We start from the raw sequence: 57,671 nt of genomic DNA on the forward strand, positions 1-57,671 counted from the left end.
AGCCCCAACTCCCGGTGGCACGAGCCGATCGGCCGGGAGGCCGGGGGTTCGGCGCCCGTCGGCTCCTCGGGTCGCGGCGCGGCCGTCATCTCGCGGTTCCTTCACAACGGGGTAAGTGCGACATCTGGTGGTTCCTCCTTGGGGTGAAGGTGGTGCCTCCGGTGCGCTTGACGCCCTGTCCTGTCCCGTCGAGCCGTGGTGGTGGTCGAACGGGGCCGGCGGAGATCGGAGGGGGTGGATCTCCGTACACGACGTGCCGAACCTCGACGTGGGAAAACGTGGTGCTCGGGCAGGGGTTCGGGTCGCCACTGAGCATATCCAGCACAGATCGAAGGCATTCCGGCTCGCACATAACGGCGAATCCGGCCGCGATGGCTGATTGTTGCCGGTGCCCGACGGGCCGGATGGCCGATGCGGGCGCGTATCGGGGGTGTACTCGATCTGTACCCAATATGTTCGCGGACGCGAAAATCGCGGTCGGAGTGGCCGCATGACGGTCCGTTGGGTTCGCTGGGTGCGCCGAGGGGGCGGTGGCGGGTGCCGTCCCGCCCCCTCGGCGACGGGTCGGTCAGGCCGTGATCGGTTCGGACGTACGGGAGTTGGAGGTGGCGAGCAGCCGGTCCGCGACGTCGCGGGCATGGCGGATCGTGTCGGCTCGGGCGTCGACGAGGCACCGGCGGGCGAGCGGACGCAGGTCCGCCAGGGCGGGATTGACGTCGGCGGCGGTGAGTTCGGCCGTGGCGGCGACCACCTCCAGCCCCCAGACGTCGCCGAGGATGCGGTTCAGGTACGGCGTGGCGTGGTCCCAGCCGGCACGCGGGGTGCCGGGAGCGTAGCCGCCGCCCCGGGCCTGGACGAGCAGGGCCGGGCGGCCGGGCACGATCGGGCGGCTGACGTCGGCGGCGCGGTCGTCGGTGATGATCAGGTCGATCCAGGTCTTGACCTGCTGGGGGACGCCGAAGTTGTACATCGGCACGGCGAGGAGGAAGGCGTCGGCGGACAGGAACTCGTCGGCCAGCTCCGTGCCGAGCGCGGTCGCCGCGCGTTGTTCCCGGGTACGGGTGTGCTCCGGCGTGGTCCGGCTCGCCTCGGCGATCGGCCAGACCGGGGGCAGGGGATGACGACCCAGGTCGCGCCGGACGAACTCGGCGTCCGGGAACGCCCGGGTCCACTCGGCCTCGGCGAGGTCGGCGAGGGATCGGCTGATCGAGCCTTCGACGCGGATGGCGGCGTCGAGACGGAAGAACTTCACGGGGGCTCCTGGGGTGTCGGGGCGGGGCATCGGGATGTCGGGGTGGTGTCGGGCCTGGACCGGGCCGGTGTCGGGGCGCGCGGGAGCGTGCCGGGGAGGCCCGGCGTGGGGGGCGGGATCTCGGGTTTTCGGGCTCGGGCCGTGCCGTGCTGCGCGCCGCCAGGGTGCCGCGAGGGGCCGATGGGTCGGCGGTAAAGTCGGCTGTCGTCTTCTCCATCGATCGGCATCGTGCTCGGTAGCGGCTCGTCTCCTCTCTGACTGATGCCTGATGGGAAAGGTGACCATGAACGCAAGCGAGGCCCTGGCCGAGCGCTTCGAGGCGCATCGTGAGCACCTGCGCACGGTCGCCTATCGCATGCTCGGCTCGCTGGACGACGCCGACGACGCCGTGCAGGCGGCCTGGTTGCGGGTCGACCGGGCGGGGATCGACGGCGTCGAGAACCTGGGCGGGTGGCTGACCACGGTCACCGCGCGGGTGTGTCTCGACATGTTGCGGATCCGTCGGACCCGGGGCGAGGAACCGCTGGCGGCGGCGCCGGAGGCGGTCCTGGAACGGCCGGGCGGGCCCGAACCCGAACACGAGGCGGTGCTGGCCGAGTCCGTGGGTCTGGCCATGCTGGTCGTACTCGGCCGGCTGACCCCCGCCGAGCGGGTCGCGTTCGTCCTGCACGACATGTTCGCCGTGCCGTTCGCCGAGATCGCGCCGGTGGTGGGACGTACGCCGGTGCCGAGCAAGAAGCTGGCCAGCCGGGCGCGCGAGCGGGTACGCGGGCGGGCCGCGCTCGACGAGGTCGACCTGGCCCGGCACTACACCGTGGTGGACGCGTTCCTGGCCGCCTCGCGCGGCGGCGATCTGGACACGCTGGTCGAGCTGCTCGCGCCGGACGTGGTGCGCCGCGTCGACCCGTTCGCGGTGCCGAGCGGGGTGGCCGGCGAGGTGCGGGGTGCGCGGGCGGTGGCCGAGGAGACGCGGATGTTCGCCCACCGGGCCCGGTTGGGCGCGGTCGCGCTCGTGGACGGGCGGCCCGGCATCGTGATCGCGCCGGGTGGGCGACTGTTCGCGGTACTGCGGCTGAGCTTCGCGGACGGGCGGATCACCGACATCGAGGTGATCGCGGAGCCGGCGCGGTTGGCCGGGATGCCGTTGGGGGCGGGGCGCACGGGTGACTGAGCCGCCGACCCCTCGGGGCGGTGTGGGGCGGCGCGGTGGGGGCGGGCCGATCCGGGTCGGTCCGGTCCCCCGCGCGGGCCGGTCCGGGTCGACCGCACTCGACCTCGGCGCGTCCGATGCGGTCGGACCTGGTTCCGGTCCGTCTCGACCCGGGTTTGGTGCGGCGCGACCCCGGCCGGCCCGACCCCATCCCGCTCCGGTTCTGCCCGATCCCGACCCGACCCGAGTCCGGCTCGATCCCGGGCCGGTCCGGTCCCGGTCCGACTCCGCCGGTCCCGGTTCGGCCCGGTCCGACTCCACGTGGCCACGTCGCACCGGTACACGCGGCCTTCCGTCCCCTCGTGGTCCGCGCCGCCCACGGTGCGCGGTCGGGTGGCGACAGTCCCCTGTCCGGCCGCTTGGGGGTGTCATCCGTCCGGCCGAGCCCGGTGGGCGGGGCGGTCGGGGCGGGCATACGGTGTTGCGTGGGTCACAGGAGTGCCGGGTGGTGTGTAAGTCGGGTTGTGGGCTGACGGGGCGTCAAGAGTCTTGGCTCCAGGGGACATTGGGATCTGATGGGGCGTCAAGTGAGATGTGACGGTGCGTCAGAAGCCTTTGTTTCAGCGGTAGTTGATCGCGTCAGGAGTCGTGGCTTCGAGGTGAACGGGGTTAGTGTCGGTCGGGTTGCCACGCTCGAGAAGCGACCCGGTCGGCCAGGGGCCGGGCCCGCGACACCTCCCCGGGAGCCGATCGCAGGCCTTGACGGGGACCAGGGATGAGGACCTCATGGCCATAGCGCTACCGCTGCGCGCCACCGACGATCCGTTCGGTACCGCGCCCACGTCGACCCCCGCCGTCTACTCCGGACGGCCCGCGTCGACCCCCCGCACGCTCGTGGACATCCTGGACGCCACCGTCCGTGCCCACCCCAACGAACCCGCCCTCGACGACGGCCGCCGTACGCTCACGTACCGCGCCCTGGCCGCCGAGGTGGAGGGCCTGCGCCGGCGGCTCGCCGAGGCCGGGATCGGGGTCGGCGACCGGGTCGGCGTCCGGGTGCCCTCCGGCAGCAACGACCTGTACGTCTGCATCCTCGCCGTGCTCGCCGTCGGCGCCGCCTATGTCCCGGTCGACGCCGAGGACCCCGACGAGCGCGCCGACCTGGTGTTCGGCGAGGCCGGCGTGGCCGCCGTGCTGGGCGCCGAACGCGACCTGCGCGTCACTCACGTGGGTGACCCGCGCGACGTGAGTGACCCGCGCCCGCCCGCCCGCCCCACCCCCGCCGACGACGCCTGGATCATCTTCACCTCCGGCTCCACCGGCAAGCCCAAGGGCGTCGCCGTCACCCACCGCAACGCCGCCGCCTTCGTCGACGCCGAGGCCGGCCTCTTCCTCCAGGACGAGCCGATCGGCCCCGGCGACCGGGTCATGGCGGGCCTGTCCGTCGCCTTCGACGCCTCCTGCGAGGAGATGTGGCTGGCCTGGCGCTACGGCGCCTGCCTGGTCACCGTGCCCCGCTCGCGCGTACGTTCCGGCGCCGACCTCGGACCCTGGCTGGCCGAGCAGGAGATCACCGTGGTCTCCACCGTGCCCACCCTCGCCGCGCTGTGGCCGACCGAGGCGCTGCTCGATGTACGCCTGCTGATCTTCGGCGGCGAGGCATGCCCGCCGGAGCTGGTCGAGCGGGTGGTCGCCGAGGGCCGCGAGGTGTGGAACACGTACGGCCCGACCGAGGCCACCGTGGTCGCCTGCGGCGCGCCGCTCACCGGCGAGGGCCCGGTCCGCATCGGCCTGCCCCTCGACGGCTGGGAGCTGGCCGTGGTCGACGCCGAGGGCCGCCCCGTCGCGATGGGCGAGACCGGCGAGCTGGTGATCGGCGGCGTCGGCCTGGCCCGCTACCTCGACCCGGCCAAGGACGCGGAGAAGTACGCCCCGCTGGAATCGATGGGCTGGGCGCGCGCCTACCGCAGCGGCGACGTGGTCCGCGCCGACGCCGAGGGCCTGGTCTTCGTCGGCCGCGGCGACGAGCAGATCAAGCTCGGCGGCCGACGCATCGAACTGGGCGAGATCGACGCGGCCCTTCAGGCGCTGCCCGGCGTGGTGGGCGCCGCCGCGGCCGTCCGCACCGTCAAGGGCGGCAACCAGCTCCTGGTCGGCTACCTGGTCACCGGCGACGGCTGGGACCGCGAGGACGCGGTGGCCCGGCTGCGCGCCGAACTTCCCGCCGCCCTCGTACCCCGCCTCGCCCCGGTCGCCGACCTGCCCACCCGCACCTCCGGCAAGGTGGACCGCGACGCGCTGCCGTGGCCGCTCGCCGACACCGAGGACAGCGGCCCCATCGAACAGCTGTACGGCACCGAGGCCTGGCTCGCCGAGCAGTGGACCGACGTACTCGGCATCGCCCCCGACACCGCGCAGGACGACTTCTTCGCGATCGGCGGGAACAGCCTGGCCGCCGCCCGGCTCACCACGCTGCTGCGCGAGCGATATCCGGCCGCCGCCGTCGCGGACATCTACCAGCAGCCCACACTGCGCAAACTCGCCCGCCGGCTGGAGCGCTCGGCCCAGGACGCGGGCGCGAGCCGCAAGGTGGCGCCCACGCCGACCCGGGCCCGAGTGGCCCAGCTGCTCCTGCTCGTCCCGCTGTACACGCTGATCGGCCTGCGCTGGACGGTCGGCCTGCTCGCGCTCGGCAACGCCGCCGCCTGGTTCGGCCACTACCCGTGGGCGCCCACCGCGTCCTGGTGGTGGGTCGCGGCCGGCTGGGCCGTGCTGTTCAGCCCGCCCGGCCGGGTCGCCGTCTCCGCCGGCGGCGCCCGACTGCTGCTGCGCGGGCTGCGCCCGGGGACGTATCCGCGCGGCGGCGGGGTGCACCTGCGCCTGTGGGCGGCCGAGCAGCTGGCCGACGCGAGCGGGGCGACCTCGCTGTCCGGGGCCTGGCTGCTGCGCTACGCCCGCGCGCTCGGCGCCAAGGTCGGTCGCGACGTCGACCTGCACACGCTGCCGCCGGTCACCGGCCTGCTCAAGCTCGGCCGGGGCTGCGCGGTGGAGGCCGAGGTGGACCTGTCCGGCCACTGGCTGGACGGCGACCGCTTGGAGATCGGCGCGATCAAGGTAGGCGCCGGCGCGATCGTGGGCACCCGCAGCACGCTCTTCCCCGGCGCGCGGATCGGCCGTTCGGCGGAGGTGGCGGCGGGCTCCGCCGTCACCGGCAACGTGCCGCCGAGCCGGCGCTGGGGCGGGGTGCCGGCGATACGGCTGGGCAAGGTGGACCGGGGCCGGTTCGGCGACCGGCCGCCGCGTCGGGCCTCCTGGTCGGTGCTGTACGGGGTGGCCGGGCTGCTGCCGACGCTGCTCCCGGTCGTGGCCGCGCTGCCCGCGCTGGCCGTGCTCGGCGCGTTCGTGCACCCCGGCGACGGGCTCGGTACGGCGCTCGGCGGCGCGCTGCTCGCGCTGGTGCCGGCGGTGGCCGCGTTCGCCGCGGTGTACGCCCTTTCGATCGTGCTCCTGGTCCGGCTGCTCAGCGTGGGCCTGCGTCCCGGCTACCACCCGCTGCACGGCCGGATCGGCTGGCAGGCGTGGACCGTCATGCAGTTGATGGACCTGGCCCGGGAGAAGTTGTTCCCGATCTACGCGAGCCTGTTCACGCCGATGTGGTTGCGGGCGCTCGGGATGAAGGTGGGCAAGGGCGTCGAGGCGTCCACCGTGCTGGCGCTGCCGAGCCTGACAACCGTCGGCGACGGGGCGTTCCTGGCCGACGACACGCTCATCGCCTCGTACGAACTCGGCGGCGGGTGGATCCGGATCGGCGCGGCGACGATCGGCGAGCGGGCCTTCCTGGGCAACTCCGGGATGACCGCCCCCGGCCGCTCGGTGCCCGCGCGCGGCCTGGTCGGCGTGTTGTCGGCGACGCCGAAGAAGACCAAGAAGGGCGGCTCGTACCTGGGCATGCCGCCGATGCGCCTGCCGCGCTCGGCCGACGTCGCCGACCAGGGCCTGACCTACGACCCGCCGGCCCGGCTGCGCTGGGCGCGCGGCCTGGTCGAGCTGTGCCGGGCGATCCCGGTGTTGTGCTCGGCGGCGCTGGCGCTGCTCAGCCTCGCCGCGCTGGCCTGGCTGGGCACGTACTCGCTCGTCCTGGCCGCGCTGCTCTCCGGCCTGGTCCTGCTCGCCTGCGGAGTGGCGGCGTGTGTGGTGTCGATCGCGGCCAAGTGGCTCCTGGTCGGGCGTTTCCGCCCGGTCGAGCACCCGCTGTGGAGCGGCTTCGTGTGGCGCAACGAGCTGGCCGACACCTTCGTCGAGGTGCTGGCCGTGCCGTGGCTGGTCGGCCGGGTCTCCGGGACGTCGGTGCTCAACCTGTGGCTGCGCGGCCTGGGTGCGCACATCGGGCGCGGCGTGTGGTGCGAGAGCTACTGGCTGCCCGAGGCGGACCTGGTCACCCTGGAGGACGCGGTGAGCGTGGGACGCGGCTGCGTACTCCAGACGCATCTCTTCCACGACCGGATCATGCGCATGGATACTGTGATCCTTCGCGAGGGCGCCACGCTCGGCCCGCGCGGGATCGTACTGCCCGGCAGCACGATCGGGGCACGCAGCACGCTGGGCCCCGCCTCGCTGGTGATGCGGGGCGAGACCGTTCCGGAGGACACCGGCTGGCTGGGCAACCCGATCGAGGCCTGGCGACGGTAATGCGTTTCGAGACGGCGTCGCAGGGCGCGGCTCGTCCCGCGACGGTGGGCGCGACGGGGACGGAGCACGAATCGGTGAGCGACCAGGGGCCGCGCACGGGTGCCGGCGAGGCGTACTTCGCCACACACGGCGACCCGCGCTATCGCGTCCACCGCTACGAGCTGACCCTGGACTACCGCCCGGGCCCCAACCGCCTGGCAGGCAGCGCCCGGATCGGCGCGGTGGCCGGGGATCGTCCGCTCGGCGACATCGTGCTCGACCTGGCCGAGTTCCGCATCGGTCGGGTGCTCGTGGACGGTCACCAGGCGCGCTACACGCACCGCGCGGGCAAGTTGCGGGTGCGGCCGGGCACGGCGATCCGGGCCCGGGCGGCGTTCACCGTCGAGGTGCACTACGTCGGCAATCCCAAGCCCGTACGCAGCCCCTGGGGCGGGGTCGGCTGGGAGGAGCTGACCGACGGCTCGCTCGTGGCCGGCCAGCCGATCGGCGCGCCGTCCTGGTACCCGTGCAACGACCGGGTCGACGACAAGGCGGCGTATCAGATCTCGGTCACCGCGCCGTCGATGTACGCCGTGGTGGTCGGCGGCCGGCTGCTCACCCGCAGCACCCGGGGCGGCAACTCCACCTGGGTCTACGAGCAGCCCGCGCCCACCGCGAGCTACCTGGTCACCGTCTCGATCGGGCGTTACGAGAGCGTTCCGCTGCCGGGGACGGGCGTGCCGCAGGTCGCGCACGTGCCGGCGCGGCTGGTGTCCCGGTTCCGGTCGGACTTCGGCCGGCAGCCGCAGATGATGACGCTGTTCGAGGAGCTGTTCGGGCCGTACCCGTTCGGCGAGTACACCGTGGTGGTCACCGACGACGACCTGGACATCCCGATAGAGGCGCAGGGGATGGCCACCTTCGGGGCCAATCACGTGGACGGGGCGCGCGGGGCCGAACGGCTGGTCGCGCACGAGTTGGCGCACCAGTGGTTCGGGAACAGCGTGGGCCTGGCCGACTGGCGGCACATCTGGCTGAACGAGGGCTTCGCGCGCTACGCGGAGTGGTTGTGGTCCGAGCGCTCGGGCGGGCGCAGCGCCGCCGTGCAGGCCGCGATCGAGCACACCGACCTGAGCGGGCGACCGCAGGACCTGCTGCTCGGGTCGCCGCGTCCGAAGCTGATCTTCGACGACCGGATCTACGGGCGGGGCGCGCTGACCGTGCACGCGGTGCGGTGTGCGCTGGGCGATGTGGCGTTCTTCGCGATGTTGCGGGACTGGGCCACGACACACCGGCACGGGCTGGTGACCACCGACGACTTCACCGCGCACGCGGCGCGGTACGCCTCCCGGCCGCTGGACGCGTTGTTCGAGGCGTGGTTGGACCGCGAGGCGCTGCCGCCGTTGCCGGTGGGGCAGGCCGGTTCCGCGCCGGCTGTCGCGCCTGTCGCGCCCGCCGCGCCGCCGCAGCGGCGGGGGCGGTTGGGGTGGCCGTGGGGGTCGGGGCAGGGCGGATCCTCCGGCTGAACCGGAGGGCGGCGATGTGGGGGCGGGGCGATCCGGCATACGGTGCGGGGAGGCCGGCGTCGACGAGAGGAATGCCCTGATGAGCCAGGACGAGACCGCGAACCCCGCTTCCGCGCCCCGAGGTTGTGCGGTGGTGACCGGCGCGAGCAGTGGGATCGGCGCCGCGACCGCCGTGCACCTGGCGAGTCTGGGCTACGACGTGGTGCTGGGCGCGCGGCGCAAGGACCGGTTGGAGGAGGTGGTCGCGCGCTGCGCCGGAAGGGGCCGGGCGCTGCCGCTGGATGTCGCCGATCCGGACTCGGTCGCCGCGTTCGCCGCCGAGGTGGAGCGTTGCGACGTGCTGGTCAACAACGCGGGCTTCGCGCGCGGTACGGAGTCGGTGGCGGAGGCCGACGAGGCGGCGTGGACGGCGATGTACGAGACGAATGTGCTCGGGACGCTGCGGGTGACGAAGGCGTTCCTGCCGCTGCTGATCGCCTCCGGCGACGGTCAGGTGATCACGATCGGGTCGGTGGCGGGGCGGGAGCCGTACGAGGGCGGCGCCGGGTACAACGCGGCCAAGCACGCGGTGACGGCGATGACGCGGGTGTTGCGCCTTGAACTGCGCGGGCAGCCGGTGCGGGTGTGCCAGATCGACCCGGGCATGGTCGAGACCGAGTTCACGCTGAACCGGCTCGGCGGGGACGCCGAGGGCGCGTCGGCGGTGTACGCGGGGATGACGCCGCTGGTGGCCCAGGACATCGCGGAGTGCGTGGGGTGGGTGGCGACCCGGCCGCCGCACGTGAACATCGACGCGATGACGGTGCTGGCGCGGGACCAGACGTCGGCGCGGGTGGTGCACCGGCGGGCCTGAACGCGGTTGGCCTGCCTGCGGGTTCACGCCATCACCCCCGCCGCGCGCGCGGCCACGGCCCAGTCGTGGGCGGGCCGCGTGCGGGCGTCGGCCTGCGGCGGTCCTTCGGCCGCGCCCGCGTCGGCGTAGCGTCGTCGCCGCGCGGCGAGTTCGCCCGGCGTCATCAGGTACGGCGGAACGACTGTCGCCGAGTCCTGCACGGGCGGCTCGTCACCGACAGGCCCCGGCGGCACGAAGTCCCGCCACCCACCGCAGCGGGCGGCTGGCTTCGGTGTGGCGGGCTCGAACGGTCGCGGGCTTCGCTCGGCCCAGCTCCCGCGCCGGACGCGCGGCGCGGGAGCAAGGAGCCGCAGCACCCAAGTGAGCGCGCGGGCAAGAGAATTCCTCACGTTGTCGGTGTCCTTCCCGGATGTGGTGACGAGGTCGCGCGCAGCGGCGTGCCGGGACCCGGGTAGCGGCAATCCGGCGAGCACTTGCAGGGCGGGTTGGTGGACATGGATCCGTCGCCGAACGGCCACGTAGAGGGTCCGCCGGTGAACAGCTCGGGTGGCTTCACCATGTGGGTTCCGGATTGGTCGACGTGGTAGACCGCAAGCCACATCCGGCCACTGCCGGCGGCACGCTTCGGGCAGCGTTCGTTTGGTTCCAGGTCTCGCATTCGACTGCGCTCCTCACGATGTCCGCGCTTCACTGTGCGTATTGCGATGGTGGCGCGGCGCATCGCCACTTTGGAGTGAGCGCCCGTCCCGACTTTTTGTGGGAAAGGTGGGTGACCCCCGTGCGCTTCGAGGCAGCTCCCGATGGCGAAAAACGTTTGCACCGGTTCGGACTCGCTATGAGGGCGCAGCGCGAACGGATGGGCCTGACGCTGGCCGACATGGCGGCGGCGTACGGCTATTCGACGTCGACATGGTCTCGTTACGAAAACGGCAGCCCCATCCCGCCGGAGCTGCCCGCGAAGTTGGACGAACTCATGGGAACCCACGGCATGTTCGCCGTTCTCTGGGACATGATCAAGGATGAGCGGTGGCCAAACCGGTATCGCGATTACATGCGACTCGAAGACGGAGCAAGGGAGATCGCCGAGTACGCGCCGTACGTGGTTCCAGGTCTGTTGCAGACCCCCGAGTACGCTCGTGCGCTGTTTGAAGCAGTGAACCCGGACGCCACGGCCGACACGATCGAGTCCATGGTGGACCTTCGAATGAGTCGTCAGGCTCGGCTGCGCGGCTCCGACCCGCCCTACGTTTCCGCCGTGCTCGACGAAACAGTCATCAGGCGGGCGGTTGGCGGTCCTGCCGTTCTATGTGCGCAACTCGAAGCCCTGTTGCCCCTCGTGGACACGTCGCGAATGCTCCTGCGGGTTGCTCCGCTTGCCCGAGGTGCACACGCCGCTCTGGGCGCCCCGCTGATCATGCTTGGCTTGTCCGACGGTGGGCAGGTCGCGTATCTCGAAGGGCTCGTCAACGGGCAACTTCTCGAAGACCCGGATACTGTGCGGGCTCGTCGGCGGTCCTACGATCGGGTTAGCGCCGAAGCGCTGACGCCGGGTGAATCGGCAGCCCTGATTACGGCGGTCATCAAGGAGAAGCAGTCATGATCCAAGTTCCCCATCTCGGCGATGCGGTGTGGCGCAAGTCGAGCCACAGCAACGGGGATGGAGGTGCCTGCGTGGAAGTTGCCCCCGGCTTCGAGGTTGTGCCGGTTCGGGACTCGAAAGACCCGAGCGTTGGTCACCTCGTTGTTGCCCGGGGTTCCTGGTCGGCGTTGGTGTCGACGCTGCGTGGGGTCTGACGCGCGGTCGGCGTGAAGGCACGCAGGCGCTCGACCGGGTTTCCGGTCGAGCGCCTTGCATGTGCGGCGTGTGGCTCAGGCGGGGATCGGATTCGGCTCGGCGTACGGGCTGAGCATGGTGTCGAAGTAGACCTCCGGGGCCTCCTCCAGGTAGGTCGACAGGTTGTCCAGGAAGGCGCGCAGCGACGGCAGCGCGTTGTGCTGGTCCAGGTCTTCCTGGGAGCGCCAGACCTCGTAGAGGAAGAAGCGGCCGTCCTCGTGCTCGTGGAGGTGGTACTGCAGGTTGCCGGGCTCCTGCCGGGTGGGTTCCACCAAAGAGGAGAGGACGCGCCGGACTTCGTCCGCGTACTCGGGCTTGGGGCGCAGGAATCCGTAAAGGGCCAGGGGGCGAGCTGTGTTCGTCATGACTCCACGCTAAGATCTCACATCGATGTGAGATTCAAGGGGATGTGAGGAGCAGCACATGAAGATCGGTGAGCTCGCCGCCATTACCGGCACCCCGGTCCGACTGCTGCGCTACTACGAGGAGCAGGGCCTTCTGGAGCCCGACCGCCTCGACAGCGGCCACCGCCGCTACGGCGACGGCGCTCCCGCCGTGGTCCGACGCATTCGCGCGCTGCTGGACGCCGGCCTGCCGACCCGCGTCATCCGCGACCTACAGCCGTGCATCCGCCAAGACGGCACGATCGCCGAATGCACGCTGGAGACCCTCCAACAACACCTCGAAGGTCTGGACAACCGCATCTCCGCGCTCGCGGAAACCCGCACCTCCTTGGCCGGCCTCATCGCCGCCACCCAGGCCCACGAACGAGTCCTCGTCTAGAACGGCCCATCGTCGGGAGCGCGCAGGTCCGCTCATACGCGTCGGGGGCCGACACCCTCCCCGCCGAGCGTGTCGCCCGGGTTGAGCAGCGCGCATGCCTTCATGGACAGGCATCCACAGCCGATGCACCCGGTCAGTTCGGCCTCAAGCCGCTCGATGGTCTGCCGACGCTCCTCCAGCCGCCGCTTCCAACCACGCGAGGCGCGCTGCCACTCCTGATGGCTGGGCGGCCGGTCGAGCGGCACATCGGCGAACGCCTCCCGGAGGTCCTGCAACGGGATGCCGATCCGTTTCGCGACCGAGATCAACGCGACGCGGCGAAGCATGTGGCGCGGGTAGCGGCGCTGGTTGCGATCGTCGCGCTCGGATGCGATCAGACCGAGTTCCTCGTAGAACCGCAGAGCGGAGACCGCCGCTCCGGTCCGGGCACTCACCTCGCCGATGGTCAGCCAGTCGTCCGGCCGGGGTCGAACCTTGCCGGAACGGTAGCTCGTCATGGGCAGCCTCCTGTTGACCTCAACATTACTTGAGGTCATACGTTCGGCCGCATCGCAACGGTACGAACGACCTGGAAGGGACCGCAGTTCGATGACGTATGTGATCGCTTTGCCCTGCGTGGACATCACCGACAAGGCATGCATAGAGGAATGCCCTCTCGACTGCATCTACGAGGGCGAGCGCATGCTCTACATCCAGCCGTACGAGTGCACCGACTGCGGCGCCTGCGAGCCGGTGTGCCCCGTCGAAGCGATCTACGCCGAAGACGATATGCCGCAGGAGTGGCAGCACTTCACCGACGTGAACGCCGAGTTCTTCACCACCCTCGGCGACCCCGGCGGCAGCACAAAGGTGGGCCCCATCGGCCGGGACCACCCGCTCGTGACCGCACTGCCTCCCCAGGGCGACTCGGCTTGACCCAGGCGGCCATTCAGGCCGTTTCCAACGACATCGGGATGGCGTCCATCAGGACCTCGTCCACCCGACTGCCGGCCCACAGCGCACTGCGGCGGCGGTGGCCGATGCGTTGGAATCCCGCTCGCGTGTAGGCCCGGATCGCCGCCACGTTCGGCTCCAAGACCGCGAGGAACACGTTCTCCAAACCGGCTTCCTCGAAGGCGAAGTCGAGTACCAGGCGGGTGGCGGGGGTCGCGAGTCCTCGGCCGCGGCCCTCGTCGCCCAGGGTGATGAAGAACTCGGCCGCGGCAACGGGGTGGTCGATGGACAAGGTCGCGGTGCCGATCGGAAGCGGCCCCCCGTGAGGATCCGTGCGAAGGCGGTCGTACACGGTGAAGTGAGCGTTGGGCCCCGCAATCATGACGTCGAGTGCGGCGCGGAGCACTTCACGTTCCTCCGGCTCGAAGCGCCCGTTGCCGCGCATGACCACGGGGTCGTTCGTCCAGCGCAGGTACGTGTCCAGCAGATCGTGACGCCTGGGTCCGATGGCCAGGGATTCGGTGGCGCGCACGATTTCGGCGTGGGTCAAGCTGATGGGAATCGCCTCCCGGGGATACGCAGAACGGCCGTGCAGGCGGTGGTACCCGCCCGCTTTTCGACGTAATGCCCGGCCCTGGTCCGCTCCATCCATGCGTGCACCTCGGCCGGGCCCAGGACCTGGTCCGGATGGGCGCGCAGGCCATGGAGGTGGTCGCCGGACGATTGCCTCTTGGGATCGGCGCGCCGCAGGGGATGCGAGAGGGTGGGGTCGTGATGTTGACCGGTGAAGGTGTGACGGCCCCGAGGATGTTGCTGCTGAACCGGGTGAACTTCGAGCCCGGGTGCTCGGTGTTCGAGCTGGAGCGGCCGTTGTTCCTGTGCGCCGGGGACCGGTTGTGGGCCGAGGACGGCCGGGTCGTGGTTGAGCGCGCATCGGGTGAACAGGAACGCCCTGCGGGCGGCATGGCGTCCGTGTTTCGCCGGTGGCGGCTCCTTTAGGTTGCGTCGAATCTTCAGCCGAGGCCGCCGTTGGTGTGGAGGGTGGAGATGTTGATGATGCGGCCGCCGTCCCGCATGTGGCGGGCCGCGTAGCGGATGGTCAGGAAGGGGGCCTTGGTGTTGACGGACAGGACGTGGTCGAAGTCCTGTTCGGTCAGCTCGGCGATCGGGGTCGAGGCGGTGCCCGTCGCGGCGTTGTTGACCAGGATGTCGAGGCCGCCCAGGTGCTCGTCGGCCGTGGTCATGAAGGACTCGGCCGCGCCCGGCTCGCCCAGGTCGACCCGTACCGCCCGGGCCCGCCCGCCCGCCGCCTCGACCGCCGCGACCACCGCTTCGGCGGCGGCCTGGTCTCGGACGTAGCCGAACAGCACCTCCGCGCCGTCCCGGGCCGGCCGCTCCACCACCGCCCGCCCGATCCCGCGCGAGCCTCCCGTGACCACGGCCGACTTGCCCTTCAGCGCCGACATGACATACCTCCGATTGGTTGGATCGCCGGTATCGGTCCGAGCTTGCGCCGCCGGCGGGTGTCGGAAACTCAGTCGCGCAGGACGGCCGGGGACAGGGCGTGTGGGATCAGGAGGCTCGGGCTGCCCGTTCCGTCGGCGCGCGCGGTCCAGACGTCGCCGCGCAGGTCGCCTGGAAGGCTGTACACGACCCGGGCATCGTCGAGCCATTCCGCCTGGTCGTCGAGGGTTCGGGTCTCGGCGAGCGGCGTTTCCGCGTTGGTGGCCAGGTTCAGTACGAACAGGTGCCACGGGCGGTCGGCGTCCGCGCCCGGGACCCGCTTCTTGTACGCGACGCGCGTGCCGTCCGGGGACAACGACGGGCACTCGGCGTTCTCGCGCACCGTGCGCAGCGTACGGGCGGCCACATCGCCCCGCGCCAGCCAGGTATGGCCGCCGGTGGCCACCGTCGCGTAGAAGGTGTTGTCGTCGGCCGCGAAGGTCACGCCCCACACGTTGACGTCGGGGGAGCGGACCGTCTCGTCACCGCGGCGCAGCGTGTACGACTCCAGGTTGTCGTCGAGTCGCCCGCCGCGCGTGTCCAGGATCGCGGTCCGGGTGGAGAAGTTCAGGCCCGCGTACGACTCGCCGTTGACGAACGACGTCCACGCGACCAGTCGGCCGCTCGGCGAGACCCTGGCACGCGAGGGTGTCCCGGCCAGCGCGCGCCGGCTCGTCTCGCGCAGGTTCGTGTCCAGGATCACCGCGTCGTAGGTGCCGAGCGCCAACCGGGCCGGTTGCAGGCACACCCCCGTGCCGTGCGCGGCGTGGAAGACCAGGCAACCACGCGCGGCCACGGCCCGCTGCTCGTCGGGGTGCGCCGCGTCGACCGCCGCGAGGTGGTCCCGGCCGCCGTCGGCGGCGGTGCTGCGGAACACGATCCGGCCCGGACGATCCAGGCTCAGCGCCGTGTAGTCACCGTCCCGCCCCGCGCGTCCATCGCCCGCCGCCCGCAGGGTGTACAGCACGGCGAGGCCGACGAGGAGGGCGGTGACCACCGTGAGCACGGTCAGGCGCGCGGTACGGGTCATCGGGAAGCCCCCTTCGAGCCGGCCGAAGCCCCGGCGCCCGGGGCGAGCGTGCCGGCGGCCGGCAGCGCGACGGCGGCGAGCAGGGCGAGGGCCAGCCCGGCGGCGGCGAGCAGCACGGCGGTGTGCGGGCCGTACAGGGTCCACGCCGCGCCGAACCCGGCCGCGCCGAGCGCCCGTCCGCCCGCCTGCCCGGTCTGTACCAACGCCAGCGCCCCGCCGCGCAGTTCCGCCGGCGCGGCCGGTGCGGCAAGCGCCATCAGGACGCCGTCGGTGCCCGCGTAGAACACCCCGAGCAGGGTCGGGACCGCCACGATCAACACCCGGTCGGGCAGCGGCGCGAGCAGCACCAGGTAGCCGCAGAGCAGCGCGACATGACCCGCCAGGAAGATCCGGCCGCGCCCGTACCGATCCCCGGCGGTACCGGCCGGGACCGCGCACAGCAGGAAGACCAGCGCGGTGCCCAGCGGCAACAGCGGGAACAGGTGCGGCGACAGGTCGGTGCGCCGTTGCAGCAGCAGGTACACCATCGCGTCCCCGACGGTCGCCGCGCCGAGCAGCAGCGCGGCCGTACACACCCGGGCGAAGCCCGGCACCCGCAACACCGTGGCCGCGTCCCGCAGTCGCACCGGCGCGCGCCGCACCCCGACCTTCCCGACACCGGCCGCCGGGTCGCGGACGAACAGGAGCAGTACGAGCAGCCCGAACGCGGCGAAGCAGAAGCTCAGTACGAACACCGCGTCGTACGCGTCGGCCGTCACCCACAACACCGCGAGCGCGACCGGCGGCCCGAACAGCGCCCCCGCCGTGTCCATCGCCCGATGCACCCCGAACGCCCGCCCCTGCTCGGCCGGCGGCGCGGCCATCGAGATCAGCGCGTCGCGCGGCGCGGTCCGCAGCCCCTTGCCGGCCCGATCCGCCGCGAGCACCCCGCCGATCCCCGCGACCCCGCCGGCGGCCGGAAGCAGCAGCTTGCAGCCCGCCGAGATCCCGTAGCCGACCGCGGCGACCGTGCGATGTCGGCGGAAGCGGTCCGCGACATGCCCACCGAGCAGCCGCGATGCGGCGGTGGCGCCGTTGTACAGCCCGTCGAGCATGCCGAACGCCATGGGGGAGAGGCCGAGTCCGAGCACGAGGTATACCGGGAGCACCGCGGTGACCATCTCCGCCGAGACGTCGGTCACCAGCGAGACCACGCCGAGGACGAGCACCACGGGCGCCACCCGCCGTACGCCACGGCCGGTCGGCGGTGGCGGCGCCGGCGGCGCCTGCGCCCTCGGATCACGCGCACCGGACGCGAGATCGGCGGAACGACTGGACGACAGATACATCCGGGACCTCCGGGCGGCCGGGCACGGGCAGGAAGGAAGGAAGTGGCAGGCGGCGAGGGCTGGTTCGAGCCCTCGACGCCCACCCGCTCGACGCGTCGAGCGATCGGAATCGGCTCAACGCCGGAACTCGTCGACCATCAGAACCAGTTCACGGTCCAGCGAAACGCGGCGTCGGCTTTCGCCCCGGCGGAATCGGTGGCGGTCACCTCCGTGGCGAACGTCCCCACACCCCACGCCCGACCCGAGATCACACACGTCGACGCGTTCAGGAACAGACCCGCCGGCAGATTCCGCCCGACGCACGAATACGGCCCGGTCCCACCCGAGACCCGAAGCGCCAGATTCACCTCCTGATTGAACTTCGACGTCTGCGCCCCCGGATCGGCGATCGCCACGGTCGACGGACCCGGACCACCGTCGTCCCATACCTCGGTGATCGGGGTCGCGGTCGCCGCCTGGCCGGAGCGCCGGGTGCCGTACATGTCCTCGAAGGTGCGCAGCAGGCTGTAGTGGTCCTTGCGGCCCGCATACCGACCCGGCTTGACGTGCGCGCCGTACAGGATGGTCGCGATCCGGTTCTCGCTGCGGAAGTTGTCCTCGTCCCACGTGACCACCAGCAGGCTGTTGTGCGTCTTGGCCCATTCCGCGTAGCCACTCAGCTTGTTTCGGGTCCAGGTGTCCCCGGTGGAGATCCCACACGCCGGGTTGAACAGGCGGTCGTGCATGTCGTTGCACAGGTTGGGCACCACGTAGGAGACCGTGGGCAGGGCGGCGTAATCCGTCGGGAACGCGGTCATCGGATACGTGGTGGTGGCGGGCACGTTGGCGAAGGACAACCACGGGTTGTGCTTGCGCGCATACGAACCACTCGTACACACACCGGGGTTGGCCGCCGACCAGTCCTCGTTGTAACTGCCCCACGTGCCACCGACGTCGATCAGCTGCCGGCCGAGGTTGTCCGCGCTGTACGGCGCGCCCGGCGGCGGACACTCGTCGCCGGTGACGCCCTGGGTGGAACCGGAGAACATCGCCAGGTAGTTGGGCTGACTGGGATGCGTCTCGCCGTGAAAGTCGGTCAGGGAGGCGCCGCCGGCGGCCAGCTGGTTGAGATACGGCGCCTGCGAACTGCCGATGATTTCCTCCTGGTTGGCGTTCTCGTGCACGACGACCACCACGTGGTCGTAGCGCGGGATCGCGGCTGCGGCCGCGCGAGCGGCCGGCACCCGCTCGGACGGGCCGGCCGAGGCCGGGGCGGTGACCCCGGCGATCGCACCGAGTACGACCCCGACGGACAGTGCGACGAGGGTGGTGGATCGGGGTTTGCCCCGGGCCGTCGACCGGGACCCGGATCGGAAGTGGGCCATGACCTGGCGCCTCCTTGGCGTGGACGAAGCGGAACCGCAGCGTGGATTCGGCGACCCGACGAAACAACGTCCACCGCGCACAGGGGAGCCGGGCCCTGCCCGCCCGACGGGAGCCGGATTCCGCTCGGGACAAGGGCCCTGAACTGGCCGGGAGACACGCCGGTTCGGCCGGTCCACGCGGCGGTCACCGGCCGTATGCCGACCCGACGCGCATGCATCGATGCCCAAGCGGTGCACCACCGGAGCAGCCATGTCGTTCCGTCATGAATGCATGCCGGACCGGTATTGGACGCGGGTGAGAACGGCCTCATCTCCTGGAAACATGAACAGATCACGTTCCGCGACCCCACCGGAAACCCGCCCCCCGATCGACGCGCCCGCACCGCCCGGTCACAGCCGGGCCGCCCGCGCCCTGCGCCTTGCCCGCACCGCCGCCGTCGCCGCGCTCGCCACGGTCCTGGCCACGGCGGTCGGCATCACCCCCGCACACGCCGCCGACCCGCCCCACGTCCAGTGCACCCTCGCCGACGCGCGCATCGGCGAATCCAGCGGCCTGGCGCCCAGTTCCCGACACCCGGGCATCGCCTACACGCTCAACGACAGCGGAAACGCACCCGACGTGTTCGCGATCGACACGAATACCTGCCGCACCGTCGCGGTGTTGCACGTGTCGGGCGCGACCAACATCGACTGGGAGGCGATCTCGGTCGGCACCGACGACGCGGGCTACCCCGCCATCTTCGCGGCCGACATCGGCAACAACTTCTCCACCCGGACCCAGGTGACGCTGTACCGCATCGCCGAGCCCGCGACGCTCGCCGATGCCACCGTGCCGGCCACGAGCTTCCCGCTGCGCTTCGCCGACGGCGCGCACGACGCCGAAACCGCGCTGATCGACCCGCGCGACAACCGCCTCTACGTGGCGAGCAAACTCTTCGGCGCGCCCGGCTCGCTCTACCAGGCGCCGCCGCGCCTGCGCAGCGACCAGGTCAACGAACTCACCCGGGTCGGACCGGCACCGGACATCGCGACCGACGGCGCGTTCGCGCCCGACGGACGCTCGTTCGCGATCCGCAACTACTGGGACATCACCGTGTATTCGGCGCCCAGGCGGCAACTCGCCAAGTTCTCCGCGCCGAGCACGACCCAGGGCGAATCGTTGATGTACGCCCCCGACGGCAAGTCGCTGTACGTCGGCTCCGAAGGCGCGAACAGCCCGCTCTGGGTGGTCCCGTTGCCTCCCGAGGCGATCCCGGGTGGTCCGGGTCCGTCGTCCGTGGCGAAAGCCGACGCCGCGTTTCGCTGGACCGTGAACTGGTTCTGATCCACAGTCGTAGCGAACGGATTGCAACGAAGCGATTACCCAATCCGTCCACGGCGCACCGGCCGAACCGTGCCGGTCGCAGCGCAACGCGGCACCGCCGGGCGGGCCGGCGCGGTGTTCGGGGCAGTCGCCTCGGGCGCCGCGCCGGCTCGCGCGGTCGCTCCGTCATCGATGTCGCGCCCCGTTTCAGTCGCCCCCCGGCACCACGTCTCACCCTGGAGGAACACCATGGTCGACAGGCACCGTGCGGCACTCCGAACGCCATCCCGCACCCGGGCACACGAGCGGGTCGACATCCTGCTCCCGGGCGGAGGCATCGATACCCCGTGACCCTCCAACAGTTGCGCTACCTCATCGCCGTCGCCGAGCACGGCAGTCTGACCGGCGCCGCGCAGGAGCTGTTCGTCGTGCAGCCCGCGCTCTCCCGGTCGTTGCAGAGCCTCGAACGCGAGCTGAACGTCGTTCTGTTCGCCCGGGTCGGCCGGGGTCTCGTGCCCACGGCGGCCGGGGCCCAGGTGATCAACCTCGCGCGCAAGGTGCTGCGCGGCGTGCAGGCGATCAAGGACCTCGTGCACGTCGAGGAGCCGACGCACAGCGGTACGGTGCACCTCGCCGCGACGGCCACGCTCGCGATCGAGTGCACGAGCTGCCTGCTGCCCGGACTGGCCAAGCAGTACCCGGAGTTGCACATCGTGGTGGACCGACAGGACAGCCGGGAGGCGCTGTTCGCGTCGCTGCGCTCGGGGGCGACCGACATCGCGATGGTGGACCTGCCCGCGCCCGGCGGCTTCGAGGTGTTGCCGCTGCGCTCGTACGAGGTGGTGCTGGTCTCGCCGAAGCACACCCGGTTGCCGGATCCGGTCTCCTGGACGGACCTGGAGGAGTTGCCGATGATCCTGCCGTCCCGGCGCAGCGCGCGGCGGGCCGACTTCGAGATGTTGTTCGCCACCGCCGGGGTGCGGCCGACGGTGGCGATGGAGACCGACGACCGGGGGGCCTGGATCCCGTGCGTGGTGGCCGGGCACGGCTCGGTGCTCTGGTACGCCGACCTGGCCCAGCCGTTCGCGTCGAGTGTGGCCGTGCGGTCGATGAGCCCGAGGCTGATCCGCACGGTCGGCATGGTGCGCGGGCGCGGTCCGATCAGCCGCGAGGTGCGGACGCTGCTCGACTACTCCCGGCGCCAGGGGGTTCAGGAGATCGAGTACGTGTGAGCCCCGGCCCGGGTCGGGCTACGCGACCCGGGTGCAGGGGGATCCGAGTGCGGCGCTGAGAACGCGCGGGCCCGGTTCGCCGGCGCGGGTGTAGGTGTGCACCAGCGCGCGGCGGACGGCCGCGAGCGCGGCGCCCGGTACCACCGCGATCGTGGGGCCGCCCGCGCCCGGCAGCGGGCGGGCCTCGATCGCGCCGGCGGCCAGGGCGTTGCGGGCGGGCTCGGCGGTCGACCCCACGATCGGCCCGCCGGCCGCGCCACCCGCCCGCCTCGGCACCGCCAGGACGAAGCGCAGGCCGAGCCCATCCGGGTCGAACGGCACGTGGCTGGGCGCGCCGCTGTCCTCGCCGAACACCATCACGTGGCCGAGCCTGGCGAACAGCGCCACCGCACCCAACGGCGGATCGGCGAGCCGGACGCGGGACCGATGGCCGTTGCCCGGCTCCGGGTCGTGGAACGCCGCCTCGATCAGCGCGGCCGTACAGGCCAGCGGTACGGCCGCGGACAGCCCGGTGCACTCCGGCAGGTCGGTGTGTACCAGCAGATCGAGCCCACCCGCGCCGGTGGTGCCCGCGAGCACCGGGCGGGCCCATTCCGGGACCGGGCCGATGTCGCCCCTCGGATGCACCTCGACGCCCTCGTCCGGCCGGTCGATCGAGCCGAGCCGCAACCTCCCGTCGGCGCGCGGCGCGGCGGCGACCACCACCCGCCAGGACAGCGCCACGGCGGTGCCCGGCCCGGCCCGCGAGCCGGTCCGGCGCAGCACGTACGGCGCGGACCAGACCCCGGCCGGCGGTCGGCCGAACGCCTGCGTGAAGGCGAACGGCACCAGGCGCAACACGGGCGCCGCACCGCGAGCGGTGGGCAGCGCCGCCGCCGTCGGCGGGCCGCTGTGCGGGCGGGTCATCCCGGATCCTTTCGGGCGAGGAGACGGTAGGCGTTGCTCATGCCGTGTTCGCCCGCCACGCGGGCGAGCAGCGCGCCGACGGCGTCGAGGAGTACGGCCACGACGAAGCACGGCACGGACAGCGCGACCAGCGCGGCGCGGCGGGCCCGGCGCAGCGGGGTCGGGCCGCCGGGGACCCACGGCATCGCCGGGTTGGGCCCGAGCGCGGTGAGGGCCTGGGAGACCGCGCCGGTGAAGTCGTTGCCCTGGTGCGCCCGGCCGTGTTCGCGCGCGAGCACGGTGAACCCCCGGGCGTGGAGCGCGGCTTCGAGGTTGCGCCAGGGCATCAGGTGCTGGTGCTGGGGCTGGAAGAGCGGCAACCACAGGCCGCGCAGCAACTGCCCGTACCGGCATTGCGGGTCGGGCAGTTCGATCAGCAGTCGGCCGCCCGGCACCAGGACCTTGGCGGCGGCGTCGAGTTCGGCCAGCGGATCGCGGGTGTGCTCCAGGTAGTGGTGCATACCGACCGCGTCGTAGCCGCCGGCCAAGTCGTCGGCCAACTCCGGGAACTGGCCGCGATACCCGGTCCGGATCCAGCCGCGCCGCTCGGCCTCGGCGACCCCGTCGCCCATGTCGAGGCCGTCGAAGACGGTGTCCGGGAGCACGGTGCGGCCGACCACGCACATGTGCCCGTGGCCGGTGCCCACGTCCAGCCAGGCGCGCGGGCCGGAGTCCTCCGGCGTGTGTCGGCGCAGCAGTTCGGCACGGGCGCGGTAGGTCCGCGACATGGTGCCGAACAGCGCCTCGGCGCCCGCGCCGCCGAGACCGTCGTAGAAGTCGCGGTAGTAGTAGTCGAGTCCGGCGAGGGACAGGCGCGGGTTCTGGAAGACGTGGGTGCAGTCCCGGCACCGTTCGAGGGTGAAGCGGCCCGGTTTGCCCTGGAGGTGGTCGCGGACCCGACGGTGCACGGCGAGCCGGTCCGAGCCGCACCACGGACAGGTGTCGCGCCGGTCCTCGAAGAAGGCGTCGAGGCCGTCGGCGACGCTGTGCTCGTACGCCGGGCGCAGCGCCGCCGGATCCGGCGCCGGCCGCTTGGCCGCAGCGGTCGGACGGGGCCCGGCGATCGTGCGCAGCCAGCGCGGCACGGCCAGGAACGGACGCAGCGCGCCGGCCCGGCCCAGGTCGCGCGGGCGCACCGGCGAGCGGCCGGCGACCACCGCGAAGGGCTGCGTCCACATGGCCAGGAAGACCACCACACCCCAGAACGGGCTGGTCACACACGCACCGGCGTACGCGGCGGCCTCACCCAGGTTGCCGATCAGGGTCGGCCACACCGGCACCCCGTTCGCCCGCAGCCGACGTTTGCGCAGCGCGGGGTCGGGCCGCGTCGCGGAGAACCCGGGCGCGACCGCGTGCCCGGTGCCGAGCGCGGCGAACGGCTTGAGGCGGGCGATGAGTTCGATCAGGGCCGGGCTGTCGAGGTCGGCCAGGTCATCGGCCGGCACGGTGGCCCGGCGCAGCACGTCCTCGTGCACGAGCAGCGCGTGGCCCGCGCCCCGGCCACGGGCGAGTGGGTCGCGGTGGATGCGATCCGGGTCCAACCGAGCGAGAAGGGTGAGTAGTTCGTCGCTGGGCAGGTCACCGGGAACCAGATCGAGCAGGAGCAGGTCGTGTCGCTCGGCGTGGGCGACCGCCGCGTGGATGGTGGCCTCGTCCGGGTGGACACCGGTCGCGGATACGCAGATCCAGGGACCGGTCTGCCGGTCCTCCGTCGACGCGAAGGCAAGTGTGGGCAACCCGGGCAGTATCGGCAACGCGCGCAGCCGCCGGCGCAGCGTGCGCGTGCCGCCGGCCAGGCCGAGCCCGATCAGCAGGGCGAGCCACGGGAACGGTCCGTCCACGGGATTCAGCACAGCTTCTCCAGACGTTCGGCGGCGGCGTCGGCGCCGCCGGCCGCGGCGAACGAGGCACGGATTCGGGCGGCGCCCGCACGCAGTTCGGGGCGATCCAGCGCGTCGGTGACGGCCAAGCGCAACTCGGGTACGTGCGCGCGCCCGAAGCGCACCCGGACGCCGGCGCCGGCCGCCACCACCTGGCGCGCCACGATCGGCTGGTCGTCCCGGATCGGAGCGAGTACCAGCGGCAGGCCGAACGCCAGCGCCTCGCATACCGTGTTGTGACCGCCGTGCGTGACCACCGCGTCCAGGTGCGGGAGCAGGGCCAGTTGCGGGACGAACTCGCGGACCAGGACATGCTCGGCGGGCGCCCCGGCCAGCCGCTCCGGCGCGGCCAGGATCAGTTGGAGTCGATCGGCGAGCGGGCGGGTGGCGGCCACCACGGCCGGATAGAACCGGTCGCCGGCGTCGCGGTTGAGCGTGCCGAGCGAGATCAGGACGTGCCGGCGTTCCGGATCGAGCCGGTCCCACGGGAAGTCCACCGTCGCCGGCCGGCGGCCGAACGCGGGGCCCACGTAGCAGTGGTGCGCCGGGACCGGATCGGTCAGGCCGACCAGTTCCGGCGTGGAGAAGACCAGGACCAGCCGGGGCGAGAAGCGCGGATCGCAGTCGCCGGGTACGCCGGCCGCCACCGCCGCCTCGGCGATCCGGGTCCGCACCCAGTCGTCGATCTTCGGAAAGCCCACCAGCGGCCGGGTGAACTCGGCCGACGTGGTCGCCGAAGTGGCCCATGGGACACCGGCTTTCACGGCGACGAAGGCGCCGGCGAAGGTCTGCTGGTCGGCCACGACCACATCCGGTCGGTAGCCGGCCACGGCCGCCGCGACGCCGGGCAGCATGGTGTGCGCGAGCGGGACCAGGGTCTCCTCGACCAGGAAGCGCAACGCGCCCACCCCGCGCAGCCGTTGCCACCTCGCGTGCAGTCGGGCATACCCGCCGGGGGCGCCGGGGGAGTCGGCGGTGGCGAACAACCGCGCGCCCAGCGGCAGCAGGTCCAGGATCTCCGGCGGCCCGCACCACACCGCCTCGTGCCCACGCTCGGCGAGTGCGGCGGCGACCGCGACGGTGGGGTTGACGTGGCCGGCGAACGGCGGCACCACGAACATGAATCTCATCGGCCGACCCCGGGCCGCACCGACACCGGCTCGTGCCGGGGCAACCAGTCGAGCAGCGCGGCCAGTACGGGCGCGGTGGCCTCACGCAGCACGGTGTGCGCGACGCCGGGCAGCACGGTGAGCGTGCAGTGCGCAAGCACCTCGGCCAACCGCCGGGCAGGTGGCGCCAGTTCGGACAACTCGCCGTACAGCGCTAGCACCGGGCAGGTCACCGAGGCGAGTTCGACCTCGGTCGGGGCGCGCAGCAGGGTGACGTCCTCGATCAGGGTCGTGCCGTTCAGGAGCGCGTCGGCGCCGGCCCGCAGTCGGGCCGCCTTACGCGCCGGCCCCACGGGCAGCCGCTCCGGGCCGGGATGGGCCGCCAGGCCGAGCGCGGCCAGGTTGAGCGTGTTGGCCATCTCCTCCACCCAGCCGCCCGCGTACGGTTCGGCGTCGGCCGGGACGTCCAGGCACTGGCCCTCGATCAGCACCAGGCTCGCCACCAGGTCGGGCCTGGACCGTGCGACGTGCAGCGCGATCAGGCCGCCGAAGCTGTTGCCGACAAGGTGTACCGGGGTCGGTACGTCGCACGCGTCGAGCAGCGCGGCCAGATCGGCGACCGCGCTGTCCGGGTCGTATCCGCTGCGGGGCCGTTCGGTGCGGCCGTGTCCGCGCTGGTCGTAGAGCACGACGTCGGCGCCCGCGCGGGCGACCGGCGCGGCGAGCGTGTAGTAGAAGCTGGAGAGGTTGTCCAATACCAGACCGTGCAGGAAGACCACCGGCGTGCGCAGTGCGGGTCGGTCGGCAGGTGGGGACAATCGCTGGACGTGGAAGCGCAGGCCGTTCGCGTGCACCTCGCTCATCGACCGGCACCACCGACGGCCTCGGTGCGGGTGCAGGCCGCGATGTGCTCGACCAGTCGACCGACCGTCATCGCCATGATCTCCTCGATCTCCAGGTCGGCGAGGAAGGCGATGAAGTCGACCCGGTCGCCGTAGCGCTCCTGGAGCCGGCCGGCGAGCGCGACGAACTCGATGCTTTCCAGGGCCAGATCGTCGTCGAAGCCGCTGTCCGGGGTGATCTCGGCGGCGATCAGCAGTTCCTCGCCGACGATCTCGGCGAGCATCCCGGCCACCTCGGCCAGGATCCGGTCGGCGTGCGGGTCCGCGCTCATCGGGTGCTCCCATGTGAGGTGGTGGGGATTCCTGGTTGCCGGGCGCTCGTCCACGCGACCACGTACTGGTCGATCCGGGCGCCGTTGGAGTCGGTGATGTCCCGGGTGTGGACGAGGAGTTCGCGGCCGTCGGCGTCGGCGGGGCGGACGGACGACTCGGTCTCGTGCGGGCCGACGGGCCGGGCCGAGATCACCACGTGCGGTGGGTGGTCGGTGCCGGCGGCCCGGTCGGCCGCTTCCCTGGCACAGCAAAGGCGCAGCGCCCACAGCCCGCGCTGCTCGCGGTCGGATCCCACGAGCGCGGCCGGCAGGTCGTGTGTGTCGGGGGCCGAAGGTGGGCCTTCGGGATCGAGGCGGCCGACGGCGATGCCGAGCGGTCCCGGGCCCGCGACGGCCACCCCCAGGCGGTGGTCGTGCGCGATGGCGACGTGCAGCGGGGTCGGGGCGAGGGCATCGGGCTCGGCGACCACATGCGCGAGCGGGCGGCCGGGGTCGGCGGTGTCGATCCGGACCTGGGCCGGGTACAGGGGGCCGTGCCCGTGCGCCCACAGGTGGTGCCGGGCCGCGTCCTTGGCCGCGACCCGTCGGAGCAGCCACCCTTGGCGGTCCCGGGGTGCCTGGGCGGCGAACTCGGCCCGCTCGGCGGTGTCCAGGTAGCGGCGGGTCACCAGGTCCTGCGCGGCGGGGTCGGGCCACCGCGTGCGCAGCAGACACCAGCCCTCCGGCTGCGGCTCGGCGATGCCGGTGGTGTGCGGGGTGAACTTCATCGGCCACACCCGCTCGTCGGCGGCGAACCGGCGATAGACCCAGTCGCGCACCCGGATCCGAACCGCGCCCGTGCCCGGGTCGGCCAACTCGACGTCGCCGCGCACCGTGGTGGGCCCGATCTCCCGGATTCGGGCGGTGGCCAACAGCCGCGCGCCCGGCCCGGGTTCCGGTCCGTACCGGTCGATCGCCGCCACCGACATGGGAAACACCAGGCGGTCCGTGGTCAACCGCAACTGCATCCAGTGGCCCAGCAGTTGCCCGGCCGCGTCGAGGAGCGCCCCGGGCGCGGGCAGCGCGCGCAGCATGCCGCGGATGCCGTCGTCGGCGACGGTCAACACCTGCTCGACCCCGGCGAATCCGGGTCCGTGGAACATCCAGCGGTCCCCGTACAGATCCGGCGCGCGCACCGGCGCGGGGCCCTCGCCGGTCAGCGGTGTGCGGTCGGGGGCCGGTGCCAAGTGGGCGGCGGCCTCGTCCGCGAGCAGCACCTCGGCGGACATGTAACGGCCGAACGCGATCCGGATCCGGTCCGGGTCCATGGTGGTGCGGACCAGTTCGGTGTCGGTCGGCGGGGCCACCGGCAACCAGCGCAGGGAGCGTACGTCCCGATACCCGACGACCACCCGACCCGGCCCGGCCGCGCTCAGCGCCTCGTCGCCGGCCAGCCGGACCAGCGTGGTCATCGGCACCACCGGGAACCGATCCGCCGGGTCCGGCCACCACTCGGGCTGCTCGTAGACGCAGTGGTCGCGGACGTAGGGGTGGTCGACGAGCGAGAAGCGGTACGCCCGACGCGAGTCGGTGTCGGGCGGTGGCGCGAGCAACCCCGGCGCCTCGGCTTCGCCGGTGAATCCCGCTGTCATGGCGGCCTCGGCCACCGTGCGCTCGGCCTCGGCGAGCGTCGCGTGGAACGCCGCCAGCACCGGATGCGTGGAGGTGGCGGGCGGGCGGGACGTACCGGTCAGCCGCAGCGATCCGGCGGCCGGTCCCAACGAGACCACGGGGGAGCCGAGGTCGAGCCGGACGATCGGCCCGGCGGCCGGTCGTGCGGCGGCGAAGTCGATGATGGCCCCGGACTCCGGCTCGGTCGCGGGCAGGCCCGTTCGTGCCGGCCCCTGGGGATCGATCGCCGCGCCCTCGACCCACAACGCCGCCAGCGCTCGGCGGAAGCCCGCCAGGCCAGGGCGCAGCGTGGAGTGCGCTGCCACGGCCAGCGCGTCGCAGCCGCGCAGGCAGTCGTGCACGAAGCCGACCAGGCTGCCGGCGCCGGGCTGGACGAACACCCGTACACCGCCCGCGTACAGCTCCTCGATCAGCTCCCGGAACCGCACCGGTTCGAGGAGATGACGCACGGTCAGTCCGCGAACCGAGGCGGCATCCGCCGGATACGGCGCGATGGAGGTCGCCGACCACACCGGCAGGCGCGGGGTACACAGCGGCAGTTGCTCGAACGCGTCGGCCACCTGCCCCAGGTAGGGCGCCCACATCGGGGTGTGGAAGCCGGACCGGAACGGCAGCTCGCCGCCCATCACACCCTCCCGGCGCAGCCGACCCAGCACCTCGGTGACGGCATCGGCCGGTCCGCAAATCACGCTCTGATTGGGGCAGTTGTCGTGCGAGACCACCACCGGTTCGGCGCCCACGTGCCGTTCGGCGACCGCGACGCCGCAGCCCACCGCCGCATAGGCCAGGTCCGGGACGTCCAGCGAGTCCGGGCGCAGCGACGCGAGGAAGCCGTCCACCGCCGTGCGCGGGTACATCCCGGCCACCACCATCGCGGTCCACTCGCCCATGCTGTGCCCGGCCAGCAGATCCGGTACCAGACCCGCCCGTTCCAGCTCGGCGGCCAGGAACCGGCCTGCGGTCAGCGCGTCCACCGCCCGGCCGACGAGGTCCTCGGCGCCGGTGGTCTCGGGCCGGGGCCGGCCGCACGCATCGGCCAGATCGTCCAGGCGCGGCGATATCTCCGGCTCCAGACCGGGGAACAGGAACGCGACCCGCCCCGGATTCGCCGCGTGCGGCCCGAGCAGCGGACGCGGGGAGAACCGATCTCGGCCCGGCCGCGCCACGGCAACCCGCGCTCCACGGCACGCGCGGCCAGCGCCAGCCGCTTCGGCGTCGGATCGGCGACCGCGAGCCGACAGGGGCCGGCCGGCCCGCCCGACCCGCTCGCGTCCGCCCGATCGGCGAGCAGCCGGAGCAACTCGGGCACCGAATCGGCGGCCAGCGTGAGCACATCGGGCAACTCGCCCGCGCCCACCGACCGCCCGCCCCCGGTCGGCAGCGCCACCGGCCGCCCCGCCGGGGGCTGTTCCAGCACCGCGTGCGCGTTCACCCCGCCGAAGCCGAATGCGTCGACCGCCGCCAGCCGCCCGCCCGCCGGGTTGACCGGCCACGCCTCGGCCCGACCCTGCGGGCGCATCCGGGTGCCGGCGAAGCCCGGATGCGGGTCGTCGACATGCAGGGTCGGCGGCAACGTGCGGTGATGCAGGGCGAGTGCCGCCTTGAGCAGACCGGCCATCCCCGACGCCTGCATCGTGTGGCCGATGTTGGACTTGATCGTGCCGAGCGCGACATCCGCCGGCCCGTTGCCCACGCGCGGCCCGAACACCTCGCCCAGTGTGACGAGTTCCGCCTCGTCCCCGACGGGGGTCCCGGTCCCGTGCGCCTCGACCAGACCGAGCAGGCCCGGTTCCGTCGGATCCAACCCGGCGGCCCGCCAAGCCTGTTCCAGCGCTCGGACCTGCCCTTCCACCAGCGGACTCAGCAGACTCGCGGCCCGGCCGTCACTCGACACGCCGACGCCGCGCACCACCGCGTACACCCGGTCGCCGTCGCGTTCGGCGTCGGCGAAACGCTTGAGCAGCACCGCGCCGGTGCCCTCGGCGATCAGCGTGCCGTCCGCCGCCCGGTCGAACGGCCGGATGTGCTCGCTCGCGCTGAGCGCCCGCAACTGGGTGAACACGCTCCACAACGTGGCGATGTGGCAGTGGTGCGCGGCGCCCGCGATCACCGCGTCGCAACGCCCGGACCGCAACTCGGCGGCGGCCTGGTCCAGGGCGAGCAGCGAGGTCGCGCAGGCCGCGTCCAGCGTGTAGGCGGGCCCGCCCAGGTCGAGCCGGTTGGCGATCCGGGACGCGGTGAAGCTCGGCACCAGGCCGATCGACGCCTCGGGTTGCTCCGGGCCGAGCGACGCCTGGAACGCCTCCCGGATCGCGGCCACTCGGTCCCGATCCAGCTCCGGCGCCAACTCGACCAGAAGGGAGGCCAGTTGGTGCGCCGTGCGCACCCTCTGATCGAGCCGGGCGGTGGCCACGCCCATGTAGCCGCCACGCCCGAAGACCACGCCGACCCGGGACCGGTCCGGCAGTCGGGCCTCGCCACCCGCGTCGGCGATCGCCTCGGCGGCGGCACGCAGGGCCAGCAACTGGTCCGGTTCGGCGCCGGCGACCACGGCGGGCATGATCCCGAAGCGCACCGGATCGAACGTGGCCAGGTCGTCCACGAAACCGCCGCGCCGGCAGTAGAACCGGTCGCCGCGAGCGGGCTCGCCGGCCGTGCCCGGCGCGTAGTGCAGCGCCGGATCCCACCGATGCGGCGGCACGTCGGTGATCGCGTCCACCCCCGACTCGACCAGCCGCCACAACGCGTCGGGCCCGGCCGCGCCCGGGAAGATCGCACCGATCCCGACGATCGCCGCATCGTCCGGACGCGGGCCGCGCGCGCTCATCCGGCCACCGACCCGTCGGCCGGCAGGCAGACGTACACGGCCTGCGGGTCCGTACCGGCGGCCAGTTCGTCCAGCAGCGCCCGCACGCCGTGCTCCGGATCGATCAACGGCACGCCGCGCCGGGCGTATTCGCGGGCCAACTCCGCCGTCACCATGCCGCCGCCGGTCGCCGCCCACGGACCCCAGTCGATCGTCACCACGCGCCGGGCCACCGGCGCGAGGGTGTCGTCGGACCCGGCCGACCAGTGCCACGCGAGGGTGGCCAGGGCGTCGTTGGCCGCCGCGTAGTCGGTCTGGCCCCGGTTGCCGTACACCCCGGCCACGCTGCCGAACATGGCCAGGAACGCCGGCGGCGCCAGGGTCGGGCGCAGGGCGCGCAGCGCCGCGACCAGGGCCCGGGCCCCGGCCACCTTCGTGGCGAACACCCGTCGGCACGACTCCGCGCTCTTGTCCGCCAACAGCCGATCGGCCAGCACCCCCGCGCCGTGCACGATGCCGTCCAGCCGGCCGTGCCGCTCGGCGATGCCGGTCAGGACCCGGCGGACCGCGTCCGCGTCGGTGACGTCGGCCGCGTGCAGCCGTACCGAGGCGGCGTGCTCGGCCGCCTCGGCCAGCGTGGCCCGCACCTCGCGGCGGTGCAGGATCCGGGTCGACTCGGTCTCGATCAGGGCCGGTTCGCGCATTCCGCCCGCGATCAACGCGGCCCGCAGCGCGGGCGCGTCCAGCGCGGCGGCGAGCGCTTGCGGCTCCGGCTCGTCGTCGAGGCCGGTGCGACCGAGGAGTTCGATGTGGCACCCCGTGGCCCGGGCCAGGCCGATCGCGGCCCGGGCGGTGATGCCACGCGCGCCGCCGGTCAGCAGCACCACCGAGGCCGGGCCGATGCGCTCGCGCAGCAGGGCGTCCCGGTCGGCGGGCGGCAGGTCCGGGAGCGGCGCCGGCCGAGGGCGCAGGGTCACCCGGTGTTCGCCGGCCAGGCCGCGCAGGACCGGCGCGCCGGGCTCGGGCCGATCGGGGGTGCGGCCCAGTTCGACGAGGAGCCGGTGGGCGAGCCGGGCGGGTTCGGTCTTGGCGTCCAGGTCCAGCACCCGGACCACCCGATCGGGATACTCCAGCGCGGCGGCCCGGGCGAACCCGGCCAACCCCGCCCCCGGCACCGGATCCGGTCCCGCGGCCTCCGGACCCCGGCCGAACCGACCACCGCCGGCGGTGACCAGGAATACCTGCCGCACGCCGGCCACGAGCGCGTCGCGCAGCAGCGCGAAGGCGTCGGGGAACACCGGGTCGGGACCGTCGGCGAGCGCGCCGAGGTGTACGAGCGTGTCCACCTCCGTCCAGCCCGGATCCGCACCCGCCTCGACCCCATCCCGCGCCCGCGACTCCACCACGACCCCGTGCGCGGCCAGTACATCGGCCAGCGCCCAGGCGACGCCGCCCCCGTCCTCGACCAGCACCACGCGACGGCCACGCAACCGCCCTTCGGGGGACGGGCTTTCCGAATCCCCGGGTGCTGCGGCGGGCGGCTCTTCGATCGGCACACACTCGACGACAAGCCGGGTGGGCCGGCCGGCGAGGGGTGCGGCGGGCTCGTCCACCGCCGGCTCGATCGGCACCGCCCGTTCGTTCCCAGCGGTCCCCGCCTCCAGCACCCCGGCCACGATCGCGTCGATCGTCTTGACCCTGGCCAGCCGCTCGATCACCTCCGCGTCGACCGGCTCGGCGTCGGCCGTGCCCGCGACGCCCGTGTCGCCGGCAAGGCGTAACCGCAGCGCCAGTTCGCCGATGATCTCGGTGCGTTTGATCGAGTCGACGGACAGGTCCGCCTCCAGGTCCAGGGCCGGATCGAGCATGTCCTTCGGATAGCCGGTCCGGGTGCCCACGATGTCGAGGACCACGTCCAACACCTGCGCGCGGGTGAGCGGCCCGACCGGTGCGGGCGGTGTGTCCGGTTCCACCCGGACCGGAGCCGGCTCCACCCGCACGGGAGTCGGCTCCGGTACGAGCACGATCGGCGGCGACTCGGGAACCCCGCCCGGTACGCCCAGGTAGCCGAGCAGCACCTCACGCTGTGCGGCGACTGCGGCCCGCGCGCCGGCCAGGTATTCGAGCACCACCGCGTCCCGCGCCGAGCGCTCCGGCACACCCGACTCGGCCACCGGCCCGGTCGGCAGCGGGGCCACCGGGGTCGCCGGGCGCAGCCCACCCGCCACCGGCCGGCCGTCGGCGGTCCGCACCAGATGGCCGTCCACCGTCCAGGCCGGTCGCGGGCCGGGCTCGACGTCCTCCGGCCGCACCCGCCCGGCCAGCCCGCCCGCGACCCGCACCGGCACGCCGGCGACGGCGAGTTCGGCGAGCGCGGTGAGCAGTCGGCGCAGGCCGTCCTCGCCGGGGACGTCGCAGGCCACCGCAGTGTGCGGCCGGTCGCCGAGGATGCCTCCGACCATCCCGGTCAGCGCCCGGCCCGGTCCCGCCTCGACGAAGATCCGCGCCCCCGCCGCGTACATCGCCTCGATCTGCTCGGCGAACCGCACCGGCTCGGCCACCTGACGGGCCATCAGCGCCCGGATGTCGGCGGGCGCGTCCGGGTAGCGCGCCGCGGTGCCGTTGGACCACACCGGGACCCTGGGCGGACGTACGTCCAGGTCCGCGACGGCGACCGCGAGGGTGTCGGCCGCCGCCGCGACCACGGGACTGTGGAACGCACACGCCACCGGCAGCCGCCGGGCCGACAGGCCCGCCTCGGCCAGTGCGGCGATCGCCGAGGTCAGGGCCGCCTCCGGGCCGGACACCACGGTCTGGGTCGGCGTATTGCGGTTCGCGAGCACCACGCCGTCGATCCCGGCCAGCACCTCGGCCACCCGGTCCGCGCCGGCCGTGACCGCCGCCATCGCGCCGGGTTCCGCGCCGGCGGCGGCCAGCACCGCCGCCGCGCGCACCTCGCCGAGCCGGCCCAGGTCCCCGGTGGCCAGCACGCCCGCCGACCACAGCGCGGCCACCTCGCCGTAGCTGTGCCCCGCGACCTGGTCCGGCAACACCCCGAACCGGTCGAGCAGCCGGGTCAGCGCGACCGCCGCCACCCCGAGCGCGGGCTGCGCCCGGCGGGTATCGGTGAGCCGCGCCGCCTGCGCGGCCCGCTCCTCCGCGTCGAACGCCGCCGCCGGAAACATGGCCCGCACACACTCGGGATCGATGTCCCGCAGCCCGTCGCACAGTTCGGGAAACCGGGCAAACAGATCGGCAAGCATCCCCGGCCGCTGACTCCCCTGCCCGGGATACAAAAACGCCACCTGCCCACCCGCCCCGGCCTCCGCCCCCACCTCCGCGTCCTTCCGGTGGAAGATCTCGCCCGCAGCGTCGGCCGCCCCCGCCCGGGCCAGGGTCAGCTTCACCCGCAGATCCGCGTGATCAGCCGCAACGAAAGCGATCCACACCGGGATCTCGGCACCCGACCCGGCACCCGACCCGGGCTCGACCACTTCATCCGCGATCGCCGCCAACCCCCGCAACGGCAGGTCCTCGCCCGCATCCAGCCGCGCCGCCAGCCGATCGAGCGCCGCGAGCGCCGCCGCCCGATCCGCGCCGCGAAAGCAGAACAGCTCGACCGGCCAGGCGGCATCGGCGCCACCGGGTCCGCTCACCCCGCCAGGCTCCGCACCGGCCAACACAGCGTGGAAGTTGGTGCCCCCGAAGCCGAACGCACTCACCCCCGCGATGCGTTCGCCCACCGGCGCCGTCCACGGGCGGGCCCGGTTGTCGAACACGAACGGCCCCGCGTCCGGCGGTCGGCGCAGATGCAGCGTCGGCGGATGCACCCCGAAGTGCACCGCGAGCGCCGCCTTGGCCAACCCGGCCAGCCCCGCCGCACACTTCGTGTGGCCGATCTGCGACTTCACCGAGCCCACCGCGCAGGCACCGGGAGCGGCCCCATGCGCCGTGAACACCTCGGTGAGGGTGTCCAGTTCGGCCCGGTCGCCGACCACCGTCCCGGTGCCGTGCGCCTCGACCAGGCCGACCCGCGCCGGCGACACGCCCGCCGCCCGGTAGGCACGCTCCAGCGCCCGCCGCTGGCCCTCGGGGCGCGGCGCGGTCAACCCCAGCGAGCGGCCGTCGCTGGACCCGCCGACGCCCTTGACCACCGCGTAGATCCGGTCGCCGTCCCGTTCGGCGTCCGCGAGCCGCTTGAGCAGCACGCACACCGCGCCCTCGCCCAGCGCGATCCCGTCCGCGTCCGCGTCGAACGTCGCGCACCGCCCGGTCGGCGACAACGCCCGCACCGAGGAGAACATCAGGTAGTCGTTGATCCCGTTGTGGGTGTCCACCCCGCCGCACAGGACCAGATCGCTGGACCCGGTGTTCAGTTCCTTGCAGGCCAGGTCGAGCGCGGCCAGCGAGGCCGCGCACGCGGCGTCCACGGTGAAGTTGACCCCGCCCAGATCGAGCCGGTTGGCGATCCGGCCGGCGATCACATTGGCCAGCACGCCGGGGAAGGAGTCCTCGGTGGGGGCGGGCAGTTGCCGATCCAGATCGGCCGGCAGCGCGCCGAAGTACCCTGGGAACAAGGCCCGGAACCCGTACGCGCCGGCCAGGTCGGTACCCGCCTCGGCGCCGAAGATCACCGAGGTCCGCTCCCGGGCGAAGGCCCGCCCGGGGCCGTAGCCGGCATCGGCCAGCGCCCCCGACGCCACGTGCAGCGCCAGCAGCTGGGCCGGTTCGATCGCGGCGAGCGAGGCGGGCGGGATGCCGTAACCGGTCGCGTCGAAGCCGATCGCGGGTACGAACCCGCCCCACTTGGACGGCGTCCGCCCGGCCGGCACCGCTCCCGGCGCCGCGCCGCGGACCGAGCCGCGCACGGTCGCGCCCGGTTCGGTGCTCGGCGCGAAGTACCGCTCGGTGTCCCAGCGTTCGCGCGGAACCTCGGTCACCGCGTCCACGCCGGCCAGGATGTTGCGCCAATAGCTCGCCAGGTCCGGCGCACCGGGAAGCACACAGGCCATGCCCACGATCGCCACGTCCTGCGGCCGGGGCGGGGCCGGTCGGTTCGCCCCGCCCACCTCGCGCGCTCGGCGGGCCAGCCACGCGGCCGACCCGGTGGTGACCTCGCGATGCAGCGCGGCGACGTCGGTCGGCGCGGACCGCAACACCGCGGCCTGGCCCAGCATGAACATGCCCTCCCGGCGCTGCGCGTCCGGGTCCACCGCGACCAGCCCGTCCGCCTCCCGGCGCAGCCCCTTGCCGGCGATCCGCAACCGGCCCAGGTTCAGCCGCTCCAACTCGGCCCACACCTCGCGAGCCGGCACCCCGCGCGACTCCAGATCGCGCCGACGGGCCTCGAACGCGGCCACGAACGGAGTGTGGGCACAGCGCGTGGCATGCCCCGGCGCGGTCTGGACCAACGCGGTCGCCGCACACTCGACCGCTGCGGCCTGGAACCCCGGCACGATCGCCCCGCCCGCCACCGCCTCGCGGGTGAACAGGTACGCGGTGCCCATCAGCACACCGACCGAGGCCCCGCGCTCGACCAGCGGCGCCGTCGCCGCGGCCACCATCGCCGCCGAACGCGCGTCGTGGATCCCGCCCGCGAACAGCAGGTCCAGCCCGGCCGCGCCGCCGTGCCGCTCGGCGAACGCGAGCAGCGTGTCCACCTGCGCCTCCCACAGTGGGAAACTGGCGCGCGGCCCGACGTGCCCGCCGCATTCGGTGCCCTCGAAGACGAATCGCCGGGCGCCCTCGCGCAGGAACTGGCCCAGCAGCCCGGGGGAGGGCGCGTGCAGGTAGGTGCGGATCCCGGCGGCCTCCAACGGCGCGGCGCGATCCGGCCGACCACCCGCGATCAGCGCATACGGCGGGCGGGCGGCGAGCACCGCGGCCACCTGCTCCTCGCGCAACTCCGGCGGCGCGAAGCCCAACAGGCCCGCACCCCACGGCAGATCGCCGAGCAGCGCACCGGTCTCGGCGAGCAGTGCGCGCACCTCGGGGCCGCGCAGCAGGGACAGCGCCAGAAAGGGCAATCCGCCCGCCCGGGCCACCTCGTGGGCGAAGGCGGCCCGATCGCTCACCCGCGTCATCGGCCCCTGTACCGGCCGCAGCCGCGCACCGTGCCGGGCGGCCGAGGCCACGTGGTCCACGATCGCCTCGCGCACCGCGCACACCACCCGACCGGCGGTGCCGTGCCGATCCGCGAGCCGGGCGGCCGACCCGCCGTCCTGCCCGACCGGCAACAGCTCGCGGTGCAGTCCGCCCGCGCCCAGCGCGAGGCCGAGATCGCCGGCCGCAGCCGATGCGAGGCGGTCGATCGGCAGATCCGGTCGGCGATAGACCCGATGCCCCCGAATCACGACCGTCTCGCTGCCGTCCATCGCCCGAACCGCCGCCGCCACATCGGCCGGCAGCGTGCTCTCCGCGACCAGGGCCAGCTGGGTGTCGAGCAGCACCCCGGCGGCGCCGCCGGCGACCGCCGCGGCGGCGGTGTGCGGCCCGATCCCGCCGGCCGCCCACACCGGCACCGTCACCCGCGCGTCCGCGAGCAACTGCTGAAGCAGCACGAAGGTGGTCAACTCGCCGCATCGGCCGCCGCTTTCGGCGCCTCGCGCGATCACCCCCGCCGCGCCGCCGGCCACCGCCGCGTGCGCCTGCTCGGCGCACGTGACTTCGACCAGGACCCGCCGTCCGGGACCGGCGTCGGCGATCGACCACGGCGCTTCGGGCGCGAGCAGCACCGTGTCCACCTGCTCGGGCAGCTCCCGCGGCCCGAGCGGACAACCCACCGGGACCCGTACGCCGAAGCCCGCAAGCTCGCCCGCACGGGCCAACTCGGCCAGCGCCGGCTCGCGTTCCCGGCCGAGGTCGAGCACCGCGAGCGCGCCGGCCCGATGTGCGGCGATCACGAGTCGGGCGTCTGGGCGCCCCAGAGGGCTCACCGCGAGAACCTGATCGCGACGCGGGGACGTCGACGTCATGGGCAAGTGCCTCCATCCGGGAAACCTGCGAGGAACCGGTCGGTGCGGGCGGCAGGAGCGCGAACGTAAGGGGCGAGCATGGCGAATTGCCCCGGCGACGCCCGAGTCGGGGCGTCCGTGGCGGTGGGAAAACGTGCATGTCGTGACGGAAAGACCGGGTAACCGTGAAAAGCGGTACGGAATCGAAGAATCGGCCGCAGTCGAACCACCGCGCCGTATCGTCGGTTTCGGACATCCAGGAGTCAACGACGCATCGGCCGGCGCCCCTCCGCTCGCGCACACCCCCACGAACGCCCGTCGAACCCCACCGCACCCGGGCGACACCGGGGCGATATCCGGCCGACGCGCGGCGCCCCGGCCCACCGGACCGACCACGATCCCGGTTCCGGAACGGCGACGACTCTTGCCCGTACGGCATGCACCCATGCCCTACCGATCCGGCGCGAGCGGCCCGACGACGCGGCAACGTACGCGAATTGCCCGTTTCGAACCCCTGCCGGTGCGGGCGGCGTGACCGTTAGGGTGCGGCGCGTGACCCTCCAGCAGCTGCGCTACCTCGTCGCCGTCGCGAACTTCGGCACCATGACCGCGGCCGCGGAAGCCCTCTACGTCGCCCAGTCCGCGCTGTCCCGCGCCCTGAAGGCGCTCGAACACGAGCTGGGCGCCGAGCTGTTCGTCCGCGAAGGGCGCACGGTGGGCCTGACCGCCGAGGGCTCCAGGGTCGTCCGGCTCGCCCGCACGGTGCTCGACACGGTCACCGCGATCGAGGACATCGGCCGACCGCTCGGCGCGGCGTCCGAGCCGACCCTGACCGTGGCCACCACGTCCACCCTGGCGATCGGCCATGTCGCCCGCCTGGTCGCGGCGTTCGCCGCCGAGCACCCCGAGGCGCCGATCGAGGTGACCCGGCACGACGGGCGCGAGGCGGTGCTCGCGGCGGTCCGCGCGGGTACCGCCGCGATCGGGGTGGCCGACACCCCCGGCCCCGGCGACCTGCGCACCTATCGGCTGGCCGAGACCGAGGTGGTGCTGGTGTCGCCGCCGGACACCCGGCTGCCCGACCCGATGCCGTGGAGCGCGCTGCACGGCCTGCCGATGGTGTTGCCCGAGCGCGGCAGCGAGCGGCGCTCGCAGTTCGAGGCGATGTTCGCCGAGATGGGCGTGCGTCCGCTCGCCCGCTGCGAGCACAACGACCGGGTCAACTGGGTCGCGGGCGTACTCAACGGCGAGGGCTCGCTGCTGTGGTACCGGGACGTGGCCGAGGACGTCTTCGGCGACTCGGCCTCGATCCGCTCGCTCGACCCGCCTCTGCGGCGCGGCATCATGCTGGTCTGCCGCGAGGACTCCCGGGAGCGCTCGGCCCGGCTGTTCGTCGACCTGGCCCGCCGCGGCGGGGTCGGCGAACCGGACGCGGACCCAGGGGCCCGTCCGGCTACAGGACCGGCGCCGCCGCGGGCTCGCCCAGGTCGGGAGTGTCCGTGAAGGTCACGTGCGCCCCGCCGGGACCGTGCAGCTCCAGCACGGTCACCGTGTTCTCCCCCTCCCGCAACACCGGCGCCGGCACATAGAGCGTGCGCTGCGGCCCCGCCGACCAGTAGCGGCCGAGCAGGAAGCCGTTGATCCACACCAGGCCCTTGGTCCAGCCGTCGAGCCGGACGAACGTGTCGCCGACCGTCGCCACGTCGAACGTGCCGCTACGCACCACCGGAACACCCGCCGGGATCGGCCCCGAGGCGTCCGGCAACACCGGTTCCCCCGACGCGTCCAGCGGCAGCGGATACATCTGCCAGCCGAACAGGCGCTGCCGCTCCCACCGCACACCGTCGGTGATGCCCTTGCGGTCGTGCAGGCCCGGCCCGTAGTTGATCCGGCCGCAGTTCTCCACCAGCAGATCCAGCCGCGCGCCGCCGGCGGGCACGGACAACTCGCACGACGCGGTGCGCCCCTCGCTGCGATCGAGCACCGCGACCGGCACCCCGTCCAGGAACACCTGGGCGCGGTCGGCCAATCCGTCCACGAACAGCGGCGCACTCTCGCGCGGGCCGCTGACCCAGGTGCGGTAAAGGGTGAACCCGTACGCCTGGTCCAACTCCTCCATGGTCAGCGTGTTCGGCGAGTACACCGGTGCGGACAGGTCCTCGACGTGCGCGAGCAGCGGCGCGGCCGACGGCAGCGCCACCTCGCCGAGCTTCACGCGCGCCGGCAGCGCCGGCGGCGGCTCGTCGGGCAAGGGCGCGTAGCGGCCGATCACCTCGCGGAACGCCCAATACTTCTTGGTTAGTTCGCCCGCCTCGCCGATCGGCGCGTCGTAGTCGTAGCTGGTGATCGTCGGCTGGTAGACGCCCTCGTGCTCGTTGGCGCCGTTCATCAGCCCGAAGTTGGTGCCGCCGTGCGCCATGTACAGGTTCACCGACCCGCCGGCCGCGAGCATGTCGTCCAGCACGCCCGCCGCGTCCGCCGCGTCCCGCACGTGGTGCGGGTCGCGCCAGTGGTCGAACCAGCCGTTCCAGAACTCCATGCACACCGGCGGCCCGTCCGGCGACCAGCGGCGCAGCGCCGCGAAGGACTCGTCGGCGCGCGAGCCGAAGTTCACCGTCGGCAACACCCCGGCCACCGTGCCGCCCTGGAGCATCGGCTCGGTCGGCCCGTCGGAGGTGAACAGCAGCCCGCTCGCGCCGCGCCGGCGCATCCCGTCGACCAGGTGCCGCAGATAGGCCACGTCGTTGCCGTAGCTGCCGTACTCGTTCTCCACCTGGAGGGCGATCACCGGCCCGCCGTGCTCCGCGAGCAGCGGTTCGACCAGCGGCATCACCGCGTCCAGCCAGCGGTCCACCGCGGCCAGATACGGCGGGTGGGAGCAGCGCAGCCGCATCCCCGGGTCCTTGAGCAGCCAGGCGGGCAGGCCGCCGAACTCCCACTCGGCGCAGATGTACGGGCCGGGCCGCACGATCGCCTTCAGCCCCTGGCGCTCGGCCGCGCGCAGGAACGCGACCAGGTCCTTGCCGCCGGTGAAGTCGAAGGTGCCCGGGGTCGGCTCGTGCAGGTTCCAGGCGACGTACGTCTCGACCGTGTTCAGGCCCAGGCCGCGCAGCCGGGCCAGTCGGTCGTCCCACTGCGCGGGGTGGACGCGGAAGTAGTGCAGGGCACCGGCGAGCAGACGAAACGGCCTGCCGTCGAGGGTGAAGCCGTCTCGACTCGGGACGAGGCTGGGGGTGGTCAAGACGCTCCTCGGTGCAGATGCGGTGTAGACGCGGTGCGGTGGGTCCGGATCATCGTGCACGAGGCACCCGGCCCGGACATGCACTCTTCTCGACGGCGTCGTGGACTTTTCCGGACCCCTCGCCCCACGCCTGCGGTGCTCCGACCTGGATGAATACTCTCTGGTTCACCCACCTTGCCATTCGGTGACCACGCACTTGGACTTTTCTTGCGGATCACCTCGACAAAAGCACGATCCGCGCGGCAACCCGTTGACGCCTTGTCGGGCAGGGCACATGATCGGCGGCCAGACAGCCTCCACCGGCTCTCCACACCACCCCATTCCCCGAAGGGACGGCCACCCCATGTGGGCCAGCACCCGCCCGCGCAGAGGCCGCCAGACGGCCCGCCGCGCAGCCGTCGCGGTCACCGTCGCGGCGCTCACCGCGCTCACCGCCTGCGGTTCGGACTCCGGCGACAACAAGGACGGCGCCGACCAGGCGGCCCAGGGCGACAAGGCGTCCGGCGGCACCGCACAGCTCGACTTCTGGGGCTGGAACCCGGCCTATGAGAAGGCCGTGAGCGCGTTCAACGCGTCCCACCCCGACATCCGGGTCAGCTACAACAAGGTCGAGCCCGGCTCCAAGGGCGGCTACGCCAAGATGCTCGCCGCGGTGAAGGCGAACAACGCGCCGTGCCTGGCACAGATGGGCTACGAGACGCTGCCCAGCTTCCTGGTCGAGGGCGCGCTCCAGGACGTGGACAAGGAGGCCTCGGCGGTCAAGGCCAAGTACTCCGCCGGCGCCTGGTCGCAGATGAGCGTCGCGGGCAAGACCTACGGCATCCCGGTGGACACCGGCCCGGTCGCGATGTTCTACCGCACCGACGTCTTCGCCAAGCACAACCTGACCCCGCCCAAGACCTGGGACGAGTTCGCCCGCCAGGCCGACACGCTGCACACGGCCGACCCGTCGGTGGCCTACTCGGCGTTCGGCGGCAACGACCCGTGGTGGTACGCGGGCATGGCCTGGCAGAACGGCGGCAGCTGGTTCAAGCCCGAAGGCGAGACCTGGAAGGTCTCGATGACCGAACCGGGCACGCAGAAGGTCACCCAGTACTGGCAGCAACTGCTCGACAAGAAGGCCGTCTCCTCGGACCCGACCTTCACCCCCGACTGGTACAAGCGGTTCGGCGACGGCAGCGTCGCCAGCTACGTCGGCCCGGTCTGGTTCACCGCGCTGTTGGAGGAGAACGCCAAGGACGCCGCGGGCAAGTGGGCCGTCGCGCCGATGCCGCAGTGGGACGCCGGCGGCAAGGCCACCGGCAACATCGGCGGCTCCGGCACCGCCGTGCTCAAGGGCTGCAAGAACACCAAGGCCGCGATCGCCTTCGCCGACTGGATGAGCAGCGACCCCGCGAGCCTGACCACGCTGGTCAAGGACGCGGGCATCTACCCGGCCGCGACCGCCGGGGCGACGCTGGACGCGATGCAGCAGCCGTCCGCCTACTTCGGCAACGCGAAGATCTACGACATCTTCAAGGACTCCGCCGCGCAGGCCCCGACCGGCTGGCAGTGGGGCCCCACGATGACCCAGGTCTCCGCCGACCTGACCGACCGGGTCGGCAAGGCCGGCGCCGGCAACGGCAAGCTCGCCGACGCGCTGACCGGCGTACAGGGCACCACGATCAAGGCCATCCAGGACAAGGGCCTGAAGGCCGCCGCGGGCTGACCCGGCGACACCACCCCGACGCCGGGGCCGTCCGACCGCGCCCCGCCGCCGCGCGTCACCTCGCGCGGCGGCGGGCCGCCGTCGGCCCCATCCGCCGCATCCACATCCACTCGTCCCATCCACCGGGAGCCCGCCCTTGAGCGCACCGATCCCGCGGCGCAAGCGCCGGCGGTCCGCGCCCCTGATGTTCCTCACCCCGTTCGGCGTGCTGTTCGCGGCGATGTACGCCGTCCCCGTCGGCTACGCGATCGTGGAGAGCCTGCACAAGATGCGGCGCTCCGGCCTGGGGCTGACCCCGCCCAAGCGGGTGTACGCGGGGTTCGAGAACTACACCAAGGCGCTGCACGACGACGCGCTGTGGCACGGCGTGGGCCGGGTGCTGCTGTTCGGCGCGATCCAGGTGCCGGTGATGCTCGGCCTCGCCCTGGTGCTCGCGCTGCTCCTGGACGCCAAGTCGGCGCGCCTGAAGGGCTTCTTCCGCACCGCCTACTTCCTGCCCTACGCCATCCCCGGCGTGGTCGCCACCATCCTGTGGGCGTTCCTGTACATGCCGCGCTCCAGCCCGGTGGTGAGCATGCTGGACGCCGTCGGCCTGCCGTCCGACTTCCTCGGCGAGGACGCGGTCCTGTGGTCGATCGCCAACGTGGTCACCTGGACCTGGACCGGCTACAACATGCTGGTCATCTACTCCGCGCTCCAGGCCATCCCCCAGGAGCTGTACGAGGCCGCCGAGTTGGACGGGTGCGGCCCGTGGCGCACCGCGTGGCGGATCAAGGTGCCGCTGGTCGCCCCGGCGATCGCGCTGACCACCGTGTTCTCCGTGATCGGCACGCTCCAGCTCTACACCGAACCGCGCGTCTTGCGCCCGCTGACCTCGTCGCTGGACGCCGACTACACGCCGATCATGTCCGCCTACCACAAGGCCGTGGAGAACAACGACTACGGCCAGGGCGCCGCGGTCTCGGTGCTGCTCGCGCTGGGCACGTGCGTGTTGTCCTTCGCCGTGCTCAAGATCTCCGCCCGGCTCACGAACGGCAGGTCCTCGCTGTGACGACACTGACCGACAAGCCCGCGAGCCCGGTCCGCGCACCCGTCGCGCACCCCGCGCCGAAGCCGGCCAAGGGCCGCACCGCGCCGATGCGTTCGCAGGTGCTGACCACATCGTTCCTGTTCCTGGTGGCGACCTACTTCCTGATGCCGGTGTGGTGGCTGCTGGTCTCCTCGACCAAGTCCTCCAGCGACCTGTTCGGCAGCAACGGCTTCTGGTTCGCCGACTGGAACCTGGGCGAGAACCTGCGCCAGTTGTTCGACCAGGACGGCGGCATCTTCCTGCGCTGGGTGCTCAACTCGGTGCTGTACGCGGTCGGCGGCGGCCTGGTCGCCACCTTCCTGGCCGCGATGGCCGGCTACGGGCTGGCCAAGTACGACTTCCGGGGCAGGGGCACGATCTTCTCGGTCATCCTGGGCGCGGTGCTGATCCCCACCCCGATGCTCGCGCTGCCGATCTACCTGATGCTCTCCAAGGTGCACCTGGTCGACACGATCTGGGCGGTGCTGCTGCCCGCCGCGGTCAGCCCGTTCGGCGTCTTCCTGGCCAAGACCTACGCCGAGGCGTCGGTGCCCGACGAACTGATCGAGGCGGCCCGCCTGGACGGCGCGAGCGAGTTCCGGATCTTCTGCACCATCGGGCTGCGGATCATGTCGCCCGCGCTGGTCACGATCTTCCTGTTCCAACTGGTCGCCGTCTGGAACAACTTCTTCCTGCCGCTGATCACCCTCAACAACCAGCACCTGTGGCCGGTCACCCTCGGCCTGAACGCCTGGAACAGCGACCCCAACCAGCCGCACGCCAACCTCGTCGTGGTCGGCGCGCTGGTGTCGGTGTTGCCCCTGGTCGCCGCGTTCTGGTCGCTCCAGCGGTTCTGGCGCACCGACCTGGTCGCGGGCGGGGTCAAGGCGTGAGGAACCGCTTCGCGACGGGCTCCGACCGCCGTACGATCGGCGCACCATGATCTTCGCGCGCTACCTCACGCCGGCCAGGGAGCACCAGCGGCTGGGCCTGGTGTGCCTGGGCGTCGGCTGGCAGCAGGTCACCGCGATGCAGTTCGAGGGCCGGGTGCTGGGCTGCTACCAACTCACCCTGATCACCGGGGGATCGGGCTGGTTCCGCTCGGGCAACCGGCACGCGCCGCGGATCCCCGTCCAGGCGCCCGCGGCGTTCCTGCTCTTCCCCGGCGAGTACCACGCCTACAGCCCGGACCCGACGGGCTGGCGCGAGCACTGGGTGCTGTTCGAGGGGCCGACCGTGGCGGCGTACGAGGACCTGGGGTTCCTGGACCGGGCCGAGCCGGTGATGTCGCTCGGCGGGGTACGGCCGCTGCGCCAGGGCTTCGACCGGCTGCTGACCGCGGTGGAGCCGGGCGCGCCGAACCGCGAGGTGGTCACCTCGGCGATCGTGCACCAGTTGATCATCGACCTGAAGACGATCCGGGTCGACGAGGACGGCTCGCGGGTGGTCCGCTACTTCGACGAGCACGCCACCGAGCCGCTGACCGTCGGCGAGCACGCCCGGCGGCTGGGCCTGGACGAGGCGGGCCTGCGCAGCGAGATGCAGCGGGCGACGGGCACCACGCCGAAGGAGTACATCGTGCGCACCCGGCTGTCCCGGGCCAAACGCCTGCTGCTCGCCACCGACCAGTCCATCCACGAGGTGGCCCGCAACGTCGGCTACGACGACCCGGCCTACTTCGCCCGGCTGTTCTCCCGGCGTGTGCAGCAGTCCCCGTCCGAGTTCCGGCGCACCGGGCAGACGTCGGGGCAGCCCTGAGCCGCATCGGCCCGCGGTGACTCACCGCGCGGTCTCGACCTCACGGCGTGTCCCGGCCGCCGCGACCGCTTCCAGGACCGCCACCGCCGCGACGACGACCACCACGATCAGCAGCACCGACCACACCGTCGGGTGGTTCCAAAGGCACAGCCAGATCCCGCCCAACAGGCCGGTCACCGCGTACACCGGTCCCCGGCGCGCGGCCACGAACGCGCCCACCGACCCGGTGCCGAAACCGTGCCGGGCCAACGCCGCCCCCGCCCGGTCCGGTGCGACCGCGAAGGCACGCCGGATCGTGCTCGCCGGGCGGGCCGGTCCGGCCAGGAAGGCCGCGATCGCGAGCGCCACGGCGGCCACGCCCAGCGTGCGGGTGGTCCGACGCAGGAAGCTCACCAGCGCGTCGTAGACCGCCGCCGCCGCGTCCCGGGAGACCTCCGGCGGCAGGTCGTCCAGGTAGGTCCGACGGGCCACCGCGAGCACGATGCCCAGCGCGAGCAGGGTCAGCGCCGTGCCCACGCCCGCCCACAGCAGCACGGGCCGGCGGCGCGGCGCGAGGCACACGCCCAGGACGAACAGCACCACGACCACGATCGGCAGCCAGGTGCCCGCGGTGTCCAGGAAGCGGAACGCGTCCTGCCCGGTGCGCAACCCCTCGCGGTGCACCAGCACGTAGCGGCGGTCGGTGTCGGGGATGTTCGAGGCGACCGTGAAACCCCGACCCACCAGGCCCTGCCGCACCTGATCGATCATCGGCCCCAGGTCGAGCACCACCTCGCCGTTCGTGGTGCTCACGGTGCCGCTGTCCTTGCCTTCCAGCGCGTCCAGCGCGGACGCGTGCGCGATCCGGAGCGCGTCCCGCCAGATCACGGTGAACGCGTCGCTCGCCACGAACACCTGCGCGGCCTGCTCGGCCACGCCCGCCAGCAGGCTCCGCAGCGAGCCGGACACCGGCCCGGAGCCGTTGTTCGGCCCCAGACCGAGCGCCTCGCGCAGCGAGTCGGTCAGCCCGCCCACGTCGACCGCCTGCACGGCCGCCGTGGCCAGACGGGCGGAGACCGCGTCCTGTACCGCGGTGTTCCCGGACAGCGGAGCCAGCGCGGCGACGAAGCGGTCGGTGTCGGCCACCTCGTCCCGCGCCCACGCGGCGGTCACCGCCACCGGGGTGAGCAGACAGGCGAGGACCACCAGGAGGCAGGCCAGGGTGAAGCGCACCGGATGCCCGGTCCGGACCTGCTCGGCTGACCTCGACATCGCCGGCGTCCTCTCCTCGATCACGGCCCGCGTTCGTCCCGTGCGGGTTCCATGAAATCGGGAGATCTACTCGGATTGGACAAAAGGTGCAAATTATGACTTGGCGTGTCAAGGTGCGAGAGGGTCGACTCGTCGGGTCGCCGTCTGCGCGACGGCGGGCAAGCGGGCGGCGCCGCATGGAAATCGAGTGAAAATCAGGCACATCCGCCCGGCCGTCCGGCCGGGGTTGGGAGTAGGCCATGAACAGCACAACCCGCAGGACGAGCGCCTGGTCCGGCTGGGTGGCATTCGCCGCCTGCACGTTGCTCGTCCTGGGTGTCCTCAACCTCTTCCAGGGGTTCACGGCCCTGTTCTCCGACGGGTACTTCGTCACCCGCTCCGGTGATCTGCTGGTCTGGAACTACAACACCTGGGGCGTCATCCTGCTGATCTTCGGCGGGCTGCAACTGCTCATCGGTGGTGGGCTGCTCACCGGCAAGACCTGGGCCAGGGTGGCCGGCTCGCTGCTGGTGATGTTGAACATCATCGCCGAGATCGGCTTCCTGGCCGCGCACCCCGTCTGGTCCACCATCGTGGTGGCGCTCGACTTGGTGGTCCTGTTCGCGCTGACCGTGCGCTGGAACGCGGCGCAGGGATATCGCGACGAGAGCATCGCCGAGTGGCAGGCCCGGGACGAGGAGGCATACCGGAGCGGGACCGGCGCGCACCGCCGCTCCGACCGCGACGAGACGATGCCGTAACGGCGCGTCACAACCGTTTCGTCACCCGTTCGCCACGCACGACAGGGCCCCGCTGGGGCGTCGTGCGTGGTGTTCGTGCGTGGTGCCTGTGCGTGGTGCCTGTGCGTGGTGCCTGTGCGCGGTGCTTGTGCAGTCGGGGCGGGGTCGTCTACGAGCGCAGCCACATCGCTTCCTGGCCGCGGCCGAGGGTGTCGAGGAAGCGGGCCAGTTGGCCGGCCGCCGCCGGGTGGCCCTCGGCCAGGGCGCGGCGGTACATCTCCTCCGCCTCGCGGACGCGGCCCCGGCGCTCGTAGAGGCCGGCGTAGCCGATCGAGGCGTCGCGGTGGCCCTCGGCGAGGGCGCGCCGGTACAGCTTCTCGGCCTCCTTCATCCGGCCCTTCGCGGCCAGCAGGCCCGCGAGGTTGACCGTCGCGTCGGGGTGGCCCTGCGCGTAGGTGTGTCGGAACCACTGCTCGGCCTCGTCGAGCCGACCGGTGTTGGCGAGGAGCAGGCCGAGATTGTGCCCGGCGTCGTCGTGACCCCGCGCGGCGGCGTGCCGGAGCAGGTGTTCGGCCTCCGGAGCGCGGCCGAGCCGGAGCAGCAGCAGGCCGAGGTTGTTCGCGGCGTCGGGATGGCCCTGGACGAGGGCGCGGCGGTACAGCTCCTCGGCCTCGGCGTGCCGGTCGTGTGCGGCGAGCAGGTCGGCGAGGTCGTTGGCGGCATCCGGGTGGTTGCGGGCCAAAGCCTCCCGGTAGAGCGCCTCGGCCTCGGCACCCCGGCCGGTGTCGGCCAGGTGGTAGGCGAGCTGCACGGCGGCGTCCGGGTCGCCGGCCGCGACCGCCCGCCGCAACCCGGCCTCGTCGTCGGCGGGAGCGGAAGGGGCGGGGATGCCGAATCCCGAGGGGGCGGGCGCTCCCGGCGGGAAGCTCGGCGGCGCCGGGGGAAGCGGCGGCGGGGTGGGCCGGCGCGCCGGGTCGACCGGGGCGGCGGGGGAGTGGGCGGACCCCGCCTCGACCGCAACGGGCGGGACGACGGCCGCATCCGGCAGAGGCCCGGCCGGGACCGGCGGCGCCTCGGCCGTGTTCGGCGGTGCCTCGGTCGACGCGGCCGGTGTCTTGGTCAGCGTCAGCGGCCCCACGGCCGGGGCGGACGGCACATCGGCCGTTGTCGGCCCTGCCTCGGTCGGCGCGGGCGGCGCTTTGGCCGAGGTCGGAGGCACATCGGCCGTTGTCGGCGGCACGTCGGTCGGATCCGGCAGGGGGCCGGTCGGCTGTGGCACCACCTCGGCCGGCGCGGGTGGTGTCTCGGCGGGCGTGGCCGGCGCCTCGGCGGAGGTCGGTGGCACCTCCGCCGGGGCGGGCGGCTCCTCGGCCGTGGTGGGCGGCACGTCGGTCGGATCCGGCAGGGGACCGGTTGCGGTCGGTGCCACCTCGGTCGGGGCGGGCGGCGCCGGGGCCTCGGTCGGTGCCACCTTGGTCGGGGTGGGTGGTGCGTCGGTGGAGGCTTGCGGGTCGGTCAGGCGGTGGGCCACCTCGGCGGCGGTCGGCGGGCGCTGTGCCGGGTCCTTGGCGAGGAGGTCCAGGACCAGGCGGCTCACGTGCGGCGGGACGTCGGGGCGGCGCCGGTCCACGGCCTCCGGGGTGCGTTGGAGCTGGGCGTAGACCGTGGCGGCGATGTTCCCGGTGTCGAACGGCGGTGTCCCGGTGAGCAGTTCGTACAGCACGCAGCCCAGTGCGTACAGGTCCGCGGCCGGTTCGGCGGGGCGACCGCGCAGCCGCTCGGGCGCGGTGTAGGCGAGCGTGCCGATCAGGGCGGTGCCGGTCGCGGCGACCGCCCCGAGCCGGTCGGCCAGGCCGACGTCGAGGACGCGGATCCCGCCGTCGGCGGTCAGGAACAGGTCGGCCGGCTTGAGGTCGCCGTGCACCACGCCGGCCCGGTGCGCGTGGTCGAGCGCGGCGCAGATCCGCGCCGTCCAGCCCAACACCTCGGATACGGCGGGCAGTTCGGGAAGCCCCTCGCGCAGCACCGTGCGCAGGTCGCGGCCGGAGAGCAGTTCGGTGACCAGGAACGGCGTGCCGTCGTCGGTCAGGCCGACGTCGGACACCGCGACCAGGTCGGGGTGATCGGGCGGCGCGGCGGCCCGCGTGCGCTCCACGAACCGGGTCGCCGCCACCTCGTCCGGCGGACCGTGCAGCAGCTTGACCGCGACCTCGCGATCCTCGACCGAGTCCCGCGCGGCCCACACCCGCCCGAGCCCGCCACGACCACGCTGTTCCACCAACTCGTACCGGTCCGCCACCCGACCCACCGCAGTCACGCCATCTCCCTCGTCCCGGCACCGTCGAGGGCGATCCTGCCGCACCCGGCGGGGGGTGTGTCGAGTCGCCGTCACCCGCTCGAACCCCGGGCGCCGGCCGCCCCGATCCCAGGGTCGGGACACGGCGACCCCGGGCGGTGAGGCAGCATGGTGGTTCGCGCCGCGTCCCCGCGCCGGCCCAAGGAGAAACGCACCGTGACCCGGAACCTCGCGAACCGGCTGCGCGACGTCGCCCGATACCCGCGACGCAGCCCCGCGACCTTCGTCGTGCTGATCCTGCTGGCGATCAACGGGATCGTGGTCGGCGGCCTGATGTCCGAGCCGGCCGCGGACCGGCTCCTGGCGGACATCAGCACCAACCTCGACAACCTGGACCACCATCCGTTTCGCGCGATGGCGGGCAGCCTGCTGGTGGCGGACGTGCACGGCACCCTGTTCGGCAACGTGACCACGATCGGGTTCGGCATCGGGGTGTGCATGGCGGTGCTGGAGCGCCGGCTCGGCACGGTGCGTGCGGTCGGCGTCACGCTCCTGGGCCACGTGGGCGCGACGCTGCTCACCGCGGTCGTGCTGATCGCGGCGATCCACGCGGGCACGTATCCCGAGGACACCCGGTACACGCTCGACTACGGGGTGAGCTACGCCTCGATGGCGGCCATAGCGGCGGTCACCCCGCTGCTGGCCAAGCCGCTGCGGCCACTGTGGGCGCTCGGCTGCCTGCTGTATCCGTTCTCGTCCGTGCAGTGGTACGGCGACCTGCCGGACTTCACCACGATCGGGCACGTCTCGGCCGCGCTGATCGGCCTCGGCGCCGGATTCCTGTTCACGGGCCGATGGCGGCCGGGCACCGGCCGGCCACTGTCGAGGACCGCGCTCGTGCCGACGGCCCCCGACCCGCTCCCGGAGGTCGCCGGGAACGGGCGGGCCGAGCCGTAGGACGAGGGGCGCGCGCCCTCGTCCGGGAGGGCCCCGGGTCAGCGCTCGATCGGCGGCACGCGCCACTCGATCTGTACGCGGTCCTCCAACGGCAACTCCTCCGGACCGAGCGCGACATGGTCGATCACGTAGCGGAAGAGCAGGACGACGGCGTCGGATTCCATCTCCGGCAGGGTCTGCCGGGTGGCCCCGAGGACGTCCAGCAGGAGGACCGGGTCGGACTCCAACTCCTCGATCTCCTCGGCCAGTTCGGCGTCGATCTCGTCCGCTGCGGCGAGCGCCGCGATGGAGTGGGCGAGGAAGGCCGGCTCGGATTCGAGGCGCAGCAGCACCTGCTCGGTGACGAACGCGTCGAGCAGGTCGGCGTCGATGTCGATGCCGCCGCCGGCGCAGCCACAACCGTCGCCGCAGCCGCCGGGCGCGCTGATGTCCTCGAGGGTGAGGGGAGTGCCGGTGGGGGAGAGGGAGATCGGCTGGACCGAGTCGTCGGACGCGGGGATGCCGGAGGAGGAGGACACGCGAACCCTTCGGGGCTGGGGGACTGGCGGGAGCGTCCATGGTCGCACCCGGCGCCGATCGGCGGACCGGCGCGCGTGGCGGCGGGCGGGAGCCGGCCGGGCGGTTCGGACAAGATCGAGACGATCCCGCCGGCTCGGCGGTCCGGCGTGCTAACGTTAATTGCTGCTGTGGTTCCCATGGAATTTTCTGTGCGCCTGCTGGTTGTAGCCAACAGGTGCACTTTTGTTTTTCCGGTGTCCAACTCCGGGCGGGGTAATCAGCAACGATTCGGGTCTCGCAGGGTGCGGGATCCCGGTACTGCCCCGAAGGGGAAGATACGTGGCTACTGGCACCGTGAAGTGGTTCAACGGCGAAAAGGGCTTCGGCTTCATCGAGCAGGACGGTGGCGGCCCCGACGTCTTCGCCCACTACTCGAACATCAACGCTCAGGGTTTCCGTGAGCTGCAGGAAGGCCAGAAGGTCTCCTTCGACGTCACGCAGGGCCAGAAGGGCCCGCAGGCGGAGAACATCAACATCGTCTGATTGCGCTCATGGGCGTGGCCCCGGTCACGCAGCGAGGGCCCGCGCCGCAAGGTGCGGGCCCTTCCCGTGGCCGCCGGCCGTCCCGGTCGGCGACTCCCGAAACCGGGGGAGCCACGGCGCACCACCCAGGCGGATGCCCGACATCCGCCGTTCAGGACCCTGCCCGACGCGACCTCGTCGCGCGGCCTCGCACGGTCCGGCACATCGGCCGCCGCTCTTCGGCAGGCGCCCGACCGTTGCGCAACATCTCGACGCGCGTGACCCGAGTCATCGCGTCGGTTCTTCAGTTCAGGTACTCCGGCTCGTTCTTGCGACTCCTTGTGCGGCTTCCCGCCGCGCGGAGACGTCCTCGATACGCGCCGCATCGAGGAAGGTTCTCCATGAATCGCACCCCCCGTTCCAGCTCCAACGATCGTTACGGCCGCAGCGGCGGCGGCTCCGGCTCCGGCCGGGGCGGCTACGGCGGCGGTGGCGGTCGCGGCCGCGGCGGCGCCCCGTCGGGCAACCGGCGCAAGCCGATGACCGCGGCGCCCGTCGCCGAGTTCGCGCTGCCGGTCAGCACCACCCCGTCGCTGCCCGCGGTCGCCGCGTTCGCCGAGCTGGACATGCCCAAGCAGCTGCTCGCCGCGCTCACCCGCAACGGCGTCACCGAGCCGTTCCCGATCCAGGCGGCCACTCTGCCCAACGCGCTGGTCGGCCGGGACGTGCTCGGCCGCGGCCGGACCGGCTCGGGCAAGACGCTCGCGTTCGGTCTCGCGATGCTGGCCCGGATCGCCGGTCGCCGCGCGGAGAGCAAGCAGCCGCTCGCGCTGGTCCTGGTGCCCACCCGCGAGCTGGCCCAGCAGGTCACCGACGCGCTGATGCCGTACGCCACCTCGGTGCAGCTGCGGATGACCACGGTCGTCGGCGGCATGTCGCTGGGTCGCCAGGCCAGTTCGCTCCGCAACGGCGCCGAGGTCGTGGTGGCCACCCCGGGCCGGCTCAAGGACCTGATCGACCGCGGCGACGCGCGGCTGGACGCGGTCGGCATCACGGTGCTCGACGAGGCCGACCAGATGGCCGACATGGGCTTCATGCCGCAGGTCACCGCGCTGCTCGACCAGGTGCAGCCGGACGGGCAGCGGATGTTGTTCTCGGCCACCCTCGACCGCAACGTCGACCGGCTCGTCAAGCGTTTCCTCTCCGACCCGGTCGTGCACTCGGTCGACCCGTCGCAGGGCGCGGTCACCACGATGGAGCACCACGTGCTGCACGTGAGCGAGGCCGACAAGCACACCGCCGCGACGCACATCGCCGCCCGCGAGGGCCGGGTGATCATGTTCATGGACACCAAGCACGCGGTCGACCGGCTCACCCGGCAGATGTTGCAGAGCGGCGTGCGCGCCGCGGCGCTGCACGGCGGCAAGTCGCAGCCGCAGCGCACCCGCACCCTGGAGCAGTTCAAGAGCGGGCACGTCACCGCGCTGATCGCGACCAACGTCGCGGCGCGCGGGATCCACGTGGACGGCCTGGACCTCGTGGTCAACATCGACCCGCCGACCGACCACAAGGACTACCTGCACCGCGGCGGCCGTACCGCGCGCGCCGGCGAGTCGGGCAGCGTCGTGACGCTGGTCACGCCGAACCAGCGCCGCGAGATGGCCCGGCTGATGATGATCGCCGGCATCGAGGCCGAGACCATCCAGGTGCGCTCGGGCGACGAGGAACTGACCCGCGTCACCGGTGCGCAGGTGCCTTCCGGCGTCCCGGTCGTGATCTCCTCGCCGGCCTCCGAGTCGCCGCGCCGCGGTGGCGCCGGCGGCGGTCGTGGTCGTGGTCGTCGGCCCGGTCAGGGCGGCGGCAGCGGTACCGGACGCCGTCCGTCGGCCGCCGCGTCCGGTGCGACCTCGGGCCGCTCCGGCGGCTCCACGGGCGCTCCGGCCCAGCGCCGGCGAACCGCCGTCGCGTAGTCCGCGTCGCGCGGCGTTCGACCGCCGCGCGACCGGTGTATCAACTCCGAAGCCGCGTCCGGGATTTGTCCCGGGCGCGGCTTCGTGCCGTGGCGTGCCGAGCGGTTGCGTCCGGATCATGTCGAAACCGTCACACCGCGTGGGGGAACGGGGAATTGATCCGCATTGTTAGTGTTGAACGATCCCCGGTCGTCCACCCCTCGTGAGGTCGCACGTGCGTAAGCCCCTGATATCCGGCTCCCGCAAGGGAATTCGTGTTCTCGCGCTGCCGCTCGTCGCGGCCGCGGTGGTGCTCACGGGATGCGGCTCGGGAGGGGCCGACAAGGCGGCGAAGTCGGACGCGGCACAGGCGAAGCCGGGTGACGCGGACAATGAGGCGAAGGACACACCGGCGCGGGTGACGGTGGATCCGGCCGACGGCACCCAGGGAGTCCTGCCGGGCAAGCCGGTCATCGTGACGGCCGACTCCGGGACGCTGACCTCGGTGCGGGTCGTGGACGCGCAGAACCGGGCGATCGAGGGCACGATCGGGGCCGACGGCCGTACCTGGACCTCCAGCACGCGCACCGTGCCGGGCGCGGCCTACACGGTGACCGCGACCACGAAGGGCAAGAAGGGCGCGGAGAACTCGGCCACCACGAAGTTCGGCACACTCAAGGCCGACACGGTCAACAAGGTCACGCTGCGGCCGGCCAACGGCGGCACCTTCGGCGTCGGGCAGCCGGTGTCGGTGATGTTCGACTACGCGGTCAAGGACAAGGCCGAGGTCGAGCGCAACCTCAAGGTCACCACGACGCCGAACGTCGAGGGGTCGTGGGGCTGGACGAAGGACATCTCCGGCAAGGACCGGGTCGACTGGCGTCCGCGCGAGTTCTGGCCCAGCGGTACGAAGGTCACCCTGAACGCGAACCTGGGCGGTGTGGCCAGCGGCCCCGGCACCTACTTCGCGCGCGACTACGAGAGCACCTTCACGGTCGGTACCAACCGGGTCGTCGAGGTGGACGTCCCGAAGAAGCGGCTGACCATCATGGAGGACGGCGTCGCGGTCAAGACGATCAAGGTGTCGGCCGGCTCCAGCGAGTTCCCCACGCGTGGCGGCACGCACGTGATCCTGAACAAGAACGCCAAGGAGACGCTCGACTCCACCACGGTCGGCCTGGGTGACAGCTACAACCTCCCGGACGTGCCGTGGGTGGTGCACTTCACCTCCTCCGGCACCTTCTTCCACTCGGCCGCGTGGAACACCGCCAACATCGGCGTCGCCAACACCAGCCACGGCTGCGTCGGGATGACCGTCCCGGACGCCGAGTGGTTCTTCAACCGGGTCGAGGTCGGCGACCCGGTCGTGGTCAAGGGCTCGACCAACACCGAGACCACCGAGCCCGGCAACGGCTTCGGCAACTGGCAGATGAGCTACGACCAGTGGAAGGCCAAGAGCGCGCTCGCGGGCTGACCCGCATCCGCATCGCCCCGGGGACCGGCTCGACGGGCGGACCGGGCGGGGGAGCCTGGTCGCGGTGAAGGTGGTGCGGCCGGAGTTGGCCGACGATCCGGAGTTTCGGGTGCGGTTCCGGCGCGAGGTCGAGGCGGGCCGCCGGGTGGCCGGGCCGTGGACCGCGACGGTGCTGGACGCGGATGCCGAGGCGGCGCGGCCGTGGCTGGTCACCCGGTTCATCGCCGGGCCGTCGCTGCACGAGGCGGTTCGGCCGGCCGGGCCGCTGCCCGAGGAGGCGGTGCGGGCACTGGGCGCGGGGTTGGCCGCGGCGCTGGTGAGCGTGCACGAGGCCGGGCTCGTGCACCGCGACCTCAAGCCGTCCAACGTACTGCTCACCCTCGACGGCCCCCGCGTGATCGACTTCGGCATCGCCCGGGCGGCGGATGCCACCGCGCTCACCACGACGGGCGTATCCGTCGGCTCGCCCGCGTTCATGTCGCCGGAGCAGGCCAACGGTCTCGACGTCGGGCCCGCGGGGAACGTGTTCTCGCTCGGCTCGGTGCTGGTGCACGCGGCGACGGGGGTCGGACCGTTCGGCGAGGGCAACGACCAGGCGCACATGTACCGGGTGATCGGGCACGAGCCGAACCTGTCCCGGGTGCCGTACTCGATGCACCTGGTGATCGAGGCGTGCCTGCGGAAGGACACCTCCGGCTTCTGCGTCCGCAACGACATGCTCCTGTCGATCGTTGCCGACGGCACCATCGAGTTCGACCAGACCGACCTGCACAACCGCAAGTTCATCGCGACGCTGCGCGGGGTGTGAGCGGGCCGGGCCGTCGACCGGTGTGGCGCCGCCCCGTTTGGCGGCATGCGCCAGCAGAATGGATTCTGCGGATGCCCGGGCAACGGGTATCTTCTACGAGTCTGTAGATTGAAGGCTCGAAATCTACGCGTATGTACGCGAGGCAGGGGGATCCCCATGGCTCTGTGGGACAAGTTCAAGCAGTCCGCCCAGACGATGCAGGGGCAGCTGGAAGCGAAGAAGAACGAGCTGAAGAGCGGCGGATTCCGGGACGCGAGCATGGCGATCTGTGCCCTGGTCGCCGCGGCCGACGGCTCCATCGACCCGGCCGAGCGGCAGCGGGTGAGTGCGCTGATCGCGAGCAACGACGTGCTGCGCAACTTCGCCGCGAGCGACCTGGAACAGCGCTTCGAGGCGTATCTGGCCAAGCTCACCGCCGACTTCGAGCTGGGCAAGGTGTCCGTGCTCCAGGACATCGCCAAGGTGAAGAAGAAGCCGACCGAGGCACGCGCGGTGATCCAGATCGGCATCGTGATCGGCGGCGCCGACGGCCACTTCGACAAGACCGAGCAGGCGGTCGTGCGCGACGCGTGCTTCGCACTGGACCTGCCCCCCGTCGAGTTCGGTCTCTGACCCGAAGCTTCGGCCAACCCTTTCGAGGGATCGATTCCGCCCGACGGCCGATGTTCGTCGGGCGGAATCGTGCCGTTCGGCGGACGTTGGAGACATGACCGACGCCCGCATCCTTCCCGGGCCGCGGCGGGCTCGCTGGTGGGGTCCGATCGCGGTCGCCGCCGTGTTGGTGCTGCTCACCGGCGGGTGGCCGCTGATCGACTCGTGGATCTCGGGCGACCAGCGGGTCCGGGCGGGCACGGTGTTCCGGGTCGGACCGGACGACGACCACCGCGCGTGGTTCCGGGTCGGCTCCGGCTGGATCCTCGACCGGGCGGCCACCGCCCCCTCGCGGCGGTTCGTGCTGCGGCACGGCGACGTGGACCTGTCGGTCGTGTACATCTCGCTGCCCCGGACCGAGAACGCCGACGCGCTGTGGACGGGGCTGCGCGACACGCTCCGGGTCGGTGACCGGCACGCCCGGCTCGGCGTGCCGGGACCGCTGGTCGCCCACGCCGGGGCCCGGGGCATGGTCGGCGCCGTGGCCCGTGACGGCGACACCGGGCAGGCGGTGATCTATCCCGGTCCCGAGGACGCCTTCGCCATCCGGCTGATCGCGCTCGCGCCGCCGGCGACCGCCGATCCGCAGTGGGCACAGGTGGCGGACGTACTGCGCTCGTTGACGTTCACCGAGGAGGCCGCGTGAGGGGTGGCGTGGTCCGGTCGGCCGGCGAGCCCTCGGCTCCGGTCGCCGTGGGGGTGGCACTCCTGGGGTGCCTGTTCGGACTCGGCGTCATCGTGCACGAATGCCGGGACACGGTACGGGTCTTCCCGGCCGCGGCGGCCCTCGCGGGCTTTCTGCTCCTGCTCACCCTCGGCGTCGGCTACCTGCTGCCGCGCCGGATCCGGCCGGTCGTCGAGCCGCCGCACGCCGGCTCGATCGTGTGCGTCGTGTGGGGGATGACCGCCGCGGCCGGGTGCGCCATCCTGGCCAACACCGGATTGGGCGACATCTGGGCGAAGACCCGGGGCGTCGACTTCGCGGACACGTGGGGGGCCGCGGTGACCGCGCCGTTCAACGAGGAGACGCTCAAGCTCTGCGGTCTGCTGATACTCGCGCTGATCGGGGCCGGGGTGATCCGCGCGCCGATCGACGGCTGGGTGTACGGGGCGCTGGTCGGCCTGGGCTTCCAGGTGGTGGAGAACCTCCTGTACGCGCTGAACACCATCCTGCTCGACGGCGCGACCGACCCGGGCGCCTCGGTGAACACGTCCTTCGCGGTGCGGGTGGGGATCACCGGGTGGGGTTCGCACTGGGCGATGAGCGCGGTCGCGGGCACCGGAATCGGCTACCTGGTCGCGCGCGACGGCCGGCCGCTCGCTCGGCGGGTGTCGGTCGCGCTCGGCTGCTGGGTGCTGGCGATGGGGATGCACTGGTTCTTCAACGCGCCGCTGCAGCACGGGTGGCGGGGGGTGCTCGCCCGGGTCGGGGTCGACTTCGTGGTCGCGATACTGGTGTACCGGTCGGCGCGG

The 57,671-nt window shown here is 72.8% G+C and carries 47 protein-coding genes (2 of these 47 running past the window's edge); 25 read left to right on the top strand and 22 right to left on the bottom strand.

What is annotated here, in order from left to right:
* On the bottom strand, positions 1–89 hold the beginning of the coding sequence (locus tag ACH4XV_RS10115) for a helix-turn-helix domain-containing protein (RefSeq protein WP_395788191.1). The gene continues 550 nt to the left of window position 1, outside the view; the window shows 89 of its 639 coding nt (coding positions 1–89); the start codon lies at positions 87–89; its stop codon lies beyond the left edge, outside the window.
* A 479-nt stretch (positions 90–568) separates the two neighbouring features.
* Positions 569–1,252 (bottom strand): FMN-dependent NADH-azoreductase, encoded by a 684-nt coding sequence (locus ACH4XV_RS10120; RefSeq protein WP_395788193.1) that lies wholly within the window; start codon positions 1,250–1,252, stop codon positions 569–571.
* Positions 1,253–1,535: 283 nt separating this feature from the next.
* On the opposite strand from ACH4XV_RS10120, the gene ACH4XV_RS10125 reads away from it, so the two are divergent.
* The 4 genes from ACH4XV_RS10125 to ACH4XV_RS10140 all read left to right on the top strand — a co-directional run bounded on the left by ACH4XV_RS10125 (position 1,536) and on the right by ACH4XV_RS10140 (position 9,449).
* Complete coding sequence (locus ACH4XV_RS10125) at positions 1,536–2,423, top strand: sigma-70 family RNA polymerase sigma factor (protein WP_395788195.1); 888 nt, start codon at positions 1,536–1,538, stop codon at positions 2,421–2,423.
* A gap of 765 nt (positions 2,424–3,188) precedes the next feature.
* On the top strand, positions 3,189–7,091 hold the full coding sequence (locus ACH4XV_RS10130; protein ID WP_395788197.1) for a Pls/PosA family non-ribosomal peptide synthetase: 3,903 nt from the start codon (positions 3,189–3,191) through the stop codon (positions 7,089–7,091).
* Positions 7,091–8,596 (top strand): M1 family metallopeptidase, encoded by a 1,506-nt coding sequence (locus ACH4XV_RS10135; RefSeq protein WP_395788199.1) that lies wholly within the window; start codon positions 7,091–7,093, stop codon positions 8,594–8,596. Before ACH4XV_RS10130 ends, ACH4XV_RS10135 begins: the two co-directional genes overlap by 1 nt.
* Positions 8,597–8,675: 79 nt before the next feature.
* The gene (locus ACH4XV_RS10140) at positions 8,676–9,449 is read left to right on the top strand and encodes an SDR family NAD(P)-dependent oxidoreductase (protein ID WP_379995687.1); all 774 of its coding nucleotides are present in this window, start codon (positions 8,676–8,678) and stop codon (positions 9,447–9,449) included.
* Between the two features lie 23 nt (positions 9,450–9,472).
* Here ACH4XV_RS10140 and ACH4XV_RS10145 read toward each other — a convergent pair whose 3' ends face one another.
* The gene (locus tag ACH4XV_RS10145; RefSeq protein WP_395788201.1) at positions 9,473–9,649 is read right to left on the bottom strand and encodes a hypothetical protein; all 177 of its coding nucleotides are present in this window, start codon (positions 9,647–9,649) and stop codon (positions 9,473–9,475) included.
* Positions 9,650–10,227: 578 nt separating this feature from the next.
* On the opposite strand from ACH4XV_RS10145, the gene ACH4XV_RS10150 reads away from it, so the two are divergent.
* Positions 10,228–11,049 carry a helix-turn-helix domain-containing protein gene (locus tag ACH4XV_RS10150; RefSeq protein ID WP_395788203.1) on the top strand — a complete coding sequence of 274 codons (822 nt, stop codon included), beginning with the start codon at positions 10,228–10,230 and terminating at the stop codon, positions 11,047–11,049.
* Positions 11,046–11,243: a DUF397 domain-containing protein gene (locus tag ACH4XV_RS10155; protein ID WP_395788205.1), complete on the top strand. Its 198-nt coding sequence runs from the start codon at positions 11,046–11,048 to the stop codon at positions 11,241–11,243. The genes ACH4XV_RS10150 and ACH4XV_RS10155 overlap by 4 nt, the downstream gene beginning before the upstream one ends.
* A gap of 75 nt (positions 11,244–11,318) precedes the next feature.
* Here ACH4XV_RS10155 and ACH4XV_RS10160 read toward each other — a convergent pair whose 3' ends face one another.
* The gene (locus ACH4XV_RS10160) at positions 11,319–11,648 is read right to left on the bottom strand and encodes a putative quinol monooxygenase (RefSeq protein ID WP_395788207.1); all 330 of its coding nucleotides are present in this window, start codon (positions 11,646–11,648) and stop codon (positions 11,319–11,321) included.
* A gap of 58 nt (positions 11,649–11,706) precedes the next feature.
* Here ACH4XV_RS10160 and ACH4XV_RS10165 point away from each other — a divergent pair, with 58 nt between their 5' ends.
* Positions 11,707–12,066, top strand: a complete 360-nt coding sequence (locus tag ACH4XV_RS10165; protein ID WP_395788209.1) for a MerR family transcriptional regulator — start codon at positions 11,707–11,709, stop codon at positions 12,064–12,066.
* Between the two features lie 32 nt (positions 12,067–12,098).
* Here ACH4XV_RS10165 and soxR read toward each other — a convergent pair whose 3' ends face one another.
* The gene (gene soxR / locus ACH4XV_RS10170) at positions 12,099–12,563 is read right to left on the bottom strand and encodes a redox-sensitive transcriptional activator SoxR (protein ID WP_380036188.1); all 465 of its coding nucleotides are present in this window, start codon (positions 12,561–12,563) and stop codon (positions 12,099–12,101) included.
* Between the two features lie 91 nt (positions 12,564–12,654).
* On the opposite strand from soxR, the gene fdxA reads away from it, so the two are divergent.
* Entirely contained in the window at positions 12,655–12,981 is a 327-nt protein-coding gene (gene fdxA / locus ACH4XV_RS10175; RefSeq protein WP_395788211.1) for a ferredoxin, read from the top strand.
* Between the two features lie 13 nt (positions 12,982–12,994).
* Here fdxA and ACH4XV_RS10180 read toward each other — a convergent pair whose 3' ends face one another.
* Positions 12,995–13,549, bottom strand: a complete 555-nt coding sequence (locus ACH4XV_RS10180; protein ID WP_395788213.1) for a GNAT family N-acetyltransferase — start codon at positions 13,547–13,549, stop codon at positions 12,995–12,997.
* Positions 13,550–13,686: 137 nt separating this feature from the next.
* Here ACH4XV_RS10180 and ACH4XV_RS10185 point away from each other — a divergent pair, with 137 nt between their 5' ends.
* Positions 13,687–13,998 (top strand): hypothetical protein, encoded by a 312-nt coding sequence (locus ACH4XV_RS10185; RefSeq protein ID WP_395788214.1) that lies wholly within the window; start codon positions 13,687–13,689, stop codon positions 13,996–13,998.
* A 14-nt stretch (positions 13,999–14,012) separates the two neighbouring features.
* On the opposite strand, the gene ACH4XV_RS10190 is transcribed toward ACH4XV_RS10185, so the two are convergent.
* From ACH4XV_RS10190 to ACH4XV_RS10205, 4 genes are all read right to left on the bottom strand, one after another.
* Positions 14,013–14,465, bottom strand: coding sequence for an SDR family NAD(P)-dependent oxidoreductase (locus ACH4XV_RS10190; RefSeq protein WP_395788216.1), 453 nt, complete (start codon positions 14,463–14,465; stop codon positions 14,013–14,015).
* A gap of 68 nt (positions 14,466–14,533) precedes the next feature.
* Positions 14,534–15,532: a TolB family protein gene (locus ACH4XV_RS10195; RefSeq protein WP_395788218.1), complete on the bottom strand. Its 999-nt coding sequence runs from the start codon at positions 15,530–15,532 to the stop codon at positions 14,534–14,536.
* The gene (locus tag ACH4XV_RS10200) at positions 15,529–16,860 is read right to left on the bottom strand and encodes an MFS transporter (protein WP_395788220.1); all 1,332 of its coding nucleotides are present in this window, start codon (positions 16,858–16,860) and stop codon (positions 15,529–15,531) included. Before ACH4XV_RS10200 ends, ACH4XV_RS10195 begins: the two co-directional genes overlap by 4 nt.
* Positions 16,861–16,997: 137 nt before the next feature.
* On the bottom strand, positions 16,998–18,224 hold the full coding sequence (locus tag ACH4XV_RS10205; RefSeq protein WP_395788222.1) for an alkaline phosphatase family protein: 1,227 nt from the start codon (positions 18,222–18,224) through the stop codon (positions 16,998–17,000).
* Between the two features lie 322 nt (positions 18,225–18,546).
* Here ACH4XV_RS10205 and ACH4XV_RS10210 point away from each other — a divergent pair, with 322 nt between their 5' ends.
* Together ACH4XV_RS10210 and ACH4XV_RS10215 are read left to right on the top strand one after the other, a co-directional pair.
* Positions 18,547–19,548, top strand: coding sequence for a hypothetical protein (locus tag ACH4XV_RS10210; RefSeq protein ID WP_395788224.1), 1,002 nt, complete (start codon positions 18,547–18,549; stop codon positions 19,546–19,548).
* Between the two features lie 326 nt (positions 19,549–19,874).
* A complete protein-coding gene (locus ACH4XV_RS10215) occupies positions 19,875–20,759 on the top strand; it encodes a LysR substrate-binding domain-containing protein (protein WP_395788226.1) in 885 nt (294 codons plus the stop codon).
* Between the two features lie 18 nt (positions 20,760–20,777).
* On the opposite strand, the gene ACH4XV_RS10220 is transcribed toward ACH4XV_RS10215, so the two are convergent.
* The 8 genes from ACH4XV_RS10220 to ACH4XV_RS10255 form a co-directional block, all read right to left on the bottom strand.
* Positions 20,778–21,665: a hypothetical protein gene (locus ACH4XV_RS10220; RefSeq protein WP_395788228.1), complete on the bottom strand. Its 888-nt coding sequence runs from the start codon at positions 21,663–21,665 to the stop codon at positions 20,778–20,780.
* On the bottom strand, positions 21,662–23,557 hold the full coding sequence (locus tag ACH4XV_RS10225; protein ID WP_395788230.1) for a methyltransferase domain-containing protein: 1,896 nt from the start codon (positions 23,555–23,557) through the stop codon (positions 21,662–21,664). The genes ACH4XV_RS10220 and ACH4XV_RS10225 overlap by 4 nt, the downstream gene beginning before the upstream one ends.
* Positions 23,551–24,714, bottom strand: coding sequence for a glycosyltransferase (locus tag ACH4XV_RS10230; RefSeq protein ID WP_395788232.1), 1,164 nt, complete (start codon positions 24,712–24,714; stop codon positions 23,551–23,553). Before ACH4XV_RS10230 ends, ACH4XV_RS10225 begins: the two co-directional genes overlap by 7 nt.
* A complete protein-coding gene (locus ACH4XV_RS10235; protein WP_395788234.1) occupies positions 24,711–25,556 on the bottom strand; it encodes an alpha/beta fold hydrolase in 846 nt (281 codons plus the stop codon). The genes ACH4XV_RS10230 and ACH4XV_RS10235 overlap by 4 nt, the downstream gene beginning before the upstream one ends.
* Positions 25,553–25,867 carry an acyl carrier protein gene (locus ACH4XV_RS10240; protein ID WP_395788236.1) on the bottom strand — a complete coding sequence of 105 codons (315 nt, stop codon included), beginning with the start codon at positions 25,865–25,867 and terminating at the stop codon, positions 25,553–25,555. The genes ACH4XV_RS10235 and ACH4XV_RS10240 overlap by 4 nt, the downstream gene beginning before the upstream one ends.
* Positions 25,864–28,428 (bottom strand): acyltransferase domain-containing protein, encoded by a 2,565-nt coding sequence (locus tag ACH4XV_RS10245; protein WP_395788674.1) that lies wholly within the window; start codon positions 28,426–28,428, stop codon positions 25,864–25,866. Before ACH4XV_RS10245 ends, ACH4XV_RS10240 begins: the two co-directional genes overlap by 4 nt.
* Positions 28,429–28,499: 71 nt before the next feature.
* Positions 28,500–30,365: a beta-ketoacyl synthase N-terminal-like domain-containing protein gene (locus ACH4XV_RS10250; RefSeq protein ID WP_395788238.1), complete on the bottom strand. Its 1,866-nt coding sequence runs from the start codon at positions 30,363–30,365 to the stop codon at positions 28,500–28,502.
* Positions 30,362–37,279, bottom strand: a complete 6,918-nt coding sequence (locus tag ACH4XV_RS10255; protein ID WP_395788240.1) for an SDR family NAD(P)-dependent oxidoreductase — start codon at positions 37,277–37,279, stop codon at positions 30,362–30,364. Before ACH4XV_RS10255 ends, ACH4XV_RS10250 begins: the two co-directional genes overlap by 4 nt.
* A 570-nt stretch (positions 37,280–37,849) precedes the next feature.
* Here ACH4XV_RS10255 and ACH4XV_RS10260 point away from each other — a divergent pair.
* Positions 37,850–38,800 (top strand): LysR family transcriptional regulator, encoded by a 951-nt coding sequence (locus ACH4XV_RS10260; RefSeq protein WP_395788242.1) that lies wholly within the window; start codon positions 37,850–37,852, stop codon positions 38,798–38,800.
* Here the strand turns inward: ACH4XV_RS10260 and ACH4XV_RS10265 are convergent.
* On the bottom strand, positions 38,751–40,538 hold the full coding sequence (locus tag ACH4XV_RS10265) for a glycoside hydrolase family 35 protein (protein WP_395788244.1): 1,788 nt from the start codon (positions 40,536–40,538) through the stop codon (positions 38,751–38,753). The genes ACH4XV_RS10260 and ACH4XV_RS10265 overlap by 50 nt on opposite strands.
* 343 nt (positions 40,539–40,881) lie before the next feature.
* On the opposite strand from ACH4XV_RS10265, the gene ACH4XV_RS10270 reads away from it, so the two are divergent.
* The 4 genes from ACH4XV_RS10270 to ACH4XV_RS10285 all read left to right on the top strand — a co-directional run bounded on the left by ACH4XV_RS10270 (position 40,882) and on the right by ACH4XV_RS10285 (position 45,073).
* The gene (locus tag ACH4XV_RS10270) at positions 40,882–42,246 is read left to right on the top strand and encodes an ABC transporter substrate-binding protein (protein ID WP_395788246.1); all 1,365 of its coding nucleotides are present in this window, start codon (positions 40,882–40,884) and stop codon (positions 42,244–42,246) included.
* A 184-nt stretch (positions 42,247–42,430) separates the two neighbouring features.
* Complete coding sequence (locus ACH4XV_RS10275) at positions 42,431–43,297, top strand: carbohydrate ABC transporter permease (RefSeq protein WP_395788676.1); 867 nt, start codon at positions 42,431–42,433, stop codon at positions 43,295–43,297.
* Positions 43,294–44,208: a carbohydrate ABC transporter permease gene (locus ACH4XV_RS10280; RefSeq protein WP_395788248.1), complete on the top strand. Its 915-nt coding sequence runs from the start codon at positions 43,294–43,296 to the stop codon at positions 44,206–44,208. Before ACH4XV_RS10275 ends, ACH4XV_RS10280 begins: the two co-directional genes overlap by 4 nt.
* Positions 44,209–44,254: 46 nt before the next feature.
* On the top strand, positions 44,255–45,073 hold the full coding sequence (locus ACH4XV_RS10285) for an AraC family transcriptional regulator (protein WP_395788250.1): 819 nt from the start codon (positions 44,255–44,257) through the stop codon (positions 45,071–45,073).
* 21 nt (positions 45,074–45,094) lie between these two features.
* Here ACH4XV_RS10285 and ACH4XV_RS10290 read toward each other — a convergent pair whose 3' ends face one another.
* The gene (locus tag ACH4XV_RS10290; RefSeq protein ID WP_395788252.1) at positions 45,095–46,324 is read right to left on the bottom strand and encodes a hypothetical protein; all 1,230 of its coding nucleotides are present in this window, start codon (positions 46,322–46,324) and stop codon (positions 45,095–45,097) included.
* A 239-nt stretch (positions 46,325–46,563) separates the two neighbouring features.
* Between ACH4XV_RS10290 and ACH4XV_RS10295 the strand changes: the two genes are divergently transcribed.
* Positions 46,564–47,064, top strand: coding sequence for a hypothetical protein (locus ACH4XV_RS10295; protein ID WP_395788253.1), 501 nt, complete (start codon positions 46,564–46,566; stop codon positions 47,062–47,064).
* Positions 47,065–47,212: 148 nt separating this feature from the next.
* On the opposite strand, the gene ACH4XV_RS10300 is transcribed toward ACH4XV_RS10295, so the two are convergent.
* A complete protein-coding gene (locus ACH4XV_RS10300) occupies positions 47,213–49,360 on the bottom strand; it encodes a tetratricopeptide repeat protein (protein ID WP_395788255.1) in 2,148 nt (715 codons plus the stop codon).
* A 195-nt stretch (positions 49,361–49,555) separates the two neighbouring features.
* Between ACH4XV_RS10300 and ACH4XV_RS10305 the strand changes: the two genes are divergently transcribed.
* Positions 49,556–50,296: a rhomboid-like protein gene (locus ACH4XV_RS10305; RefSeq protein ID WP_395788257.1), complete on the top strand. Its 741-nt coding sequence runs from the start codon at positions 49,556–49,558 to the stop codon at positions 50,294–50,296.
* A 38-nt stretch (positions 50,297–50,334) separates the two neighbouring features.
* Here ACH4XV_RS10305 and ACH4XV_RS10310 read toward each other — a convergent pair whose 3' ends face one another.
* Positions 50,335–50,814 (bottom strand): hypothetical protein, encoded by a 480-nt coding sequence (locus tag ACH4XV_RS10310; RefSeq protein ID WP_395788259.1) that lies wholly within the window; start codon positions 50,812–50,814, stop codon positions 50,335–50,337.
* 319 nt (positions 50,815–51,133) lie between these two features.
* On the opposite strand from ACH4XV_RS10310, the gene ACH4XV_RS10315 reads away from it, so the two are divergent.
* The 7 genes from ACH4XV_RS10315 to ACH4XV_RS10345 form a co-directional block, all read left to right on the top strand.
* Positions 51,134–51,337 (top strand): cold-shock protein, encoded by a 204-nt coding sequence (locus ACH4XV_RS10315; protein WP_020554660.1) that lies wholly within the window; start codon positions 51,134–51,136, stop codon positions 51,335–51,337.
* 380 nt (positions 51,338–51,717) lie between these two features.
* Positions 51,718–53,286, top strand: coding sequence for a DEAD/DEAH box helicase (locus ACH4XV_RS10320; RefSeq protein WP_395788261.1), 1,569 nt, complete (start codon positions 51,718–51,720; stop codon positions 53,284–53,286).
* A gap of 214 nt (positions 53,287–53,500) precedes the next feature.
* The gene (locus ACH4XV_RS10325; protein WP_395788263.1) at positions 53,501–54,739 is read left to right on the top strand and encodes an Ig-like domain-containing protein; all 1,239 of its coding nucleotides are present in this window, start codon (positions 53,501–53,503) and stop codon (positions 54,737–54,739) included.
* A 55-nt stretch (positions 54,740–54,794) separates the two neighbouring features.
* Positions 54,795–55,547 carry a serine/threonine-protein kinase gene (locus ACH4XV_RS10330; RefSeq protein ID WP_395788678.1) on the top strand — a complete coding sequence of 251 codons (753 nt, stop codon included), beginning with the start codon at positions 54,795–54,797 and terminating at the stop codon, positions 55,545–55,547.
* A 156-nt stretch (positions 55,548–55,703) separates the two neighbouring features.
* Complete coding sequence (locus tag ACH4XV_RS10335) at positions 55,704–56,159, top strand: tellurite resistance TerB family protein (RefSeq protein WP_395788264.1); 456 nt, start codon at positions 55,704–55,706, stop codon at positions 56,157–56,159.
* Between the two features lie 94 nt (positions 56,160–56,253).
* Positions 56,254–56,844 carry a hypothetical protein gene (locus tag ACH4XV_RS10340; RefSeq protein WP_395788266.1) on the top strand — a complete coding sequence of 197 codons (591 nt, stop codon included), beginning with the start codon at positions 56,254–56,256 and terminating at the stop codon, positions 56,842–56,844.
* Positions 56,841–57,671: the 5' portion of a PrsW family intramembrane metalloprotease gene (locus ACH4XV_RS10345; protein WP_395788268.1), read on the top strand. Its footprint extends 342 nt past the window's final position; only the first 831 of its 1,173 coding nucleotides appear in the window; it begins with the start codon at positions 56,841–56,843; its stop codon lies off the right edge, out of view. Before ACH4XV_RS10340 ends, ACH4XV_RS10345 begins: the two co-directional genes overlap by 4 nt.

The sequence above is a fragment of the Embleya sp. NPDC020630 genome (genome assembly GCF_044334985.1).
Taxonomy (GTDB): Bacteria; Actinomycetota; Actinomycetes; order Streptomycetales; family Streptomycetaceae; genus Embleya.

What these genes read in the sequence shown, in the direction of transcription:
- ACH4XV_RS10185 (WP_395788214.1), top strand. Translation starts at nt 13,687, where the DNA reads ATGGGCGCGCAGGCCATGGAGGTGGTCGCCGGACGATTGCCTCTTGGG.
- ACH4XV_RS10200 (WP_395788220.1), bottom strand. Translation starts at nt 16,860, where the DNA reads ATGTATCTGTCGTCCAGTCGTTCCGCCGATCTCGCGTCCGGTGCGCGT.
- ACH4XV_RS10140 (WP_379995687.1), top strand. Translation starts at nt 8,676, where the DNA reads ATGAGCCAGGACGAGACCGCGAACCCCGCTTCCGCGCCCCGAGGTTGT.
- ACH4XV_RS10275 (WP_395788676.1), top strand. Translation starts at nt 42,431, where the DNA reads ATGTTCCTCACCCCGTTCGGCGTGCTGTTCGCGGCGATGTACGCCGTC.
- ACH4XV_RS10245 (WP_395788674.1), bottom strand. Translation starts at nt 28,428, where the DNA reads ATGGGCGAGTGGACCGCGATGGTGGTGGCCGGGATGTACCCGCGCACG.
- ACH4XV_RS10270 (WP_395788246.1), top strand. Translation starts at nt 40,882, where the DNA reads ATGTGGGCCAGCACCCGCCCGCGCAGAGGCCGCCAGACGGCCCGCCGC.
- ACH4XV_RS10320 (WP_395788261.1), top strand. Translation starts at nt 51,718, where the DNA reads ATGAATCGCACCCCCCGTTCCAGCTCCAACGATCGTTACGGCCGCAGC.
- ACH4XV_RS10335 (WP_395788264.1), top strand. Translation starts at nt 55,704, where the DNA reads ATGGCTCTGTGGGACAAGTTCAAGCAGTCCGCCCAGACGATGCAGGGG.
- ACH4XV_RS10155 (WP_395788205.1), top strand. Translation starts at nt 11,046, where the DNA reads ATGATCCAAGTTCCCCATCTCGGCGATGCGGTGTGGCGCAAGTCGAGC.
- ACH4XV_RS10240 (WP_395788236.1), bottom strand. Translation starts at nt 25,867, where the DNA reads ATGAGCGCGGACCCGCACGCCGACCGGATCCTGGCCGAGGTGGCCGGG.
- ACH4XV_RS10340 (WP_395788266.1), top strand. Translation starts at nt 56,254, where the DNA reads ATGACCGACGCCCGCATCCTTCCCGGGCCGCGGCGGGCTCGCTGGTGG.
- ACH4XV_RS10160 (WP_395788207.1), bottom strand. Translation starts at nt 11,648, where the DNA reads ATGACGAACACAGCTCGCCCCCTGGCCCTTTACGGATTCCTGCGCCCC.
- soxR (WP_380036188.1), bottom strand. Translation starts at nt 12,563, where the DNA reads ATGACGAGCTACCGTTCCGGCAAGGTTCGACCCCGGCCGGACGACTGG.
- ACH4XV_RS10230 (WP_395788232.1), bottom strand. Translation starts at nt 24,714, where the DNA reads ATGAGATTCATGTTCGTGGTGCCGCCGTTCGCCGGCCACGTCAACCCC.
- fdxA (WP_395788211.1), top strand. Translation starts at nt 12,655, where the DNA reads ATGACGTATGTGATCGCTTTGCCCTGCGTGGACATCACCGACAAGGCA.
- ACH4XV_RS10205 (WP_395788222.1), bottom strand. Translation starts at nt 18,224, where the DNA reads ATGGCCCACTTCCGATCCGGGTCCCGGTCGACGGCCCGGGGCAAACCC.
- ACH4XV_RS10135 (WP_395788199.1), top strand. Translation starts at nt 7,091, where the DNA reads ATGCGTTTCGAGACGGCGTCGCAGGGCGCGGCTCGTCCCGCGACGGTG.
- ACH4XV_RS10235 (WP_395788234.1), bottom strand. Translation starts at nt 25,556, where the DNA reads ATGAGCGAGGTGCACGCGAACGGCCTGCGCTTCCACGTCCAGCGATTG.
- ACH4XV_RS10195 (WP_395788218.1), bottom strand. Translation starts at nt 15,532, where the DNA reads ATGACCCGTACCGCGCGCCTGACCGTGCTCACGGTGGTCACCGCCCTC.
- ACH4XV_RS10250 (WP_395788238.1), bottom strand. Translation starts at nt 30,365, where the DNA reads ATGAGCGCGCGCGGCCCGCGTCCGGACGATGCGGCGATCGTCGGGATC.
- ACH4XV_RS10290 (WP_395788252.1), bottom strand. Translation starts at nt 46,324, where the DNA reads ATGTCGAGGTCAGCCGAGCAGGTCCGGACCGGGCATCCGGTGCGCTTC.
- ACH4XV_RS10165 (WP_395788209.1), top strand. Translation starts at nt 11,707, where the DNA reads ATGAAGATCGGTGAGCTCGCCGCCATTACCGGCACCCCGGTCCGACTG.
- ACH4XV_RS10190 (WP_395788216.1), bottom strand. Translation starts at nt 14,465, where the DNA reads ATGTCGGCGCTGAAGGGCAAGTCGGCCGTGGTCACGGGAGGCTCGCGC.
- ACH4XV_RS10295 (WP_395788253.1), top strand. Translation starts at nt 46,564, where the DNA reads ATGAACAGCACAACCCGCAGGACGAGCGCCTGGTCCGGCTGGGTGGCA.
- ACH4XV_RS10125 (WP_395788195.1), top strand. Translation starts at nt 1,536, where the DNA reads ATGAACGCAAGCGAGGCCCTGGCCGAGCGCTTCGAGGCGCATCGTGAG.
- ACH4XV_RS10130 (WP_395788197.1), top strand. Translation starts at nt 3,189, where the DNA reads ATGGCCATAGCGCTACCGCTGCGCGCCACCGACGATCCGTTCGGTACC.
- ACH4XV_RS10285 (WP_395788250.1), top strand. Translation starts at nt 44,255, where the DNA reads ATGATCTTCGCGCGCTACCTCACGCCGGCCAGGGAGCACCAGCGGCTG.
- ACH4XV_RS10210 (WP_395788224.1), top strand. Translation starts at nt 18,547, where the DNA reads ATGAACAGATCACGTTCCGCGACCCCACCGGAAACCCGCCCCCCGATC.
- ACH4XV_RS10220 (WP_395788228.1), bottom strand. Translation starts at nt 21,665, where the DNA reads ATGACCCGCCCGCACAGCGGCCCGCCGACGGCGGCGGCGCTGCCCACC.